The organism is Daeguia caeni, assembly GCF_042653845.1.
Taxonomy (GTDB): Bacteria; Pseudomonadota; Alphaproteobacteria; order Rhizobiales; family Rhizobiaceae; genus Brucella; species Brucella caeni.
This window is the reverse complement of the sequence record NZ_JBHSEL010000049.1, coordinates 1-57,301: the sequence shown is the minus strand read 5'-3', so window position 1 is coordinate 57,301 and position 57,301 is coordinate 1. Positions and strand designations below refer to the sequence as shown.

Below are 57,301 nucleotides of genomic sequence, written 5' to 3'. Positions count from 1 at the left end.
ATCATGCGCTGAAAGAATATGCCAACAGGAGTGGAGTTTGTTGATGACGTTTCGACAGCTAGGCCTTGCATCCATTACCCTTGCTCTGGTTGCCTTCATGCCGGTTGCTTCACTGGCGCAGGAACCGGTCACGCGGCAAGTGCCTGCAAGCCGTGAAGCCATACAGCAATCCTTTGCGCCTTTGGTCAAGGCGACGGCACCTGCTGTCGTGAATGTCTATGCCGCACGTCAGGTACAGGCGCGCTCGCCTTTCGCTGGCGATCCATTCTTTGAGCAGTTCTTCGGTGGGCAGTTGCGCGGCAGCAGGCCGCGGGTGGAACGCTCGCTTGGCTCCGGCGTCATCGTTGACAAGTCCGGCGTGGTGGTTACCAACAATCACGTCATCAAGGACGCGGATGAAATCAAGGTGGCGCTGTCGGACGGACGCGAATTTTCCAGCAAGATCCTGCTGCGCGATGAAACCAGCGACCTTGCGGTGCTCAAGATCGAGTCCGGAGATACATTTCCGGTGATCGCGCTTGCTGATTCCGACAAGGTTGAGGTAGGCGATCTTGTGCTTGCCATCGGCAATCCATTCGGTGTCGGCCAGACCGTGACAAGCGGCATCGTATCCGCCCAGTCGCGCACGCAGGTTGGCATTTCCGATTTCGATTTCTTCATCCAGACCGATGCTGCGATCAATCCGGGCAATTCCGGCGGAGGCCTGATTGACATGCAGGGCAAGTTGATTGGTATCAACACTGCCATTTATTCACGCTCTGGCGGCTCTGTCGGCATTGGCTTTGCCATTCCGTCCAACATGGTTCGGGCAGTCGTGGCATCGGCGCTCAAGGGCAACAAGAGTTTTGAACGGCCCTATATTGGTGCAACCTTCCAGTCGATCGATTCCGATATTGCCGCAAGCCTTGGCCTGAAAAGCGCCTTTGGCGCGCTTGTGACGGCGGTCGTCAAGGGTGGGCCTGCCGATGTGGCGGGGCTGAAAGTGGGCGATGTCGTGCTGAAGGTGCAGGATGTTCGGGCCGACAATCCGGATGTGCTTGGCTATCGCCTGTCCACCGCCGGCATAGGCGCAACCGTCAACATGGACATCATGCGCAACGGCAAATCGCAGACCATTGCCGTCAAGCTTGCCAGGGAGCCGGAGGTAAAACAGGCGGCCCCCGTACTGATTGATGGCGACAGCCCTTTTGCCGGCGCTTCTGTGGTCGACTTGAACGCAAGAAATGCCAGCAGGCTGCGTCTTCCGCGCGGGACAACGGGCGTTGCCATTGCCGACATCTATCCCGGATCACCCGCGCAACGCATTGGCCTTCGGCCGGGTGACATCATCCGCCGCATCAACAAGGTTGAGATTCGTTCGGTGCAGGCGTTGACCGATATTCTGGATGCTGGCCGTCCTGGCTTGATGTGGCAGCTTGAAATCGAACGCAACGGTGCGCTCATTCGCCAGTTTGTGCGTTAAGCGATGCCATGCTTGCCAAGGGGGCAGGGCGGTTCTATTCACCATGGGTGCGGGCATGTCTGCTGGCGTGATATGTCTGGCAGGAGATGGTGAACCTCTCGGCTTTCAAGGGATTTGAAAGCATTTCAATGATTTCGGGCGACGACAATGAGCGATCTTTTTTCCAGCGCATCTGATCCGAATCTGGATCGCAACCGACCGCTTGCAGATCGTCTGCGTCCGAAACATCTTTCGGAAGTGACAGGGCAGGAGCATCTGACCGGGCCGGAAGGCGTCATCACCCGCATGATTGCCTCTGGCTCGCTCGGCTCAATGATCTTCTGGGGGCCGCCGGGAACCGGCAAGACCACGGTGGCACGCCTGCTTGCCGGTGAGACCGATCTTGCCTTCGAGCAGATCTCTGCCATTTTTTCCGGTGTTTCCGATCTGAAGAAAGTTTTTGATACGGCGCGTGCGCGGCGCATGTCTGGCCGTCAGACCCTGCTTTTCGTTGACGAAATTCATCGTTTCAACCGCGCACAACAGGATTCCTTCCTGCCGGTCATGGAAGACGGCACGATTGTTCTGATCGGGGCGACGACTGAAAATCCTTCATTCGAGCTCAATGCGGCCTTGTTGTCGCGGGCAAGGGTGCTGAGCTTCCATCCACATGATGATGCAAGTGTTGCCACCCTGCTTGCACGCGCCGAGGCGCAGGAAGGGCGCCCGCTGCCCATTGACGAGGAAGCACGCGCAAGCCTGATCCGCATGGCGGATGGCGATGGCCGTGCGGCACTGACGCTTGCCGAGGAAGTCTGGCGTGCTGCTCGTCCGGGTGAAATCTTCAATGTTGCTGCCCTGCAGGAAGTGGTGCAGCGTCGCGCACCCGTCTATGACAAGAGCCAGGATGGGCATTACAATCTGATTTCGGCGCTGCACAAATCGGTGCGGGGCTCTGATCCGGATGCAGCGCTTTATTATCTCTCACGCATGCTCGATGCCGGTGAAGATCCGCTTTATATTGGCCGACGTCTGGTGCGCATGGCGGTGGAGGATATCGGCCTTGCTGATCCACAGGCGCTTGTCATCTGCAATGCGGCCAAGGATGCCTATGAATATCTGGGCTCGCCAGAAGGCGAACTTGCGCTGGCGCAGGCCTGTGTTTACCTGGCCACCGCACCAAAATCCAATGCCATCTATGTCGCCTACAAGGCTGCCATGCGCGCGGCGAAGGAATATGGCTCCCTCCTGCCGCCCAAACATATTCTGAACGCGCCGACCAAGCTGATGAAAGGCGAGGGCTATGGAGAAGGCTATGCCTATGACCATGATCAACCCGATGCCTTTTCCGGTCAGGACTATTTTCCGGAACGCATGGGCCGGCAGCAGTTCTATGCGCCGGTCGAACGCGGTTTTGAACGNTTAACTGTGTAAAGTCGGTATTATATGATTCAATTTATTGTCTATGAGAAATACTGTCAAAATTAACATTTCTTATTAATTACAATAATATCGCACAAAATTCATTCTGGGTTAATTCAAGTGTATTGAGTCGTTGAATTGTTTTTGTGTCTTGATTATAGGCCATTCTGATCATTGTATATTGTTTCATGAATGGCGATTGGGTAATGATGATATTCTTTGATCCAAGGGTGTTTCTTTCATCTGATGAAATTCTTCTGACATTTTTCGATGAACAGCATTTATATAAGGTCTCATATAATTATAAAGAATTATCAGAGCAGCATAAGAGCATAATAAAGACGATACGTCTTGCTGAAGCGACGGGAAAGAAGGTCGGTATTATCGGACAGCTGGTCGATAATCCTGTCTCTGGAAAGAGTATTGATATTTATAATTCTGCAATTGTTGATTAGTTTAATAAATAATTAACGAAGAAATATATGTTTGTTATTGATATGTAAATGAATGTTTAACCATAGAAATATTATTCTTTGTAAATATATCCATATTATTCATGATGCATGAATTCTTCAATAATATGACCTCATTTGTGTCGGTAAAATAAAGGCGTCAGGCCTGCCGTGATATCATTTTCGGCGGGCGTGTATTGATGCTGATTGATTGCGGACAGTGAGGTTGTGATGCTGCGCGTTTTGTGTCTTGTCGCGCTTGTCATTCTTGGAGGCTGTGCAACTGCTCCACGGCAGATCAGCAATGTTTGCGCAGTCTTCAATCAGCGTGACGGCTGGATGGATAATTGGCAGACGGCGGCAGAACGAGCATCGCGTGAATATGGCGTGCCGGTGCCCATCCTCATGGCGACGATTTATACGGAATCCGGTTTCCGTCCCTACGCACGTCCGCCGCGTCAGAAAATCCTCTGGGTCATTCCGTGGAAACGGCCATCCAGCGCCTATGGCTATGCCCAGGCATTGGACGGCACCTGGCAACGCTACCAAAGGGAAACCGGACGCTGGGGGGCTTCACGCACCAGCTTTGCAGATTCTGTTCGCTTCGTTGCTTGGTATCACCATAAGACAGCGATGCGTCACGGTGTGTCCAAGAATGATGCCTATAATCTCTATCTTGCCTATCATTCCGGTCATGATGGCTATGGGCGTGGCACATGGCGCCGTAGTGCCGTGGCAATGAAGGGCGCAAGGCGCATGCAGGAAATCGCAAACCGCTATGCAGCGCAGCTACGCTCATGCCGTGGCTATAATTAGACGCACCCCAAAGCCGCGCCTGCTGCAACGAAATCCTGACGACGACTGCCGAATCGCGGATCGCGCTTTGGCTGCAACTGTGCGTTTTATTGAATCTGAATTGTACATAAGAAAACGCTAAAACAGAAGAACACAAAAGGAACAAATTGTAAGAAGTAAATAAAATCAATATGTTGCAACTATTGCCAAATAAGAACAAAACGGATACAAATAGGCATTGCAAAAGAGCTGGTCGGGCTTCTGCTTGGGCAAGAGGATAGTGTAATATGTCACAAAATTCGTTGCGGCTTGTTGAGGAAAATTCAGTGGACAAGACTAAGGCTCTCGATGCGGCGCTGTCTCAGATTGAACGCGCGTTCGGCAAAGGCTCGATCATGCGTCTCGGACAGAATGATCAGGTGGTCGAAATTGAAACCGTATCGACCGGTTCACTTTCGCTGGATATTGCCCTTGGTGTCGGCGGGCTGCCAAAGGGCCGTATCATCGAAATCTATGGACCGGAAAGCTCTGGTAAAACCACGCTTGCTTTGCACACAATTGCTGAAGCGCAGAAAAAGGGAGGCATCTGCGCATTTGTCGATGCTGAACATGCACTGGATCCGGTCTATGCGCGCAAGCTCGGCGTAGACCTTGAAAATCTGCTGATTTCGCAGCCAGATACGGGTGAGCAGGCGCTGGAAATCACGGATACGCTGGTTCGTTCCGGTGCCATTGATGTTCTTGTGGTCGACTCGGTTGCCGCTCTTACCCCGCGCGCTGAAATTGAAGGTGAAATGGGGGATGCCCTGCCGGGTCTGCAGGCGCGGCTGATGAGCCAGGCTCTGCGCAAGTTGACGGCGTCGATCAACAAGTCAAACTGCATGGTGATCTTCATCAACCAGATCCGCATGAAGATCGGCGTCATGTTTGGCTCCCCGGAAACGACGACGGGTGGCAATGCGCTCAAGTTCTATGCGTCCGTCCGTCTTGATATCCGCCGCATAGGCTCGATCAAGGAGCGCGATGAAGTGGTCGGCAACCAGACCCGTGTGAAGGTTGTCAAGAACAAGCTTGCCCCTCCGTTCAAGCAGGTTGAATTTGACATCATGTATGGCTCCGGCGTCTCCAAGACGGGTGAGTTGATCGATCTGGGTGTCAAGGCCGGCGTCGTGGAAAAATCGGGCGCATGGTTCTCTTATAATTCGCAGCGTCTGGGCCAGGGCCGTGAAAATGCCAAGGCTTATCTGAAGGATAATCCGGAAATTGCACGTGAGATTGAAATGGCGCTGCGTCAGAATGCTGGCCTCATTGCTGAACAACTCCTGGATGATGGCGGTCCGGACGATGTGGCCGATGCTGCCGAAATGTAATTATCCTGAACCGTGTATTGGAAAGTGAAGCAGCAAGCCCCGCCTTTGGCGGGGCTTTGTATTGATAGCTGATCGACTGGGTGAATAAAGGCGTTGGAATGAGATTGTGGAGACAGAAATAAGCGCGGGATTGGGTGAGGGGAGAGCAGTAATTTGAAAAGCCGGGCGCATTGCGCTGGAAGCAGGCATTATGTGTTGTCTTTGGATTGTGTTGCTTTTCTTTCTCTGCGACTGCCCTTTCATGTCCTGTTTCCGGTAGTGAAAATCTGTTGCCAGCATTTTCAAAAAGCGATGAGGCAAGGGCATGCTGAATGTTGCAAAGGCAATACAGAAGCCGGTTAACTCGCTTGACTGCCCGAAATAAGCATGATCTCGCGAGCACTTGTCTGGACAGGAAAGCTGCACCTGTTTAAAAGCACTCGACTGAATAAACATCGCTTTGCAATCCTGACAATTTTGGAAAGCAGGGTTTGGCTTCCGGCTATCCGGACAGGCTGGCAAGGTGGTGGGCAGTAAGAAATCGACGCGGGCTTTTCAGGCATCGCGTCCATTGAGGGCAGTAGAGGCCCAAGGGTGAGTTATGGCTGGCGTCAACGAGATCAGGTCTACATTTCTCGAATATTTCCGTAAAAACGGGCATGAGGTTGTGCCATCGAGCCCGCTGGTTCCGCGCAACGATCCGACCTTGATGTTTACCAATGCGGGAATGGTGCAGTTCAAGAACGTCTTTACAGGTCTTGAAACGCGCCCCTACACCCGCGCCACAACCTCGCAGAAATGCGTTCGCGCCGGCGGCAAGCACAATGACCTTGACAATGTCGGCTATACGGCGCGCCATCACACCTTTTTTGAAATGCTCGGCAACTTCTCTTTCGGCGATTATTTCAAGGAAGAGGCAATCAGCCATGCCTGGACGCTGATCACCAAGGAATTTGGCCTTCCCAAGGACAAGCTGCTTGTCACCGTCTATCATACCGATGACGATGCAGCCAATTACTGGAAGAAGATAGCCGGCTTCAGCGATGACCGCATCATCCGCATCCCGACCAGCGATAATTTCTGGGCGATGGGTGACACCGGCCCATGCGGCCCGTGTTCGGAAATCTTCTATGACCATGGCGATCATATCTGGGGCGGCCCTCCCGGATCTGCTGAAGAAGATGGCGACCGTTTCATTGAAATCTGGAACCTCGTCTTCATGCAGTTCGAACAGGTCACGCCGGATCAGCGCATTGATCTCCCGCGTCCGTCGATCGACACCGGCATGGGGCTTGAACGTATTGCTGCTGTTCTTCAGGGCGTGCATGACAATTATGACATCGACCTGTTCAAGGCGCTCATCCGTGCTTCGGAAGAGGCAACCGGCGTCAAGGCAGAAGGCGAATACCGCGCCAGCCACCGCGTCATTGCCGACCATCTGCGCGCATCAAGCTTCCTGATTGCCGATGGCGTTCTGCCGTCCAATGAAGGCCGCGGCTATGTGCTGCGCCGCATCATGCGCCGCGCCATGCGCCATGCTCAGCTTCTGGGCGCCAGGGAGCCATTGATGTGGCGTCTTCTGCCGGCGCTCATTCGTGAAATGGGCCAGGCCTATCCGGAGCTGGTGCGCGCTGAGGCCCTGATTTCTGAAACACTGAAGCTTGAGGAAACCCGTTTTCGCAAGACGCTGGAACGCGGCCTTGGTCTTCTGTCGGATGCAACCGAAAAGCTGGTTGAAGGCGATCGTCTTGATGGCGAGACTGCATTCAAGCTTTACGATACCTATGGCTTCCCGCTCGACCTGACACAGGATGCACTGCGCCAGCGCGGCATTGCGGTTGATGTCGACGGCTTCAATGCCGCCATGGAACGCCAGAAGGCAGAAGCGCGCGCCAACTGGGCAGGTTCCGGCGAAGCTGCCACCGAAGCCATCTGGTTCAGCGTCAAGGACAAGGTCGGTGCGACCGAATTCCTCGGCTATGAGACAGAAACAGCCGAAGGCGTCATTACCGCTCTGGTGCGTGATGGTGCAGAGGTGCAGTCCGTTTCCGAGGGCGAGAACGTTTCCGTTGTCGTCAACCAGACGCCATTCTATGGCGAATCCGGTGGTCAGCTCGGCGATACCGGCACGATCTCCGGCGAAGGTTTCACCATTGCCGTCAAGGATGTACAGAAAAAGGGTGAAGGCGTTTTTGTCCATATTGGTGAAGTGGTCAAGGGAACGGCAAGGACTGGCGATGCTGTTGAACTGAAGGTCGATGGCGATCGTCGCACGCGCATTCGCTCCAATCACTCGGCAACCCATCTTCTGCATGAAGCCCTGCGCGAAACGCTTGGTACCCATGTTGCGCAGAAGGGGTCGCTCGTGGCACCAGAGCGCCTGCGTTTTGACTTCTCTCACCCAAAGCCGATCACGGCGGAAGAGCTTGCGGCCGTTGAAAACCTCGCCAATGAGATCGTGCTGCAGAATGCACCTGTCACCACCCGCCTGATGGCAGTGGATGACGCCATTGCTGAAGGCGCAATGGCGCTGTTTGGCGAAAAATATGGCGAGGAAGTGCGTGTTGTCTCGATGGGCACGGCCAAGCATGGCCCGAAGGCTGGCAAGCCATATTCGGTTGAGCTTTGCGGTGGCACTCATGTGCGCCAGACTGGTGATATCGGTCTTGTCCGCATCGTTTCGGAGGGTGCGGTTGCTGCCGGTGTACGCCGTATCGAGGCGTTGACGGGTGAGGCAGCCCGCCTTTACCTTGAAGAGCAGGACGAACGCGTCAAGGCGATTGCGGCAGCACTCAAGACCACGCCGGCCGATGCGCTTGACCGCGTCAATGCCCTGCTCGAAGAACGCAAGAAGCTGGAACGCGAACTCACCGAGGCACGCAAGAAGCTCGCGCTCGGCGGTGGTTCGGCCGCGGGCGGCGGCAGCGCCGTCGAGACGGTCAATGGCGTCAATTTCCTTGGCAAGGTCGTCACGGGCGTTTCGCCGCGCGATCTCAAGCCGCTTGCCGATGAAGGCAAGAAGCAGGTTGGCAGCGGTGTTGTTGTCTTTATCGGTGTCGGCGAAGATGGCAAGGCAAGCGCTGTTGCCGGGGTCACCAATGATCTGGTTGACCGATTCAATGCTGTTGATCTGGTGCGTGCGGCCTCGGCTGCGCTGGGTGGTGCAGGCGGAGGCGGACGTCCGGATATGGCACAGGCTGGCGGCCCGGATGGCTCCAGGGCAGAAGCAGCCATCAGTGCCGTCAAGGCCCTGATCGTCTGAGTTTGAGTAACATGATTCAGAAACAAGGCCGGGGAAACCCGGCCTTGTTGTCTTATGACGGCCTTGCTGGCAACAGCGCATCATCAAGCGCATTGGCGCGTTTGAGCGCCGGGCGAAGCAAAAGGCGTTGCCAATAGGCTTCAAAAGCCGCGCTCTGGGGCAGGGTGCCAAAGGTTAGTCCCCAGCCTATATGGGCGCCGACATAGACATCGGCTGCAGTAAAGCGTTCGCCAGCAATATAGGGATGGCGCTGCACGGCCTTTTCAAGTGTTTCGACCATCATCCCGTAATTGCCATAGCCCACGCGCCTTTCATGTTCCTTGGGAATGTCAAGGCCAAGCGCATGATCCGCCATGGCCGCTTCAACCGGGCCTGCGACGAAAAACATCCAGCGGTAGAAATCAGCCAGCTCATCCGGATGGGGCGCAAGCCCGGCCTCCGGGAAAGTATAGGCCATATAGGTACAGATTGCGGCAACCTCCGTCACGATCCTGTTGCCATGCTTGAGCGTCGGCACCTTTCCCATCGGATTGATCGCGCAATAATCCCTGCTTTTCATCGGCGGGCCATAATCCAGAATTTCGGCTCGATAGGGTTGTCCGACTTCCTCCATCATCCAGCGTGCAATGCGTCCTCTGGACATCGGATTGGTGTAAAGAACCAGCTCTTCCATCCGTGCATCCTCCTGCGCAGTCAGGAGAGCATGATGCCGGTTTTTCACTATTTCGGAAACCAAAAAGAAAGCGGCAGGAAAATCCCGCCGCTCCTTGCATTCAGTCGAAGATGGATGCCTGATCAGGCAGCCATTGCCTTCTTCAGGTTCTCATCGACCTTGTCGAGGAAGCCGGTGGTCGAGAGCCAAGGCTGATCCGGGCCGATGAGCAGGGCAAGATCCTTGGTCATGAAGCCGCTTTCAACCGTGTCGATGCAGACCTTTTCCAGCGTTTCAGCGAACTTCTTCAGTTCTGCATTGTCATCGAGCTTGGCGCGATGTGCCAGGCCACGGGTCCAGGCGAAGATCGAAGCGATCGAGTTGGTCGAGGTTTCCTCGCCTTTCTGATGCTGGCGATAGTGGCGGGTAACGGTGCCGTGAGCAGCTTCTGCTTCAACCGTTTTGCCATCAGGCGTCATCAGAACCGAGGTCATCAGGCCGAGCGAACCAAAGCCCTGTGCTACGATATCCGACTGAACGTCGCCGTCATAGTTCTTGCAGGCCCAGACATAGCCGCCAGACCACTTGAGGGCCGAGGCAACCATGTCGTCGATCAGGCGATGTTCATACCACAGCTTGCGTTCTTCAAACTGGGCCTTGAATTCGTTGTCATAGACTTCCTGGAAAATGTCCTTGAAGCGGCCGTCATAGGCCTTGAGGATGGTGTTCTTGGTCGAGAGGTAGACCGGATATCCGCGTTGCAGGCCATAGTTGAACGAAGCGCGTGCGAATTCGCGGATTGATTCATCGAGGTTGTACATGGCCATTGCCACGCCAGCGCCAGGAGCCTGATAGACTTCATGTTCGATGGTTTCGCCATTCTCACTGACGAACTTGATCGACAGCGTGCCTTTGCCCGGGAACTTGAAGTCGGTCGCGCGATACTGGTCACCAAAGGCATGACGACCAACGATGATCGGCTGCGTCCAGCCTGGAACAAGGCGCGGCACGTTCTTGCAGATGATAGGTTCGCGGAAGATAACGCCGCCAAGAATGTTGCGGATGGTGCCGTTTGGCGACTTCCACATCTTCTTGAGGTTGAATTCCTTAACGCGTGCTTCATCAGGGGTGATGGTAGCGCATTTGACGCCGACACCATATTGCTTGATGGCATTGGCAGCATCAATGGTGACCTGATCGTCGGTCGCATCGCGGTTCTGGACCGAAAGATCGTAATACTTCAGGTCGATGTCGAGATAAGGATGAATCAGTTTCTCTTTGATGAACTGCCAGATGATACGAGTCATCTCGTCGCCGTCGAGTTCGACAACCGGATTAGCAACCTTGATTTTTGCCATGGAAGGAGCCTCTTTTTGAATGCGTCGCGCCCCTATAGCATCCACGCGCAAATAGGCAAAGAGCCAGAACCCTATTCTTTCGATTGTTCAAAATTTCTGTGATCAAAAATCGGTTGATATTGGCCGCAAATGCTGAAATCCCGGTGGCAGGGGCATCACACGGCATATGCAATTGTACGCGTGGTAACATTATCTTTGAGATTTCTGGTCAATTGTGTCAGGGAAACGCCACGATTTGATACCACAAGCGGATACTATCATGGCAGGTACAGACAAACAGCGCCCGATCATGGCGGAAGGCCCGGCAATCATTCTGGTCAATCCGCAATTGCCTGAAAATATCGGCATGGTTGCGCGTGCCATGGCGAATTTTGGTCTGGCGGAATTGCGTCTGGTCAATCCGCGTGAGGAGTTTCCAAGTGACAAGGCAAGGGCCGCAGCCAGCAAGGCCGATCATGTGATCGACAATGCCGTGGTTTATGCTGATCTGCCTTCGGCCATTGCCGATCTCAATTTTGTCTATGCCACGACCGCGCGCGAGCGCGATGGCTTCAAACAGGTGCGCAGCGCCGTTGAAGCGGGAGTGGATCTGCGCCAGCGTTTTCAGCGCGGTGAAAAGACCGGCATTCTGTTTGGCCGCGAACGCTTTGGTCTCAGCAATGAGGAAGTGGGCCTGGCCGATGAGCTGGTGACTTTCCCGGTCAATCCGGCTTTTGCCTCGCTCAACATTGCGCAGGCAGTCCTGCTGATGTCTTATGAATGGATGAAATCCGGCCTTGAAACGCAGACGGAAACCGTATTTCGCGGCCCGGAACTGAAGCCGGCACCGAAGGAAGAGCTGCACGGCCTGTTCCGGCATCTGGAAGAGGCGCTGGATGTGCGCGGCTATTTCCGCCCTGAGGCGCGCAAGGAAATCATGGTCAACAATCTGCGTGCCGTCCTGACGCGTGCCGGCTTTGCTTCGGCTGAAATCAAGCTTCTGCGTGGTGTTGTGACTTCGCTTGACGTCTTTACGCCGAAAAAGCCGCGCGGATCCGGCGCACCGGAAGGACGCGCGCGCAAGGCAACGCAAGCCACAGAGGATAAGGCAGAAGAATGATAGACAGGCCCGCCCCAGTAATGTCTGCACCCCTGTCTGCGCGTACAGAGCGGCCAGTGCTGGTGTTTGATAGCGGGATTGGCGGGCTGACGGTTCTGCGCGAGGCACGGGTCCTGATGCCCGACCGTCGTTTTGTCTATATCGCTGACGATGCCGGTTTTCCCTATGGCGGCTGGGAAGAAGACAGACTGCGCGCGCGTATTGTGGATCTGTTCGGCCAGTTCATCGAAACCTATGATCCGGAAATTGCCGTCATTGCCTGCAATACGGCTTCCACGCTGGTGCTGGAGGATCTGCGCAATGCCTATCCCTCCGTGCCGTTTGTCGGCACGGTGCCGGCCATCAAGCCTGCGGCAGAGCGTACCTCGTCGGGACTGGTCTCGGTTCTGGCAACCCCCGGCACGGTAAAGCGCGCCTATACGCGCGATCTTATCCAGTCATTCGCCAGACAATGTCATGTCCGTCTGGTCGGGGCGGATCAGCTGGCGGCTCTTGCCGAAGCACATATTCGCGGCGAGCGCATTGATGAGGCACTTGTCATGGAGCAGATTGCTCCCTGTTTCATTGAGCAGGATGGCAGGCGTACCGATATTGTCGTACTCGCCTGCACGCATTATCCCTTTCTGGTCAATGTCTTCCGCAGGCTTGCCCCCTGGCCGGTCGACTGGCTTGACCCGGCCGAGGCGATTGCACGCCGTACCGTGTCGCTTCTGTCGCCCAAGAAGTGGGCGGAAGATCAGTTGCCACATCATGACGATCTTGCCGTCGTGACATCGAACAAGCCGGATTATGCCATACGCCGCCTGATGCATGGCTTTGGCCTGCATTTTAACTGAATGTCATTCGCATTTTCCGCCGTAATATGTGAACATGTCCTTTCATTGACCTTTCATTGACCTTTCAGGTCCCCATGAGGGAGGTGTGTCATGGACATTATCGAGACGCGCATCAGTTCCATCGCTGGCTTTCAGCTTTATCAGGTGGAATTCATGACTGCAGGCGAAGAGCAAGTCACCGTCAAGGTACGGAATGACAGCAACAGCGAGCTTCCACGCGATGAGGTGATCAGGCGCGCGGCGGTGGCGTTGAGCAGTGCGCTTGGCCATGCCTGCGTCGAATGCGGGCTGGAATCGGATACATTGATCACGCGCCCCAGTGCGCGCCGGGCAGGAGACATGGAAGAACTGGAACGCCAGCTCAATGAAGGTCTGGAAGACAGTTTTCCGGCAAGCGATCCAGTCGCTGCCACCAGTTCGGCCATCCCGGCCTCGGCGGATCCGAAATCCTGAAGACAAGGCCGGGGCAATGCCCCGGCTTGCAGATTCCTTTGAATCAATTTCTACGCATTTTCACAAAAATCATTGATTTTAATAATGATTATGCGTTGCGCAGCTTGCCTTCCATCAGGTCGAGAATGGCGCGTGCGCAATCCAGGACATTGGTTCCGGGGCCAAAGACGGCAGCCACGCCGTGGTCGAACAGGAACTGATAATCCTGCCGCGGAACCACACCACCGCAGACAACAATGATATTTTCAGCGCCTTTCTTCTTCAGCTCTTCCACCAGTTGCGGCAGCAGGGTCTTGTGACCGGCGGCAAGCGACGACACGCCAACGACATGCACCTTGGCCTTGATTGCCATATCGGCGGCTTCTTCCGGTGTCTGGAACAATGGGCCGGCGAGAACCTCAAAGCCAATATCACCGAAAGCAGAGGCGATGATCTTGGCGCCGCGATCATGGCCATCCTGACCAAGCTTGGCGATCATAACCTTTGGCCTTTCGCCAATCTGTTTAGCAAAGTCCTGCAGACGGGAAACCATTGTCTGATATTCCGGCTCGTTCTGATAGGCCTTGCCATAGACCTGTTTGACCACCTGCGGTACGGCGGCATGGTCGCCAAAGGCGCGGCGCATGGCATCGGAAATTTCACCCACTGTTGCGCGCGCGCGCGAGGCTTCGACGGCCGCCGCCAGCAGATTGCCTTCGCCCGACCGCGCCACTTTTTCAAGCTCGGCCAGTGTGGCCTGAACCTTGGCATTGTCACGCGTCTGCTTGATGCGGGCGAGGCGGGCGATCTGCGCCTTGCGCACGGCGGTGTTGTCGATTTCCAGAATGTCGATCTCGTCTTCCTGTTCCAGGCGGAACTTGTTGACGCCGACAATCACTTCCTCGCCCTTGTCGATTGCTGCCTGACGCCTGGTTGCGGCCTCTTCGATCAGACGTTTCGGCAGACCGCTTTCAACCGCCTTGGTCATGCCGCCCATGGCCTCCACCTCTTCGATCAGTGCCCAGGCTTTTTCAGCCAGTTCATTGGTGAGGCTTTCGACATAATAGGATCCGGCGAGTGGGTCGACAATCTTGGTGATGCCGGTTTCATTCTGCAGGATAAGCTGGGTGTTGCGGGCAATGCGGGCCGAAAATTCGGTTGGCAAGGCAATGGCTTCGTCAAAGGAATTGGTGTGCAGCGATTGCGTGCCGCCAAGGGCTGCCGACATGGCTTCAAAGGCGGTGCGCACCACATTGTTATAGGGATCCTGCTCCTGCAAGGACACGCCAGAGGTTTGGCAATGGGTACGTAGCATCAGTGAGCCCGGCTTCTGCGGGTTGAATTCCTTCATGATGCGTGCCCACAACAGGCGCGCTGCGCGCAGCTTGGCGATTTCCATGAAGAAATTCATGCCAATGGCAAAGAAGAAGGACAGCCGCCCGGCAAAATCATCGACATTCAGGCCTTTCTTGAGCGCCGCGCGCACATATTCGCGCCCATCGGCCAGCGTAAAGGCCAGTTCCTGCACCAGCGTGGCCCCCGCTTCCTGCATGTGATAACCGGAGATCGAGATCGAATTGAACTTCGGCATTTCGGCAGCCGTATAGGCGATGATGTCCGCAATGATCCGCATGGATGGTTCCGGCGGATAGATATAGGTGTTGCGGACCATGAACTCTTTCAGAATGTCATTCTGAATCGTGCCGGAAAGCTGAGCGCGCGGCACGCCCTGTTCCTCACCGGCGACAATGAAATTGGCAAGGATCGGGATCACCGCGCCATTCATGGTCATGGAGACGGAGACTTTTTCCAGCGGAATGCCGTCGAAGAGGATTTTCATGTCCTCAACCGAGTCAATCGCCACGCCAGCCTTGCCGACATCGCCCACCACGCGCGGATGGTCGCTGTCATAGCCGCGATGTGTAGCAAGATCGAAGGCGACAGAAATACCCTGCTGACCGGCGGCAAGCGCCTTGCGGTAGAAGGCATTGGATTCCTCGGCCGTCGAGAAACCGGCATATTGGCGGATTGTCCACGGGCGACCGGCATACATGGTCGCACGCGGGCCGCGCACAAAGGGTTCGAAGCCCGGAAGTGCATCCAGATGCTCAATGCCCTTGAGATCGTCTGCCGTATAAAGCGGCTTCACGTCGATGCCTTCAGCCGTGTGCCAGATCAGGCTGTCGACCGGCTTCTTCAATTCCTTTTCGGCCAACGCTTCCCAGTCTGCACGGGTTTTCTTGGTCATTGGCTCAATCTCCATCCCACGCCACAATAATTGAACAAGGCTGTTCCGGCACGCGGAAACCTCCGCTTGCCGGATGATCTTTGAAGCCTGATCACTCGAATTCCATGATCAGTTCGTCGACTGCAAGGCTGGCGCCAGCTTCGGCAGCAATGCGTTTGACGATCGCACGGCGTTCTGCTCGCAGCACATTTTCCATCTTCATGGCTTCGACGGTTGCCAGCGGCTGGCCGGATTCAACTGTATCGCCTTCCTTGACCAGAATGGAGGTGACAACGCCCGGCATCGGGCAGAGCAGCATTTTCGACGTATCTGGCGGCAGTTTGACCGGCATCAGCCTGGCAAGCTCGGCCACGCGTGGCTTGCGCACATGCGCGGTTACATCCATGCCGCGCCAGCGCAGACGCCAGCCCGAACCCGAACGCGAAACCTTCACCGCAATTGCCTTGCCCGCAATGGTGAACTGGCCAAGCTGCTTGCCCGGATGCCAGTCGCTGGCAACCGGCAGAATGCTGCCATCGGCAAAGCTGATCGTCGTGCCGCCTTCGCCTTTGGTAATGCGCACCGGCAGGGTATGGCCAGCCAGCGTCACAACACGTTCGGCGCTTGCCGTATGGGTGGCAGGCGACAATCTGCCGGAGATCTGTGCGTCACGGGCTTCGGTAACCTGATTGATTTCGGCGGCAACGGCAGCAAGCGTGCGCGCAGCCTCGTCCGAAACCGCAACGCCGGCAAATCCATCCGGATATTCTTCCGCGATGAAGGCCGTGGTTAGCGCACCGGCGCGGAAACGCGGATGATCCATCACCGCCGACAGGAAGGGCAGGTTATGGCCGATGCCTTCGACTTCAAATGCATCCAGAGCATCCGCCATGGCGGCAATCGCGCTGGCGCGGTCCGGGCCCCATGTGCAAAGCTTTGCAATCATCGGGTCATAATACATCGAGATTTCGCCGCCCTCGAACACGCCGGTATCGTTGCGGATGATGCTGCCGTCATCGCGGCGGCCTTCGACCGGCGGACGGTAGTGCGTCAGACGGCCAATCGATGGAAGGAAGTTGCGATACGGATCTTCCGCATAAAGGCGGCTTTCAATCGCCCAGCCATTGAGCTTCACATCGGCCTGCGCAATGCGCAGCCTTTCGCCCGCGGCAACCCGGATCATTTCCTCGACCAGATCAACGCCGGTGATGAGTTCCGTCACGGGATGCTCCACCTGCAGGCGGGTGTTCATTTCAAGGAAATAGAAATTGCGATCGCCATCGACGATGAATTCAACCGTGCCAGCGGAATAATAGCCAACAGCCTTGGCAAGGGCGACAGCCTGTTCGCCCATGGCCCTGCGGGTTGCCTCGTCAAGGAATGGCGACGGCGCTTCCTCAATGACCTTCTGGTTGCGGCGCTGGATCGAGCATTCGCGCTCGCCAAGATAGATGACATTGCCGTGCTGGTCGCCGAGAACCTGAATTTCGATATGGCGCGGCTGGGTGACGAATTTTTCGATGAAGATGCGGTCGTCACCGAATGAGCTTTTGGCTTCATTGCGTGACAGCTGGAAGCCTTCGCGCGCTTCTTCATCGTTCCAGGCAATGCGCATGCCCTTGCCACCGCCGCCGGCAGACGCCTTGATCATCACCGGATAACCGATCGAGCTTGCGATTCGGACTGCCTCATCGGCATCCTCGATCAGCCCCATATGGCCCGGAACTGTCGAAACACCGGCCTCTGCGGCCAGCTTCTTGGAGGTAATCTTGTCGCCCATCGCGTCGATCGCATTGACCGGCGGGCCGATGAAAGTGACATTGGCGGCCTTCAGCGCTTCGGCAAAGCGTGGGTTCTCCGACAGAAAGCCATAGCCCGGATGAACCGCATCGGCACCCGTCCGCTTAATGGCATCGAGGATCTTTTCGATGACAATATAGGACTGGTTGGACGGGGCAGGGCCGATATGGACTGCTTCGTCAGCCATTTTGACATGCAGCGCATTGCGGTCGGCGTCGGAATAGACGGCGACGGTGGCAATGCCCATTTTCCTTGCCGTCTTGATAACCCGGCAGGCGATTTCGCCGCGATTGGCAATAAGGATTTTCTTGATCATGTGCTTGTCTCAACTGACCGGGATCACAGCGGAATGGTGTCGTGCTTTTTCCATGGCGTGCTCAGCTGCTTGTTGCGCAGGCTGGCAAAGGCGCGGGCAATCCGGCGGCGCGAGGAATGCGGCATGATCACTTCATCAATGAAGCCGCGTTCGGCAGCCTTGAACGGATTGGCGAAGCGTTCTTCATATTCCTTGGTGCGGGCCGCGATTTTCTCTGGATCGCCGAGTTCCGAGCGATAGAGAATTTCCGTTGCCCCCTTGGCACCCATGACGGCGATTTCTGCCGTCGGCCATGCATAGTTGATGTCGGCACCAATATGCTTGGAGGCCATCACGTCATAGGCGCCGCCATAGGCCTTGCGTGTGATAAGGGTCACCATCGGAACGGTTGCCTGGCTATAGGCAAACAGAAGCTTTGCGCCATGCTTGATGACGCCGCCATATTCCTGTGCCGTGCCCGGCAGGAAGCCCGGAACATCAACCAGTGTCAGGATCGGAATATTGAAGGCATCGCAGAAGCGCACGAAACGGGCAGCCTTGCGCGAGGCGTCAATATCAAGACAGCCCGCCAGAACCATCGGCTGATTGGCAACGACACCAATCGTCTGGCCATCCATGCGCATGAAGCCGATGATGATGTTCTTGGCAAAGGCTTCCTGGATTTCAAAGAAATCGCCTTCATCCGCCAGCGCAAGGATCAGCTCGCGCATGTCATAGGGCTTGGTCGGACTGTCGGGGATCAGCGTGTCAAGACGGCTTTCCAGACGGGTCGGATCATCATGGGTTGGGCGGACAGGCGGTTTTTCACGATTGTTGAGCGGCAGGAAGTCAAACAGGATGCGCACCTGTTCTAGTGCTTCGATATCGTTTTCATATGCACCATCGGCAACCGATGATTTCCTTGTATGTGTGGTGGCGCCGCCCAGTTCCTCGGCTGTCACGATTTCATTGGTGACTGTCTTGACCACATCCGGACCGGTCACGAACATGTAGGATGAATCGCGCACCATGAAGATGAAGTCGGTCATGGCCGGCGAATAGACAGCGCCGCCAGCGCATGGGCCCATGATGACGGAAATCTGCGGGATCACGCCGGAAGCATCGACATTGCGCTTGAAGACCTCGGCATAGCCGGCAAGCGAGGCAACACCTTCCTGAATGCGCGCACCGCCCGAGTCGTTCAGGCCAATGACCGGTGCGCCGTTTTTCATCGCCATGTCCATGATCTTGCAGATTTTCTGGGCATGAGTTTCAGACAGCGAGCCGCCGAGCACGGTAAAATCCTGACTGAACACATAGACCTGACGGCCATTGATCGTGCCCCAGCCGGTAACGACGCCATCGCCGGCAATTTTCTGCTGTTCCATGCCGAAATCGGTGCAGCGATGGGTGACATACATGTCGAACTCCTCGAACGAACCGTCGTCGAGAAGAACTTCTATTCTTTCACGTGCGGTCAGCTTGCCTTTGGCATGCTGTGCGTCAATGCGGCGCTGGCCGCCGCCAAGGCGGGCCTCCACGCGGCGGGCTTCGAGCTGTTCGAGGAGTTCCTGCATTCCCTGGAGCCTTTAAATGCAACATTGCGATGAATTATGTGGCTGATTAAATCGCTCTGTGGCGTTGAGAAAAGCTTGAAAAGGTGTGATTGTGTAAGTTATAAATTTGCAAACAGCAAATTGCGAAGTTGCAAAATGGCGACCAAAAAGCTTTATGTCGGACGCAAGATCCGCGAAATCCGCGAACAGTACAGGGCAACACAATCAGCCTTCGCTGAACGGCTAGGAATTTCAACCAGTTATCTCAACCAGATCGAGAACAACCAGCGTCCGATCTCGGCTGCTGTTCTGTTGGCTCTGGCGGAAAACTATCAGATTGATATTGGCGCCATTTCGCTGGGTGATGATGACCGCCTGCTTTCGGCTGTCTCGGAGGCATTGGCCGATCCGGTTTTCGACAATTACAAGCCCAGTCTGCAGGAGCTGAAACTGATTACGCAAAATGCGCCGGGGCTTGCCCATGCGTTGCTTGCCTGTCATCAGGCCTTTCGCCGTAACAGTGAACAGCTTGCCAGTCTTGACAATGAACTTGGCCGCGCACCGACGCGGGCAGAGCCTGCGCCTTATGAGGAAGTGCGTGATTTTTTCCACTTCATCGACAATTATGTCCATGAAATCGATGTTGCGGCAGAAAGCCTGGCGGCAAAGCTTGATATTCCCTCGCGTGATATAGGTCTTGCCCTGCCGCAATATATGGAAGAGCGCCATCGGGTGCGCATTGCACGCGCGGATCCCAATGAGGCAATCCTGCGCCGTTTTGATCCCAATGCGCGCGTGCTTTATCTCAATCCCTATTCGCCGGCTTCGACGCGCAATTTCCAGATTGCCTATCAGATTGCCGAGCTTGAGATGGAAGATGTGGTTTCGGCAATTGCCAGCCGTGCTGATTTCCGTTCATCGGAAGCGGTTGAAATCTGCAAGATCGGTCTGCGCAATTATTTCGCGGGCGCGCTGGTCTTGCCGTATCAGATATTCCTTGCTGCAGCGAAGGAAATGCGCCATGACTTGGAATTGCTGGCAGCTCGTTTCGGCGCCAGCATCGAACAGATTGCGCACCGCCTGAGCACCTTGCAGCGTTCCGGCCATCGCGGCGTACCGGTCTTTTTCGCCCGCATAGATCGGGCCGGCAATATCACCAAGCGCCATAGTGCAGCCAAGCTGCAATTTGCCCGCTATGGCGCGGCATGTCCTTTGTGGAATGTGCATCAGGCCTTTGAAACACCCGGCAGGATCATCCGCCAACTGGCTGAAACGCCGGATGGCGTGCGCTATCTGTGTATCGCGACGGAACTCACCAAAAGCGAGGGCGGTTTTCATGCGCCGCAGCGGCGTTATGCCATCGCGCTGGGCTGCGAGGTGAGCTATGCCAAGGATTTTGTTTATGCCGACGGGCTTGATATCAATACGCGCTCGGCCTTTGATCCGATTGGTGTGTCCTGCCGTATCTGCGAGCGCGCCGATTGCGTGCAGCGCGCCGTACCGCCCTTGAAAAGCCGTCTTGCTGTTGACCATGACCGGCGCGGTATCCTGCCCTATCGATTGCTCTAAGGCTTTTGCCCGGTTCTGAAAGAAAAACGGTTTCTGCTTTTCCTGCGCCTAAAACCCGGCATGGGTTTTGAGAAAATCGGCTTCTTCTTCGGTCGTCACGCGATTCAACACCTTGTTGCGATGCGGGAAACGGCCGAAGCGCGCAATAATGTCATGGTGCTGACGGGCAAAATCGAGCGAATATGGATCGCCCAGCCGTTCATAGAGCTCAACCGAACGGCGCTGGTCGTCGAGATTCTCGCTGTGCATGAAGGGCAGATAGAAAAACTGTCGCTTGTCGGCCGACAGTTCCTGATCAAAACCATGGTCGAGCGCGCACTTGGCAATGTCGAGAGCCAGACCGTCGGTGGCAAAGGCCTGTGGGCTGCCACGAAACATATTGCGAGGAAACTGGTCGAACACGATGGTCAAGGCAAGTGCGCTTTCCGGCTGCTGTTTCCAGCTTTCATAGTCGCCATTCAACGCAGCCTCATAAGCAGGCAGAAATTTTTCGCGGATTTCCGTATCGATGGCCTCGCTTTTGGAAAACCAGTTTTCGCGCATTCTGGGCGAGAACCAGAAGGACAGGATATCTTGCACTTCAATGCTCATGGCTCTCTCCATTGATTATTGGTCAGCAGGCACAATTTCCGGCTGCGGGCAAGGCGGCTCGCCCTTGAAATTGCGGGACATGCAGGCAAACCGGTCAAACCCCTTGCCCGCATTCATCGCCGCTTTACCAGCTTCGCCACAGCCTGCAAGCAGGGATATGGCAATCAACAGTGCAACGCTTTTCATGATGGCTCTCTTTGGTCATCGCTTGTTGGCTGCGTGCCTCGTTCAGTATAAAAAGCATAAAGCCCGCGTCAGCGACACGGGCTGTATCACTAAACTGGCTATCGCTTCGCGCAATCGTCAGCGACGATCCGAAATTGCGCAGCCAATGGCAATGCCCAGCAGAAGGCCAATAAGGCCTGCCGTGCCAAAAAGCGTGGTGGCCGTGCCCGGATTTTCACGCACCGTCTCGGCGACGGCCTGACCGCGCTCACGTACAACCTGCGCGGCAGATTTCATGCGCCCGCTTGCCTCATCCATGACATCTTCTGCCTGGGCGCGCAGGTCTCCGGAACGGGCAGCCAACGTCTTGCTGAGACGTTTCAGTTCTTCGCGCAATTCTGCAACTTGCTTTTCAAGCGCTTCCTGAACGCTGTTTTGTTCATTCGCCATTGTGCTCTCCCTTGAAAAGTGGAAACGTCTCATGCCTGCAAAGGTTCCAACAATTTTAGCAGAAGATCAATCACGAAAGTAAGGCCGCTCATTCTGATGGGATCACATCCACCGGCTCATCCTCGGCGGGATCGCCGCAACGCTGATACATCCGGTCGGTCACGATCTTCTTGATATTATTGCCCAATGGAAGCTCGTAATGGGCAATGACATCAACGCCCATGCACCATTTCACATCATGCGGTGACAGCCCGTAATGGGCTTCCAGAAAGCCGACGACATAATTGACGCCATCCTCGCAGTTCTCGCTTTTGCAGAAATTGCCTTCCTGGGCCAGTTTCAGGATGGAGTTTTCGCCAAGCTTGACCACAACCGGTTCGGCGGCAAAGGGCAGGGCGCCAAGAAGCGCAATCACGCCAAGGCCGATCAAGGTGATTTTGACTGCTCGTTTCATGTTCTGCCGCGTTTCCGTTTGTCAGGTCGTGAAGATAAGGCGTGAATATAAGGCATGAGCAGGCAAGCTCTTGCAAGAGCGGCTCTCCCACGGCAATGGTGTTTGTTGCAGGCGCGCCTTGCCATCAAGCCGGCTGACGGATTTGCGGGGGATGCTCACTACAAAAGTAATTGCTTTAATAATGATTTTGCGTTTTGATGTTGTTTTGAGCAATGATATATATGCATCGATTTTGCGATTGACTTTTACGTAAGTCTGGCTGCAAAGTTTTCAATATCTTAGCCGATAGGACAAAATGGTGCGCGAATATTATACAATCACGGAGCTGACGAGGGAGTTTGGCATTTCAACGCGAACCCTTCGCTTTTATGAAGACGAGGGGTTGATTTCGCCAATCCGGCGTGGGCGTACGCGTTTGTTTCGACCGTCAGATCGCCATTTGATCAAGCAGATCCTTCGGGGCAAGCGGCTTGGCTTTTCGATCGCTGAAATCCATGAGATCATTCGCATGTATCACGAGCCGCCGGGTGAGACGGGGCAGCTCAAGCTGCTGATGAAGCGTGTGAATGAAAAGCGCGAGATTCTGCGCCAGAAGCGGCGCGACATTGAAGAGACGCTCAATGAATTCGATCAGATCGAGGAAAGCTGCCTTGAACGTCTGGCGGAACTCGGCGTTTCGACCTGAACGGGTTGCGGGCGGATCCGTAATTCAGGGCATTTTATTGTTACAGGCGGCGCGGGTCATTGGCCCGCGCTTTCTTCTGGCGAACACAGCGTCACAATGCCCTGAACCGCAGGGCTGTTTTGCTGGTTGAGCTTGCCGATGAAGACATCCTCAAACAGTTTCGCCTTGTCGAGTTCTGTCACGACACAGCTGCAGAATTGCTGGCAGAGCGCGGTACCAGCCGTCTGGCTGCATCCGGCAATGCAGGACTGGGTGAAAAGCTGGTGCGGCTCCGGCCTTGCGGGGGGCGCAATCTGTGCATAGAGAAAGACCAGCGCTATCAGGACAGGCTGGTGGATGAGGTAGAAGGCAAGGCTGTGCTGCCCCATGAAGCAGAGCGGCTTTTGCAAAAAGCGTGGTTTGATGCCGCCGGCAAGATACCGCAGCAGGTTGAACTGCTGGCTGAAGCGTGCTGCGGCAATGCCAAGAAGGACGGCGCCAAACCACGGGAAAACCGGTACATAATCATTGGAGCGCCACAGTTGGGTAGACAGGCCTACCCAGGCAAGCCAGGGCTGGTTGAAAATGTCACTGCGCGCAAAATGCGGTGCGGCCAACACAAGGCTTGCAACAAGAACCGTCAGGAGCGGCGGCAGGCGCAAAAAAAGAAGGCCGACAAGGGAAGCAAAGGCAATCTCATGCAGAATGCCAAAGAAAATATAGCTTTCCGGTGACAGATAATATGTGACGGCTGAGATTGCGGCTGCGGCAAGGATGATCTGCGACAGACGCTTCAGCATTGGCCGCCAGCGAATGCCGCGTCCATGTGCGAGTACAAGACTGAAGCCGACGAGAAACAGGAAGCTTGATGCAATGCAGCGTGCAAACAGTCTCCAGCCTCCCTGGCCGGTCGTGCCGGCCGTCATATAGCCGAAAAATTCCAGATCCCAGCCAAAATGGTAAATCGCCATGGCAATCAGCGCGATTGCGCGCGCCATGTCCAGGCGCAAGAGACGCGGGCGGGAGGCGCTGGCAGTATCAAGTGGCTTATGGGTAATGCTCATTCTATGCTTTCGGTTTGAAGAAAACGCTGCGTATGGCTGATTTGCCCTGTCAGGCATGTCACGTGTCTAGCATGGCATTCGGTGTAGCGAAATGTCCTGTCGCGCAATGAATGCGGGAGGCAATCCGCCAAGCGTCTGAAACGGAACAAGTCTTCGGGCTTTATGCCCGGGGCGGGAATCATGCATCACTGGTTCATGCAAACCGGTTGCAAGCAGAAAGGGCGGAAACGTGTTTTTCAGTCTGTCGAAAATCTTTTGGTTGCTGTTCCAGCCCTTGACGCTGGTCTTGCTGTTTCTCGTATTTGGTCTTGCCGTAATCCGGTTTGAGCGACGGCGGATTGGCCTGTCCCTTATTGCTGCATCTTTGGCGATCATTGGCGTCGGCGCCTTTACAACGCTTGGCGCCTTGCTGTTGCAGCCGCTGGAAGACCGGTTTCCGCGTCCTGAGGTCTTGCCACAGCATGTTGACGGGATTGTCGTACTGGGTGGCTTCATGAATGGTGAAGTCAATGCCGGCCGGCAGGGTGCGGAGCTTAACAGCGCGGCCGACCGCATTGTCGAGGCCATGCGGCTTGCACGCCTCTTTCCGGATGCGAAACTTGTCATTTCCGGCGGTGTGGGCGCATTCATGGTGGAAGCTGCAGCCGAGGCGGAAAGAACGCGCCAACTGCTTACGTCGCTTGGCTATTCCGGGGCTCGCTTCATTTATGAGAACAGGTCGCGCAACACGGTTGAAAATGCCCTGTTTTCAAAAGAGCTGGCAGAGCCCAGGCCGGGCGAAACATGGCTGCTGATCACCTCTGCCTATCATATGCCACGTGCCGTCGGCTGTTTTGAAAAGGCCGGTTTTGATGTCGTGCCGTGGAGTGTCGATTACAAGACATCCGGCAAGGAAGGTTTTGCGCTTTATCTCGAACAGCCCAATGAGGCGCTTTCGCGCTTCAGCGTCGCCATACGGGAATGGCTGGGGCTTTTCGCCTATTGGCTGACGGGCAAAACGGATTCGCTCTTTCCGTCCGCATGATGACGTTTTTTGAACGCAACCATGAATGAAAGGTTAAAATCAGGCATTGAGGCAATATGCTGAAATAATTGCCGAATTTATGGTCATCTGTCTATGGGAAAGGTGTTTGCCACAGTTTTGCCTGATTTTATCATTGCCTTGCCACAGTTGCAGCGCTATATGGGCCTTTCCGGCTGCACCTTTCGGCCGATGAATTGACCAACGGAGTCTCTGAAGTTTCATGGACGATATCGTTCAAAAATCTTGCTGGGGCGTAGCTTTCTGGGCGATCGCCGGTCTGGCAGCCATCATCATGATGGCCTATCTGTTCTCGATTTGATTTCGACGTACAAGCTGAACGCAGACAAGGCTGGTTGCTTGTCAGAATAAGCAACCAGCAATTTGCTTGCCTTCATGCCAAACTCCACTATCCTAATGCGATTATAAGTCGCGGTGGCGAATCTTGTGCCTGCTGCTGCGGATAGGGGAATTGGGTGCGCAATGTTTCTTTCGGTTTTCGACCTGTTCAAGATCGGCATTGGTCCATCAAGTTCGCATACGATGGGGCCGATGACGGCGGCGCATATGTTTCTGGAGGAGATCCGCAACGGAGACTGGCCGCGTCCTGCACATGCGAAAATCGTCCGGCTGAAAGCGACGCTGCACGGCTCCCTTGCCTATACCGGCATTGGCCATGCGACTGATCGCGCTGTCATTCTGGGTCTGTGCGGCTATCTGCCGGACACGATTGACCCGGATGTGATGGATGAGGCCGTGGAAAGGGTGAAGGCGGCAAAATCCGTGCAGCCTGAAGGCCATCCTGCCTATCGGTTTGATCCACGGGTGGATCTTGTTCTCGATCGCAAGACGCCTTTGCCGGGGCATGCCAATGGCATGGCCTTTGAGGCCTATGACGCGGCTGACCGGCTGTTGTTGCGCCGCACCTATTTCTCGATTGGCGGCGGATTTGTCGTTTCGGGAGATGAACTGAACCGCAAGATTGCCCATGGCAAGGCGCAGACGGAAAAGGTCGATGTGCCTTATCCGTTCAGCAATGCCGCCGAAATGCTGGACATGGCGCACAAGAGCGGTCTGTCGATCGCGGATATGAAGCGCGCCAATGAAGAATGTCTCATGACGCGCGAAAAGCTCGATGAGGGGCTTGATCGCATCTGGGGCGCGATGCGTTCCTGTATTGAACGGGGACTTAACCGCGATGGCATCATGCCGGGCGGTCTGAAGGTGCGCCGCCGCGCCCGCCAACTATACGACAAGCTGCAAGAAGACTGGCGCAACAATCGCATCAATCCGCTGCTGGCCAATGACTGGCTGTCGGTCTATGCCATGGCGGTGAATGAGGAAAATGCCTCTGGCGGACGTGTGGTGACGGCGCCGACCAATGGTGCTGCGGGCGTGGTTCCGGCCGTTCTGCGCTATTACCTGCATTTTTATGATGAAACCGATCAGAAGGGCATTCGCGACTTCCTGCTGACGTCAGCCGCAATTGGGGGAGTCATCAAGCATAATGCCTCTATTTCCGGCGCAGAAGTGGGCTGTCAGGGCGAGGTGGGTTCTGCTTCGGCCATGGCGGCGGCAGGTCTTGCCTGCGTGCTGGGCGGCACGCCGGAGCAGATCGAAAATGCCGCCGAAATCGCACTGGAACATCATCTCGGCATGACCTGCGATCCGGTCGCAGGGCTGGTTCAGGTTCCCTGCATCGAGCGCAATGCGCTGGGCGCGGTGAAGGCTGTCACAGCCGCTTCGCTGGCGATGAAAGGCGATGGCAAGCATTTTGTTCCGCTTGATGCATGTATCGAGACCATGCGCCAGACTGGGCTTGACATGAGCGAGCGCTACAAGGAAACCAGCCAGGGTGGTCTTGCCGTCAATGTCGTGGCCTGCTGACTTTGCGGCCGTTGGGATGAGGCCAAGCGATAGCCGGGCTTTTTCCTTCATCTGTTTCCACAACGGACAGACCAGAAGGCAGGGCAGGCATGAAGGATGAAACAATCCGGCATGCCAGCATCACATGTCACTTGATACCCGGTAATTCACATGGTCTTGCGCCAAGGCGGGTTCCCTCTTTTCGACGTCATGTGTTAGATCGGGCCCATGCTACTTCATCTCGTAAAACTCTGTGTCGGTTGCGACAGTATTGAAGACCTGGCCGCCTGGATTGATTTTCGTCTTGCGGAACAGCGTGCTGCAGGTCTTGTTCCGGAACAGGTTCATACCACGCGAATGGTTCCCAAGCGGGTGGATGAATTGCTGGATGGCGGTTCGCTTTACTGGGTCATCAAGGGCAATATCCAATGCCGTCAGCGGCTGATCGATATTCGCCCGTTTACGGACAGCGAAGGCATTGGCCGTTGTCATCTGGTGCTGGAGCCGAAAATTATCCCGACCGAATGGCAACCCCGGCGCGCCTTTCAGGGCTGGCGCTATCTGGCCGGCAATGAAGCGCCGCGTGATGAGGCGGCAGGCAAATCAGGCCAGGCAGCATTGCCGCCGGAATTGCGGCAGGAATTGGCCGCCCTAGGCTTGCTCTGAGCGTACTGAAGACAGATTCCAGATAATGAAAAGCCCGCAGCAGAGTGCGGGCTTTTGGCTGATATGAATGGGATGTCCGTGCGCACGGGCGCACTTAACTTTGAATCGTCAGCCGCACGGAAACCCTGTTCTGGGTAACAGGCAGGATCATGCGCATGACGACCGGAGGCTGCGCCAGACGGCGATTGCGGGAGGCATGGGTGATGAGCATGCCGACCAGATCGCGGGTCAGTATGCCATGACGACGGGCATTGGCAATGCGCGCGGCAGCCTGTTTCAACGTATCCACGAAGAACAGCGAACCAAGCCCGCCGGAATGGGCGCCTTCCTGTTTCCAGGCGCTGGTTTTCCATAATTGTTGTTCCAATGCGTCGTTCATGTTGGACATCCTAAACCCTTTTACTCATGACACGCGGGTTTGAAGAAGGTGGCGGCCAGCCGCCACGCAAGATCAGTTTGCAACAGCAAAGCAGCCATAATTCTTCCGCTTCAGCGATGCGCAGGCGTCCCATGCGGCCTGTTTCGTCGGAAAACCGACAAAACGGGCGCGGTAGAATATGGTGCTGCCTTTCTGGAAGGTCTGGGTCGATGGTGTCACCCGTGCGAGCAGATCGCCCATGGAACCGGATGCCTTGGCGAGCATGTCATTTGCCTGTTCCTGGCTTGGCAGGGAGCCGATCTGGATCGCCCAGCCGCCTTTTGTCGGGGCGGATGCGGTCGTGACAGGGTCAATGCTCGTTTCACTTGCAAAGGGAATGGGCTCGGAAGGACGAGGCGCCAGGGCTGCCTGTGCGGCTCTTGCCGCAGGACGCGATGCCGGGGCGGCAAGGGCGAGAACCTGCATTTCCTCGCGGTCGCCTTCGCCTGTTTCGGAAGCATATTGCGGTGCCTCGACCGGCTGCACGCGTGTTGCCGGAATTGGTACGGTGCGTGGCGCGGCCACAGGTGCAGCAGCCATTGGAGCGGCTGCAACAACTTCCGGCACGTCTTGCTGCGGAATGGTCTTGGAGGCAAACAGGGCGCCGGACGTACGGCCGCGGCTTGCGGCAGGCAGATATTTGCGGATCAGCTGTGCCATATGCGCATCACGGGCAGCCCCCGTATTGCCGCCCATGACGACAGCCACAAGGCGGCGTCCATCAAGATTGACCGAGGAGACAAGATTATAGCCGGAGGCATTGGTATAGCCGGTCTTGATGCCGTCAACGCCCTCGACACGGCCCAGCAGACGATTGTGGCCACGAATGGTCTTGCCACGATAATTGAAGCTCGATTTTGAGAAATAAGCGAATTCACGTGGGAAATGCTGGCGCAGAGCCATGCCCAGAATGGCCATGTCACGCGCGGTCGTGCGCTGCTGCTTATTGGGCAGACCCGACGCATTGCGGAATGTCGTGTTGCGCATGCCAAGACGACGCGCCTTTGCCGTCATCATCTGCGCAAAACGTTCTTCCGTGCCACCGAGATATTCACCGACCGCAGCCGCAACATCATTGGCCGATTTGGTGATCATGGCAAGGATGGCATCCTCGGCCCGAATCGTCTGGCCTGGACGGAAGCCGATTTTTGTCGGGGGACGGGAGGCGGCATAGGCCGATACGGGGATCTGTGTGTTCATGGTCATGCGACCGGCCTTGATCGCATCCAGCATCATGTAGATCGTCATCATCTTGGTCAGGGATGCCGGGTAACGCAATTCATCGGCCTTGGATGAAAAAAGCGTCTTGCCTGTATTGGCATCGACGACAATTGCAGCATATCGATCGTTGGCAGCAACCGCTGAAGCAATTGAGGTGGCTGTCACGCCAGCAACTGCAGTCAGAAGAAGAGTGGCTTGAGCAGCTTTTTTGAGCACAAAAGCAACTTTTTGAAACGCGATACGCACGATAATGACCTACCTGTAGTGCAGATTTTCCCGGGGGTGAAGCACGTGCCGGGATTCGTTGCGGTCATTCTAATGCGATTAGCGTTACCAATCCGTTTATGGTAACCAACCTGTTCATGAATTCCTGAAAGGTTCCTCCCGTGATCTTGGGGGAGGCGGGCGGATGTGCCGGACTGTATCAGGCAAGAAAAAAGCCCGCTCGCGCGGGCAGTCGCTGTCTTTGGATGGGGGGACAGAGAAATATATGGGTGGTGTTTAAAATGTTGTGTTTGAAAATGGATGGAGGAAAGAGATTCAATACACGCCGAATTTAGAGAGTTTATACCTCTGCAGTAATTCCAGTTTATGGCCGCCACAAAATTGGTCTTAATATATTATTTAAAATTAATTTAATTGTTTTCAGAAAGCGGAGTGACGCGCAAAACGGCAGAGGTCCTGTCCTGTTCTGAAAGGGTGCGCATAAATTCGTCAGGGTCAATTGTCGCGGTTGCAAGTGTTGCTGAAGGGCTTAAAATCAGCGTTGGAAATCCTAAATATCAGTGCAGGGTAAACTTCGGAATTTGGCATACGGGCAGATAGTTCGATGACGCAATTTGAACCAACAATGCAAGACAAGACACGCGGAGGCTTGCCAGATGCGGGTGCGGTTGTGGTCACGCGTACGGAGCCGAAAGCCAAGAAACCAAACCTGTACCGCGTGCTGCTGTTGAATGATGATTACACCCCGATGGAATTCGTGGTGCATGTGCTGCAGCGGTTTTTCCAGAAGAACCTTGAGGATGCCACACGCATCATGTTGCATGTGCATAATCACGGTGTCGGGGAGTGCGGGGTCTATACTTATGAGGTCGCCGAAACAAAAGTCAGTCAGGTGATGGACTTTTCTCGCCAGAACCAGCATCCATTACAATGCGTAATGGAGAAAAAGTGAGGTCATATGCCATCGTTTTCTGCCAGCCTTGAACGTGCACTGCATCAGGCGCTTACAATCGCAAACGAGCGGCATCACGAATATGCCACGCTCGAACATCTGCTTTTGGCCCTGATTGATGATCAGGATGCCGGCGCGGTCATGCGCGCCTGCAATGTTGACCTCCAGCAACTGCGAAAGACCGTCACCGATTATATCGACCGGGAGCTGACCAATCTCATCACCGGCTATGACGAGGACTCCAAGCCTACGGCGGCTTTCCAGCGCGTGATCCAGCGCGCCGTCATTCATGTCCAGTCGTCCAATCGCGAAGAGGTGACAGGCGCCAATGTACTGGTCGCGATCTTTGCAGAGCGGGAAAGCCATGCTGCCTATTTCCTGCAGGAACAGCAGATGACACGTTATGACGCGGTCAATTACATCTCGCATGGCATTACCAAGAGCCCGCAAAACAGCGAGACGCGTACGCCACGTGGTGCGGAAAGCGCGCATGAGGAACGTCTGAGTGGCAGCGAGCAGGAAGACGGGCCAAAGAGAAAACAGGATGCATTGACAGCCTATTGCGTCAACCTGAACGAAAAGGCACGTTCTGGCCGCATCGATCCGTTGATCGGCCGCGAAAGCGAGGTCAATCGCACCATTCAGGTTCTCTGCCGCCGCTCCAAGAACAATCCGCTTTATGTCGGCGATCCTGGCGTTGGCAAGACGGCGATTGCCGAAGGCCTTGCCAAGCGCATTGTGGAAGGCAAGGTTCCTGAGGCCCTGGCCAATGCGACAATCTTCTCGCTTGATATGGGCACGCTTCTGGCCGGCACACGTTATCGCGGCGATTTTGAGGAACGGCTGAAGCAGGTCGTCAAGGAGCTGGAAGACTATCCTGGTGCCATTCTTTTCATCGATGAAATTCACACGGTGATTGGTGCGGGCGCAACTTCGGGCGGCGCGATGGATGCATCGAACCTGTTGAAGCCGGCGCTCTCGTCGGGTACGATCCGCTGCATCGGCTCGACCACCTATAAGGAATATCGCCAGTTCTTTGAAAAGGATCGCGCGCTGGTGCGTCGTTTCCAGAAGATCGACGTCAATGAGCCGTCGATCGAGGATGCGATCGAAATCATGAAGGGGCTGAAGCCTTACTTCGAGGATTTCCATAAGGTCAAATATACGGTGGATGCGATCAAGTCGGCGGTGGAACTGTCGGCGCGCTATATTTCCGATCGCAAATTGCCGGACAAGGCGATCGACGTGATCGACGAAACGGGCGCAAGCCAGATGCTTCTGCCCGAAAGCAAGCGCAAGAAGACGATCGGTGTCAAGGAAATCGAGGCAACCATTGCCACCATGGCGCGCATTCCGCCAAAATCGGTTTCCAAGGATGATGAAGTCGTGCTGGCGCATTTGGAATCCGAGCTGAAACGCGTGGTTTATGGGCAGGATCTGGCGATTGAGGCACTGGCAGCCTCGATCAAGCTTGCGCGTGCAGGCCTGCGTGAGCCTGACAAGCCGATTGGCTGCTATCTGTTCTCTGGCCCGACCGGCGTTGGCAAGACCGAAGTGGCGCGTCAGCTTGCCAAATCACTTGGCGTCGAGCTGTTACGCTTCGATATGTCGGAATATATGGAACGCCATACCGTATCGCGTCTGATTGGTGCGCCGCCCGGCTATGTCGGCTTTGATCAGGGCGGCCTGCTCACCGATGGCGTTGATCAACATCCGCATTGCGTGCTGTTGCTCGATGAAATCGAAAAGGCACATCCAGACCTGTTCAATATTCTGTTGCAGGTGATGGATCACGGCTCGCTGACCGATCACAATGGCAAGAAGGTCGACTTCCGCAATGTGATCCTGATCATGACCACCAATGCCGGCGCAGCCGAAATGGCCAAATCGGCAATTGGTTTCGGCTCAACGCGGCGCGAAGGCGACGATATGGAGGCGATCAACCGGCTGTTTACGCCGGAATTCCGTAACCGTCTCGATGCGATCATTCCATTCGGGACGCTGCCGGTTCCGGTCATTCATCAGGTCGTGCAGAAATTCGTGCTGCAGCTTGAGGCGCAGCTGGCTGAACGCGGCGTCACCTTCGAGTTGACCGATGCGGCTATCGCATGGCTGGCCGACAAGGGTTATGATGAGGCAATGGGTGCGCGTCCGCTTGGCCGCGTCATTCAGGAACACATCAAGAAGCCGCTGGCCGATGAAGTCCTGTTTGGCAAGCTGAAGCATGGCGGCACGGTTCGGGTTGATGTGGTCAAGACTGCTGATGGCAAGTCGGAACTGTCGCTTGAGACCGTGTCTGACCGGCCGGTAAAGCCGAAGAAGGATGTTCCGGCCGAAAAAAGGCAGACTGTGCGCAAGAAGGCAGCAACCAAGGCCGAAATGGCTTTGGCTGGCGTCGCAGAGGATGAGCCCAAGGCTGAGAAAAAATCGGTCAAACGGTCTTCATCCGTACCGAAAGTGCCACGCAAGAAATGATGAACAAAGGCCCTTCCAGCAAGGGCCTTTTTCATGACCGGTCTGAAATGCGTGCTGCCACGCAAAAGCTGTTCCCATCCTAGCGTTAAATCATTTACAACAGCGCATGTCCCCGATTCCCGTCGATAACGAAACCTCCGAAAATGCTTCGCACCACAGCCGGTTTGGCTGGTATTTGCGCGGGATGTCACGCTTTTTCAGCATTCCATCACTGTTGTTGATGAGTTCGTTTGTCGGCTTTGCCGGGCTTTGCATTGAAAGCGGAATTAGCGTCGGGCAGGCCGTTTTCATGACGCTCAGCATATGGGCCCTGCCGGCCAAGGTGGTTTTGATCGGTGCCATCAGTGCTGGCGCAACTCTGCCAGCAGCAGCCTTTGCCGTTGCCTTGTCATCTGTCCGCCTGATGCCGATGGTCGTGGCGCTTCTGCCAGAATTGCAGGGGACGAAAACACGCAAACTGACACTGGCAGCCCTTTGCCATTTCATCGCCGTAACTGCATGGGTCATGGCGATGGAAGAGCTGCGGAAAATCCCGCGTGCCATGCGGACAAGCTATTTTGCCGGCATTGGCACGGTGCTTGTGGGCTCCAATGCCATTGTAGTAGCGATTATCTATCATCTGTCGGCATCGTTTTCACCTCTGATATTTGCTGCTCTGTTCATGCTGACGCCGATGTATTTTCTGACCTCGCTTTGGCGCTCGGCGCGCGAGCGGACAGGGCAGGTCGCAATGCTGGCTGGTCTCATTCTGTTACCCGCCATTCATGCCGTCACGCCGGGTTATGATCTGATGCTGACCGGTTTGTTGGGCGGGGTCATTGCCTATGGCATCCACCGCAGTGGAAAGCGTGCCAGAGAGGTGGCCAAATGACCTGGACAAGCTTTTCGACCTGGTGGTGGCCCTATCTGTTCATTCTCTTTGCTGGTGCATTGCCGACTTATGTTTTCCGTTTGATGGGCGTGATTGTCGGCGGGCGTATCCGTGAAGATTCGGAAGCGCTTGTCTTTGTGCGCTGTGTGGCGACGGCGCTGGTTGCTGGCGTCATCGCCCAGCTTATCCTTTATCCCAATGGGGAGCTTGCCAATGCGCCCTTATGGCTGCGCGTAGGCTCTGCTGCATCTGGTTTTTTTGCCTTTCTGCTTGCCGGCAAGCGTCTGCTTGTCGGCATAGCCGTGGCGGAAATCCTGCTCGTGGCAGGATGGATTATGCTATAAAAGCATTAAATATCATAATGCTGCGCGAATTTTTTCAGCATTTGCCGTAAGAATGGCAATGTCTTCCATCTGGCCACTATGCGGCTTCAGGGCGACACCGTCAAAACGCGGGATGACATGGAAATGCAGATGATAAACGGTCTGGCCCGAGGCAGGCTCGTTGAACTGCATGATGGTCACGCCATCGGCATCGAAGGCTTTCTTGACTGCTAGGGCGATCTTCTGCACGGCCTGGATGAGATTGGCCAGCACTTCGGGTTTGGCATCGAGCAGATTGCGTGATGGCGCTTTAGGAATGACCAGCGTATGTCCGGTGCCCTGCGGCATCACATCCATGAATGCCAGAACATCATCGGTTTCGTAGACCTTGCAGGACGGAATTTCGCCGCGCAGGATTTTGGCAAAGACATTGTTGCTGTCATAAGTGGCGGTCATGCGATTCTCTCCGGAATGATATTTGGCTGATCAGAGCGAATTGATCATTGTTTAGCAAGATGACATCAGCGCTCATGGCGGAAGGGTGTATGCGCCTGCAAGTTGGTGTGGATTTCCTCCACCGCGCGTCGTTCATGGTCAAGATAGTCACGCACCGCATCGCGCAAGCCTTCATGGACGATGTAATGTGCTGAATGCGTCGTGACCGGAATATAGCCACGCGCCAGCTTGTGTTCACCTTGCGCGCCGGCCTCGACCGTTTGCAGCCCGCGCTCAATGGCAAAATCAATGGCCTGATGATAGCAGACTTCGAAATGCAGAAAGGGGTGATCCTCGATACAGCCCCAATGGCGACCATAGAGCGTGTTGCCGCCGATGAAGTTGATTGCACCGGCAATATAGCGTCCGTCGCGCCGTGCCATGACGAGAAGGATGTCATTGGCCATTGTTTCGCCAATCAGCGAATAGAAGCGGCGATTGAGATAGGGCCGGCCCCATTTCCTGAGCCCCGTGTCCATATAGAAGGCAAAGAAATCATCCCAGACGGCTTCAGTGAGGTCGCGGCCGGTAAGCCAGTCGATCTCTATGCCGGAGGACAAGGCAGCCTTGCGTTCCTTGCGCAAGGCCTTGCGTTTGCGTGACGAAAGCTCATGCAAGAAATCATCATAATGAGAAAACCCATTGTTTTTGAAATGAAATTGTTGGTCTGTCCTGTGTAGGAAGCCGACTTTTTCCAAAACCGGTATTTCGTCCGCAAGTGCAAAGGTGACATGGGCGGAAGAAACGCCTGTCTGTTCTGCAAGCTGTGCCAGACCGGCAGCAAGAGCAAGACGCACCGCATCTGGCTGAAAGGCCCTGTTCGTCAACAGGCGCGGGCCGGTTGCAGGTGTAAGCGGCACGGCGGCCTGAAACTTGGGATAGTACCGGCCACCGGCGCGTTCAAAGGCATCGGCCCAGCCATGGTCAAACACATATTCACCCTGACTGTGGCTTTTGAGATAATTGGGCACTGCGCCAATCAGTTCGCCGCTTACCGTTTCCAGACGCAGATGGCGTGGTAGCCAGCCGGTTTCCTGCGCGACACAGCCGGATTGCTCCAGGGCCAGAAGAAAGGCGTGTGAGATGAAAGGATTGTAATTGTGATCAGGATGCGCGGTGCCGGAGAGGTTGTTCCATTCATCCGGCGTGAAGGCGTTCATGCCTTCTACAATCCGCAGAACAAGCTTTTCGTCGTTATGCGGATTCTCCTCACGCACCGCGCATCCTCACTCGTCATTGTTGCCCCGAACGCGACTGCCATCGGGTGGCTTTCGCATGACGGTTTTGGCCGTCATGCCGCTGGAACACGTGGATCAAATCCTTCAAAGGTGATCTGATCTGCATAGAGATCGCTTTGCTTTTTCAGCTCCCAGTCAGTTACTGTCCAGCTGATGACCGGCATGTTCAGCCGTTCCCGGACAAAGGTGACGAATGGGTTGGGCAGGTGCTCCACATTGTAGGAGACGAAGTCGATATTACGGGCAAGCATGGAAAAATGCTGTTCCATGTCCGACATGCGCCGGCCTTCGGCAGTCAGACCAGCCGGAATGCCCGGTGCTTCCGCGGCAAAGCGACGGATCAGATGGTGGTCAAACGACATGATGGCCGCTTCGCCCTGATAATTGGCGAGTTCCCGCGCCACGGCCTTGACCAGTGCTCCATCTGTTCCTTCAATGCCCTTGAGCTCGATGATCAGCGGCACCTGTCCATTGACCAGATCAAGCAGCTGACGCAGGGATGGCGCACATTCTTCTGTACCGCCAATGCGCAGCCGGGTTGCTTCGGCAAGGGGCAGGTCACTGATCAGCCCGCCACGACCGGCCAGACGCAGCATGTCATCGTCATGGAAGACGATGACCTGATCATCCTTGGTCTGATGCACGTCACATTCAATGGCAAAGCCAGCTTCAATCGCTCGCCTGAAGGCGGCAAGCGTATTTTCCCAGATTTCATGATTGCCATCATGCAGGCCACGATGGGCGATCGGGCGTTTTGTCAGCCATCCAATGTCGGTCATCTCATGCTACCTCAATAATTGCTTCGATCTCGACGGCAGCATTCAACGGAAGGCTGGCGACACCAACAGCAGAACGGGCATGTTTTCCGGCATCGCCAAGGATTGCCACCAGAAGATCCGAGGCACCATTGGCGACCAGATGCTGCTCGGTGAAATCGGGGGCAGAGGCGACAAAGGCCGTGATCTTGACGAGGCGTTTGATGCGGTTGAGATCGCCAAGAGCTGCTTTTGCCTGGGCCAGAATATTGATTGCGCAGGCACGTGCCGCAATCTGACCATCCGCAACGGTGAGCGAATCACCCAGGCGTCCCGTATTGACCAGCTTGCCGGCTTCGAGCGGCAATTGACCGGAAGTCAGCAGCAAAGACCCGCTTTGGGCATAAGGAACATAATTGGCAGCCGGCGCTGCCGCTTCAGGAATGGTAATACCCAGATTTTTCAGGCGGGTTTCGATTGTATCGCTCATTGCGTTCGTCCTAGCTTATGAAGGCATTCAAGAGACTCACCATTAAAAAGAATCGGTGAAGCTTTTCCAATCGTGTTTTTTTTGCCTCGCTTCCGCCACGAGATTTTTTATCATATCGCATAATTCATCGGGAGATTTGCGTATGCGTTTGTTGAGTGTCGGAGTAGCCGTCAGTGGTATTGCTGCCTTTGTGTGGGCAAGTCATGCGCTGGCGGTGGCAGCGCCTGTTTCGCTTCAGCCGCATCGTGCTGTCTACGATCTGACGCTCGATCGCGCGGATGAAAAATCGGGTATCACAGGCCTTAAAGGTCGGATGGTCTATGAGTTCAATGGCTCGGCCTGCGAGGGCTATACGACGAACTTCCGTTTCGTGACACGAATTGACATGGAAGAACAGCCGCAGCGCGTGACCGACCAGCAGACGACCACCTATGAAGGCGGCGATGGCAAGAGCTTTCGTTTCGTCAATAAGACCTTTGTCGACAAGGAGTTGACCAAGGAAGTGCGCGGTGATGCGAAACTTGCCGGCGGCAAGACCGTGGTTGAACTGACGCGCCCCAGGGAAAAACAGTTCGACCTGCCCAAAAGCCATTTTCCCACCGGACACATGATCGAGTTGATCGGCAAGGCGGAAGCTGGCGAGAAATTTTATCAGACCAACCTGTTTGATGGCTCGGAAGAGGCCGACAAGGTCACGGTGACAAGTGTCGTCATTGGCAAACCCCTGGTCCTCAAGGACGAGGAAACGGCCTTGATGGGCAAGATGGCCAGCGAAAAGGTCTGGCCGGTTACGATCGCCTATTTCAATGATGAGGAAAACCAGGACGGGCTGCCAATCTACCGCATCAATTTCAAGCTCTACAAAAATGGCATTACGCGCGATCTGACCATGGATTATGGCGATTTCGCCATGCATGGCAAACTGGTCAGTCTTGATCTGTTTGATGCAGAGCCCGCTAGGGCTGACTGCAAATGAGCGACTGAATCGTATTTGTCCACAACAGGGCCGATTTGCGCCGGCGCGCCTGACATTGAACACAGTGTCTCAATTGAAACGCCGTGTTTCCGTCCGGACGCACGGCGTTTTCGTTAGCCCATTCCAGCTGTTAGCTTTTGGGTTTCAGATTTTCAGGGTCGTAGAGCGGACGATAGCCCACGGCTGCCACTTCAACCGGATAGGTCTCGCCGAAATATTCGACCTGAAGCTTGCGGCCTTCCTGACAATAGGCCCATGGCAGATAGGCAAGGGCGATATTTTTGCCAATGGTCGGGCCGTAGGCAACCGAGGTGGTGTATGAGCGCCGGCCTAGTTCATCAACCAGCGTTTCGCCGGTGGCCGGATCCTGTACAGGCATGGTGCCTACGGGATAACGTGCAACACCCTTGGAATCGATATTGTCGGTCATGACGAGCGTGCACAGCATGGCTGGCTGATGCGGACGCGCCTTGTATTCCAGATGCTTGGCTTTGCCGCGGAAGTCGGCTTCCTTGACCTTCGGACGGGCCAGGCCGGCTTCGAACAGATTGTATTCGGTGAGCAGATCGGCATTTTGCAGGCGCAGGCTTTTTTCCAGGCGGCGTGAATTGGCATAGGTTTCAACGCCAACGGCAATGGCGCCGGTCGAACGCAGGGCATCCCACACGGCAAGACCGTCCTCATAAGCCATGTGCAATTCCCATCCCTGTTCGCCGACATAGGAAATGCGGAAGGCCATGACATCCTTGCCCGCAATGCGGATCGTCTTGATTGCGGCAAAGGGGAAGTTTTCCGGATCTAGACCAGCCGGGTCTTCCACCACCTGTTTCAGCTTGGTGCGCGCATTCGGCCCCCAGATGCCGATGGTGATATATTTTTCCGTCACATCGGTGATGGTGACATCAAAATCCTTATCTTCCGCCACGCGGCGCATGTAGTAGTAATCGCGTGGGCCTGCATCGGCACCATCGATCATGCGGATGCGGTCAGCCATTCGGATGGCGGTGAAATCGGCGCGCACCATGCCCTCATCATCCAGGAAATGGGTATAGATGCCCTTGCCGATATTGGTGTCGCCGCCGATTTTTGCCGCGCACAGCCATTCCATCAGCGCGACGTGATCCGGGCCTTCAATGTCATACATGGCAAAATGCGACAGATTGATAATGCCGCAATCCTCGCTCATCGCCAGATGTTCGGCATTGGAGACACGCCAGAAATGGCGATTGTCCCATTCGTTTTCGCGCACCGGAATGCGGTCGCCATATTTTTCGAGCAGGTGCTCATTGGCAGCATAACCATGTGCACGTTCCCAGCCGCCAAGCTCCATGAAATAGCCGCCGAGTTCCTTTTCGCGCTCATAGAATGGCGAGCGGCGGATATTGCGACCAAGTGAAAATGGCTCACGCGGATGCACGGCCGGATTATAGACCTTGCGCGCTGTTTCGGTGCAGCGATCCCAGATGAATTGTTCCTGCATCTGATGCGGGTAAAAACGCGCATAATCAATGGCGTGATGGTCAATGGCCGTGCGCCCGTCGGTCATCCAGTCGGCAACAAGCTTACCCATGCCCGGCGCATCCTTGACCCAGATGCCGACCGCATACCACAGGCCACGCACTTTCTGGCTTTCGCCCACCGACGGTCCGCCATCGGTGGTCACCTGCAGGAAGCCGTTGAAGGAATGGCCTTCATTGTAGCCAAGCTCGCCGAGAATGGGGGTGAGTTCAATCGCGCGTTCCAGCGGCGCCAGAATCTGCTCCATGTCGAGATCGCGCTGGGATGGCGAAAGACGCGCCTGTTCCTTTTCCAGAAGATCGCGCGGATGGCAGAGGCGAGGCTCGGTCTCCTCATAATAGCCCCATTCGATCTGGCCGCCTTCTGCGGTTTTCGGGTCGCCTGTGTCGCGCATATAGGCGGAATTGCCCTGATCCCGCAGCAATGGCCAGCCGATTTCCTTGCCGGTACCGGAAAATTCATTATAGGGGCCGAAGAAGGTCAGCGGATGGTCAATCGGAATGAGCGGCAGGTCTTCGCCCGCCATTGCCGCAATCAGTCGGCCCCACAAGCCGGCGCAGACCACAACATGATCCGCTTCAATCGTGCCACGATGGGTGACAACACCCTTGATACGGCCATTTTCAACGATCAGCGATTGCGCTGGCGTATTGGCGAAGCGTTTCAGCTTGCCGCTTGCCTCTGCCTGATCAACCAGCTTGCCGGCAACTGTCTGCGAGCGTGGAATCACCAGACCAGCATCAGGATCCCACAGGCCGCCCTGCACCAGATGTTCTTCGATCAGCGGGAATTTCTGTTTGATTTCCGCAGGTTCAATCAGCCGTGCTCTGGTGCCGAACGCCTTGCCGGAGGTCACCTTGCGCCGGATTTCATCCATGCGCGCATCATCGCCGACGCGGGCCACTTCCAGACCGCCGACGCGCGCATAATGTCCCAGCTTTTCATAGAAATCGATCGAATAAAGCGTCGTCCAGCAGGACAGGAAATCATGGCTGGTCGTGTAGCAGAAATCCGAGGCATGAGCCGTAGAGCCAATATCGGTGGGGATGGCCGACTTGTCGATGCCAACAATGTCATCCCATCCACGCTCGATCAGATGATGTGCGACTGATGCGCCTACAATGCCGCCAAGGCCAACGATAACGACTTTTGCTTTACTGGGAAATCCTGCCATTTTTGCGACCCCTTGGTTTTTGTTGAACCATAATCGCACTTGTCGCGCATCATTTGCCTTTAGGCGACATATTCCGTGCAGGCGGCGACCGGCAGCATTATCCCGTCATGTGGCTTCAGGCTGCGTTGTTGACCTTGCGTTCTGCGCGCTCCTGTTGCGGGGAACGGCCATAAAGCTGGCGATAGCATTTGGAAAAATGCGAGGCCGAGACAAAGCCGCAGGCAACCGCCACCTCGACAATCGACATGGAGGATTGCAGCAGGAGGTGTCGCGCCCGGTCAAGGCGCATTTCCATGTAATAACGGGCAGGGGAGCGGCCCATTTCCTGCCGGAACAGGCGTTCGATCTGTCGCCGTGACAGGCCGATGGAGCCTGCAACATCAACCAATGCCGAAGGTTCCGACAGATTGGCTTCCATCATTTCAATGACGGTCAGAACCTTTGAATTCTGCACGCCAAGGCGGGCGCGCAAGGGAAGACGCTGACGGTCATGCGGATTGCGCACCCGGTCAGTGAGCGCCTGTTCGCAGATCCGGTTGACCAGATTGCTGTCGAAATCATCGCCTATCAGCTTCAGCATCATGTCGAGTGCAGCCGTTCCACCGGCGCAGGTGTAAATATTGCTGTCGACCTCGAACAGATCGGCATAGACCTCTGCCTTCGGGAAAGCCTCGGCAAAGCCCGGCAGATTTTCCCAGTGAATGGCGCAGCGCTTGCCGGAAAGCAGACCGGCTGCGGCAAGGATATGCGCGCCCGTACACATGCCGCCAATGGCGACGCCATGATTATATTCCTCGCGCAAGAAGGCAAATACGCTCTTGTTGCGGAAATTCTCGACCTGGATGCCGGAACAGACAAACAGCATGGATGGCTTTTGCCCGCTGTTGAGAAGACGCCGTTCTTCCTCAAGCGAGGTGTTGACGGCACATTCCACGCCATTGGAGGCGGCAACCGGCTTGCCATCGGTCGAAGCCAGGCGCCAGCGATAGGCCTCATGCCCGAGCATGCGGTTGGCAATGCGCAAAGGCTCGATCGCGGTCGCAAATGCGATCATGGAAAAATTGGGAACAAGAAAGAAGACGATCGTGCGCTTGAGATCAGCTGTCTCGTTCTGGGGAATGGCTGTATTCATGTCGATGCGTATTCCGGTTTGCCGCCTATATTACTATGTCGCATTCAGACAAGTTCTTCCAACCAATTTTGTGTCAGGGCAAGGCAAAAGATGCCGCATATTTTCAGCATAGTTATAAAATAGTGAACAATTAATGGGATTATCGTCGTGATATTGTAGACAGTGTAAAATTCAAATCAATTCATTGGGTTCTTTTTTGAAACTGTTGACAAATAAGTTTGATAATATTACTAGAAAAATATTGGCAATTGGTATTCTGTAACAAATATGAAGTGGTAGTGCGTTGCATGGATATGTAATCCGTGCCCGCTTATTGTTTGCTATGTGTGAACGATAAGTGTTCAATGTTTGGTGGTGCGGGGCTGGCGAGTTGTGCTGCGAGGTATGGTGAAATTGGGGTAATGCGCGTGGTTTGCAGCTGTGCTCGGGCTTCTGTGTAAATTGTGAAGTCGTTGTGATGGCTGCAGGTTGATCAGTTTGAACAGTTGCAGGGTATTTCCGGTCGGGGTTGAAGGTGGAGTTCCAGATTTGGGGCTGTCTCGTTTCGTGGATATGAGGCCGGTGTGGCAGGCGCTGATGGCTGACTGGAAATTATCATGAACAGCAGATTGCAATTCTATTACTCTTTAGTTGTTGTACTTGGTTTTATTGGTGTTGCGCCTAGTGTTTCTGCGGAGGCAGCTTACGCACAGGAAGTGGGTAAGTTGTATGCACCGAAGCCGCCAAAAGGCTCTGCTTTCGTACGCGTCGTGTCAGGGCTGGATGGTGTGGCTTCGGTGCAATTGGGTTCTCTCTCGCCGGTAGAGTTGAAGGCTGGCGAGAGAAACGCAACAAATTTCCGTTTGCTCAAGGGGGGGGACGGAAGAAATTTCGGTCAATGGCAGCAGGCTGGATGGCAAGGTAGATCTGTCAGCCGATTCCTTTGTGACCGTTCTCTTGTGGAATGAGGGGGGAGCGGTCAGGCAGGCTTCGGTTGTCGACCAGACGCGCGGACATGATGATCTGAAGGCGGAACTGCGGGTCTATAATCTTCTGCCGGGCTGTAATGGGGAAGTTGTCATTGCCTCCGGTCAGACGGTTTTCAAGGATGTTGCGGTAGGTACGAGCAGGCAGCGTTCCATCAATCCTGTGAAGGCGCAATTGCAAGGCAAATGTGCAGATGCAGTATCTGCGCCATTGCAGCTGCCAGACCTCAAGGCAGGGGATCGCTACAGTCTTTTTCTTGTTGGTACTGCGGACAAGCCGGTTCTGGTTGGTCAGATCGATCAAACGGAAATGTGAGGACATATCGTCCTGAAATCAATTGCTGTTTTCTGTTCGTCAAGGATTGATGGGCGCTAGGGATCTGGGCGGCTCGTACAATGCTGGATGAAGAAGAATGCCCAAGCTATAGATAATAGAAGTTTATTCAATGGTTTTCGCCAGCAACAGCTTTTTGTTTCTTTTCCTGCCGGTGTTTTTTCTGGTTTACTGGTTTACACCAGCGGTCACGCGAAACGTCGCAATTCTTCTGTTCAGTTGGCTGTTTTATGCCTGGTGGCGTGCGGATTTTCTTCCCTTGATTGTCGGCATTGCGATCTGGTCATGGGTGACGGGTTTCTGGATTGCGCGTGCGCAGGGCTCGGCAAGAAAATGGGCACTTTTTGTCGGTATCATTGGTCCGCTGCTTTCTCTGGTGGTCTTCAAATATGCCAATATGCTGGTCGATACGGCCGGTGAACTGGGGCTGCCCGTCAATGGCTGGGTGGAAATTGCGCTTCCCATCGGTCTGTCCTTCTTTGTGTTTGGCGCAATTTCCTATTCTGTTGACGTCTATCGTCAGACTGTTGCAGCCGAACAGAGTTTCATCAATTACGCCACCTATCAGTCGATGTTCGGCCATCTGGTTGCGGGCCCTGTCGTGCGTTACAAATGGGTGGCGGATCGGCTGAAATTCCGTGTTTTCGACCGTGTGGAATTTTCGCTTGCTGTTGAGCGCTTCATGCTGGGCTTTGCCCAGAAGGTCTTGCTGGCAGATACGCTGGCGCCACTTGTCGATGCCGGTTATGCGCTGTCGCAGCCAACGACAATGGATGTCGTGCTGACAGTGATAGCCTATACGGTGCAGCTTTATTTCGATTTTGCCGGCTATAGCAGCATGGCCATTGGGCTTGGCCTGATGGTTGGGCTGAAATTCCCGGAAAATTTCAACAATCCCTATCTTGCCGTTTCCTTGTCGGATTTCTGGCGGCGCTGGCACATCAGCCTTTCCACTTGGTTGCGCGATTATCTCTATATTCCACTTGGCGGTAACCGTAAGGGCGAGACGCGTACGTCGGTCAACATGATCATAACCATGGCGCTGGGTGGCCTGTGGCATGGGGCAAGCTGGACATTCCTTGTCTGGGGCTTCTGGCACGGCATCGGTCAGGCGATTGCGCGCGTGTGGCGGGACATGCGTCTGAAGGGCATCCCGGAAAATGAACAGCCGACACCGACCATACTTGGCCTTGTCGCCTCCCATGTTCTGACATTGCTTTTTGTCATGGTGGGCTGGGCCCTGTTCCGGGCGGGCAACTGGGGTGAGTTCGTCACTCTTGCCAAGGGCTTTTCCGGCGCCAATGGCTTTGACTTTTCCGGCGCTTTCCTGGCTGCCCTGCGACCGACACATGTTTTCACGCTGTTGCTTGGGGCCATCGTCATCTATGCGCCGCTTGTCTACAAGCTGACGCCAAGCCTGTGGCCTGATCGTGTCATTTCACGCGCATGCGCGGCCCTGCCGCTCTGGCTGATTGCAGTCTGGGTCCTTGGTCAAAGGACAGTTGTTCCATTCCTCTATTTCCAGTTCTGACCATGTTGCAGCGTTTACGAACCCTTTCGACTCTTGGTTTTCTCGTGGTCGTGTTTGCAGGACTTGTGAGCCTTGTGGTTCATGCCGTGGTCAATCGCAATCAGGATCTGGAACAGAAGCTGACATGGCAGTCGCTGATTGATGGCAGTTTCACGGCCGCCATCAGCCAGAGTGTCGACAAGGCGCTGCCATCCAGCAAGACACTGAATGGCTGGATTGATGGTTTTTTGTACTGGTCCTTGGGCGATGGGGGGCCGCAGGTACGCAAAGGCTGTGGCAACTGGCTTTATCTGGCAGAAGAACTGACTGAAACACCAGATGGCGATGCCTATCTCGCCGAACGCGTGAAACTGGCCAAGGCGATTGCCAGCTTTGTTGCCGGGCAGGGTGCCAGGCTGATTGTGGTTCCCGTACCGGACAAGGCGGAGGTGGCAACCGAAGGCCTGTGCGGGCTGGAAGCCTCGGCCCAGTCGCGCACACGCCTTGCAAAATGGCGTGAATTATCTGTCCCGCTCGGTCTCAATCAGATTGATATTTCGACCAATTGGCCCATGCCCGGCTATTGGCATACCGATACGCATTGGGATCAGAAGGGCGCGCAGCATGCAGCTGAAATCATTGCCGCCACGGTGAATGGCATGCTGGGAGCGGGCGAAACCGCGGTTGATCTGCAGATTGGCAAGGAAACCAGGGAACGCATTGGTGATCTGACCAAACTGGCCGGGCTGGTTGAAACCGCCAATGTATTCGGTCCAGCACCGGATCTCGAACACCCGGTCACCATGCAGATCAACCGATCAGGCGGCCTGCTTGATGAGGTGCCTGCGCCAGAGGTGATGCTGCTTGGTTCCTCCTATTCGCTGAATTCCAACTTTATTGAATTCCTGCAGGCAGCGAGCGCACGTGAAATTGTTCAGAAAAGTCTGGCAGGCGGTGGCTTTGCCGGTGCCATGTTGGATGCAATCAAGGATCATCCGGACCAGTTCAGACAGGTCAAACTGGTGATCTGGGAATGGCCTGCAAGAACCCTGACACAGCCGCTGACCGATCAGGAAAAGGCATTCCTCGCAGACCAGCCGTAAGTTTCAAGGAGAAAGACAATGAGCAAATCCCAAACTTCAGCGCACAAAATGAGCCGGAGATCTACATTGGCGTTTCTGGGCAAAGCCGCGATTGCGATAGCTGTTGCAACGGGGGCTGCTCTGTCGGCAACGAGCGCGCTGGTGAGTACTGCCAGGGCTCAGGAAGCCGTGTTTGAAGGCCGCGACAAGTGGCTGTTTCCGGGCTGGGAAAAAATCGATGTCGTTGACAAGGCCAAGGTCGATAATGTCATCGATCTCATCGACTTCACCAACAAGGAGCTGGCCAAACGCAATATTGGCCTTGTTGTCGTTGTCGTCCCGGCCAAGGCATTGATCCATCAGGATAAACTGCCAGAAGGCAAGACGCTTTCGTCCGACGTTCTGGGGCTTTACGCAAATATTCTGCGGGATCTTGCGACAAAGGGTATTGCAACCGTTGATCTGATGCCGGTGTTGAAGGCTTTGCCGCAGGATCAGGACGCATTTTTCCGCACGGATTATCACTGGACGGCCTGGGCCTCGGAAGCGGCCGCAAAGGCAACTGCTGATCTCATCAACAGCAAGTGGAAACTGTCAGGGCAAGCTGGCGATGGCGCTAAGCTTGCCGAATGGACCAAGGAACGCCGCTTTGGTGATCTGGCCGCCAATTTCATGACGCCGGAACAGCGAGCAGCCATTGGCCGCGAAGTCTTCACCGTGCGCAAGCAGGGAGGTGCAGAGGGCGAGGGGCTGCTGGATGAGGCCAAGGCGCCGGTTCATGTTGTCGGCAACAGTTTTACAGCACCTTATCTCGGCTTCTCGCAAGCCTTGTCACATGATCTCGACCGCGCTGTGACCCTGACTTGGAATCCCGGCGATGTCGGCCCATGGGCGACGATGATCCAGTATCTGGAATCGGACAGTTTCAGGCAGAACCCACCACAGGTCATTGTCTGGCAATTCAATGAAGGTCAGATGCAGCAATCACCATCTGCCGAAGGACTCTGGGCACAGAGTTCGATCATGCCGGATGCCGAGTGGAAGAAGAAGGTTGAGGCATCGCTCGCACAATAAGCGGGACAATTTTCCGGAAAACGCTATTGTTTTGTACGGAACCCGTCAGACACATGTCTGGCGGGTCGTTCCATTTGGAACAGGCGGCTATTGACCATCAATCTTGTGAAAGCTACATCCATGTTGATTTAGAAAAATTGAATCAAAGAGCGAGCAGCATCATGACCGTGTCTGTTCCACACCCTTTGCCGACACTGGATGCCGATGTGTTGCGCACATTTGTTGCCATTGTCGATACTGGCAGCTTTGCCGCTGCGGCCAATGCCGTTTTCCGTACGCCGTCTGCGGTCTCCATGCAGATCAAGAAGCTGGAAGAACAGCTTGGTGTCTCGGTCTTCGACCGCGATGCACGTGCCGTGACCCTCACCAGCGATGGAGAAATGTTGCTTGGCTATGCGCGCAGGATTCTTGCACTCAATCGCGAGGCGGTTGCCAAATTCGTTGCCCCTTCCTTCAGCGGTCTGGTTCGTCTTGGTGCGCCAGATGATGTGGGCGAATCGCTTCTGCCTCTGGTGCTCAAGCGCTTTTCCGAAACCCATCCCGGTGTGATGGTGGATGTCGTGATTGACCAAAGTGTGGGGCTGCGCAAGCGTTTTGACGACGGCAAGCTTGATCTGGCGCTGGTCAATCTCTCCAGTAACATGCCCAATCGCGATGATTTTGAAATCCTGCTGGAGGAAGAACTCATCTGGGTGGGAGCGAAATGTGGGACGGCCTACAGGCGTGATCCCTTGCCCTTGTCGATCTGGGAAGAGGGCTGTGCATGGCGCGACAATGCGCTGGCTGCTCTTGAAAAAGCCGGACGCAATTACCGCGTTGCCTATATGAGTTCGCATGCGACCGGCAGACGCGCTGCCATTCTGGCTGATCTGGCCGTGGCGCCGTCCTGCCGCACACTTCTGAGCGATGGAATTGTGGCACTTGGCCCGGAACATGATCTGCCGCCACTCGGCAAATATCAGCTCGGAATGACAATCCGCCGTGATGCTGCCTCGCATATCAAGGCTGTTGCCGATCATTTGCGTGAAGTCTTTGAAACCTATCGGCGTGTTGGGCGTTTTGACCTGTGTCGGGCATGCTGACTGTTGTCGTGACGATACGGACTGGCATTGCCCTGACCTATTGTTTCGCAGTTCCGGACGGAAAGCGGTTTCCACTTTCCTGGAATTGTTCTTAATTTCTTGACGCCTTGGCTTGGTGCTTTAGGGCTGGCATTGTGATATGTGGAGTTCAGGAGGAAGGGATGCAATCAAGCCGCTTTATGTCTGCAATGCTCGTCATTTGCGCACTCGCACTGACGGGGTGCGCAAATACGGTTCGTGGTATTGGCAAGGATGTGAAAAGCACGGCGCACGCCGTACAGGATGCGGTCAAATAAGTGCGCGCATCTTGTAACCAGGCCGGTTATGATGCCGCGCAAGCCTAGGGTGGCTGTGGCATTCAGTCCTGCACAAGGAAATAGCTGACGACCAGAGGTGGGTGGTCGGGGCGGGTCCGGAACGGAACGGTGGTGGTTCGAACCGCTGCAGCCGGAACGCTGATCTGCATTCTTTTGAGCAATTCGGCCATTCTTTCATTGGGATTTGCCCCGCCAAGCCACATGACGAGCAGGGGCCTGCCAAGATGCGTTTCGGGATCGGGAGTCTCGGCATGCACGACATGCAGGGACGGGTCAAACAGACGGAAATTGCCTGGAAGCTGCGGATTATCCGTCAAGATCACCTTGAAGGGGCCGCTGGCGGTTATTTCTTCATAGGCAGCCGCATAATCAAGCTGGCCATAGGGCGCCGAATTGCTGCCGCGCACGAGATTGTAGGATAGGATGGGCGGTACCAGAAGGGCGGCGATGGCGCCAGCAATGCCGAAATCGCGCACTGCATGCGAATTGGCGCGAAAACGGTTGATCCGGCAGGCAAGAACTGCCGGACCAAGGAACAATATGGGCTGCAGCCAGCGATCCTTGATGTGACTTGCGCCAGTAACCAGCACGCCTGCAAGCACAATGCCAAGCCCGATCAGTACTATGCGGCGCATGAACAATTCGCCGGCAGAACGTGGCGTTGTCAGCCGCTCGCTTCTGGCAAAATAAATCGTGGCAACAAAGGCTGCCACGATCAAGGCGACCGAGAGAAACAGGATCGTGGACTGAAACAGGTTGACGGCACCTGTCAGGCGATCAAGCAGCGCATTTCCGGTCGCGCCGATCTGCAATTTGCCTGAGCGGGCAATGACGCTTGTCTTGTGTGTCAGCATCCAGAAAGCAGTGGGCGCCAGCACCAGCAGGAAGCCCAGCAGGGTTATGCATGAAAGTCGCGACAACAGCACCTTGCGATAAGGTGCGATGCTGAGTCCTGTCACAAGCACCATGACAATAAAGAAAGTCGCATTGAGTTTGCCTAGGGGCGCTGCGGCCATGGCAAGGCCGAAGAGCAGGGCTGATACGGCGTTTTGCCTGTGCATGTGCCAGGCAAAGGTCAGTAGAATCCAGCCACAGGCCGTTGTTCCGGCCACTGAATGCGTCAGCGCGCGTTGTGATTCCCAGCCAATCTGGGGAATGAGAAACAGCCCCAGCATGCCGGCCGCAGAGACTGTATTGGAAAAGCCCAGCAGACGCAGGCCGTAAAAGACGCTGACAAACAGGCTGGCAAGCAGGCCGAATTTTACGAGCTGCAGGGTGAACAGATTTGTACCAAACAGGGCAGCCATGAAATGGGCCAGCCACGTATAGAGTGGTGGCTGCGATCCGCCATAGCCCCAGTCAAGATAGTCCATATTGGCCAGCTGTTCGGCATCATCAAGCCCAGCGCCATTGGAGACGAATGTCACCAACCCTATCTGAAACGCAAAATAGGCCAGCACTGCGACCACAACCCAAGGCAGGCCGAAGAGCGTCCTGTTTGCGAGAGATGTTTGATACAGGCTGGCGTGGTTCACTCGCTGGCTCCAAAATCAGGCTATCCAAAAATTGTGTATGGATCGTGCGCAGCTTTCACAGGAATAGGGCGGGAATTCAACCATAATCGCTGGCTGAGCTAACAATATCACTGTGAATAGCGTGACTACTGGCAGGCGCGGAGGGCACAAAACAAGAAACCGCGCAACCTGATGGTGCACGGCTTTTGTCAGAATACGCTTGGCAAGTAAAACTGAGGCTCCGGTACGCAATACCTGATCCGGAGCATCGAGACCTGTTTGTCTCTGGCTCTTTTCTAGTGGAACATCGTTACCGGACGGTTAGCAGAAGATTAAAAATGTCTAAATTCTGCAAATAAAAGACGTGGTTACTGGGCCTGCACGGCATTTTTGTCATTCAACACATGCGCGGCCTCAAGGAATAGACCGCATCGTTTCCTGCTGGCCATGCGCCATGATGTGACCTGTTTCATATACATCATCATGGCGAGGCAGTAATCGTACTGCCGCAGTCCTGCAACAGGCACAGGAAGCCTGCCATTGAACGGCGGCTTCAATGGCAGGTGATTGCGTGCTCTTACAGATCCGCTTGCCGCAAATACTTCACGATTGCTGAAAAATCTTCACCGCCATGCCCCCTGCTTTCAAACTGCTCGTAAATTTCCTTTGCATGGACGCCAAGCGGTGTGGCGGCACCAGCCGTGCGGGCTGCTTCCTGCGCCAGCTTGAGATCCTTGAGCATCAGCGCGGTAGCAAAGCCGGGCTTGTAGTCACGATTGGCGGGCGATGAAGGCACCGGCCCCGGCACAGGGCAATAGGAGGTGAGTGACCAGCATTGTCCAGATGATGTCGAGGTGACATCGAACAGTGCCTGGTGGGACAGGCCGAGTTTTTCTGCCAATATGAAAGCCTCACTCACTGCAATCATGGAAATACCAAGAATCATATTGTTGCAGATCTTGGCGGCCTGACCGGTTCCATCTGCGCCGCAATGGACAATCTTGCCGGCCATGGGGGCCAGAATTGCTTCGCCGCGCTGGAAGGCTTCCGCGCTGCCGCCAACCATGAAGGTCAGCGTGCCGGCAGCAGCCCCTGCGGTTCCGCCGGAGACCGGAGCATCAAGCGACAGATGCCCGTGTCGTGCTGCGATTGCATGGGCGGTGCGCGCCGAGACGACATCAATAGTCGAGCAGTCAATGAACAGCGATCCCTTGTTGGCCGCTGGCGCAATCTCTTCATAGACGGAAAGGACGTGACTGCCCGCGGGCAGCATGGTGATGACAAATTCCGCTTGGGCGCAGGCTTCAACCGCGTTTGAAGCAATCCCGATGCCATTGGTGCGCGCCATTTCCAGATTTTGCGGTAACAGATCAAAGCCACGCACGCTATGGCCCGCCTTCACGAGATTGGCGGCCATTGGCCCTCCCATATTGCCAAGACCGATGAATGCGACAGTCGCCATGATAACCTCCTTGGCGCTTTTCTTCAGCGTCCGATCATGTTGCGCGCAATGATGACGCGCATGATCTCATTGGTTCCTTCAAGAATCTGGTGCACGCGCAGGTCGCGAACCAGTTTTTCAATGCCGTAATCATGCAGGTAGCCATATCCGCCCAGTATTTGCAGGGCCTCATTGGCGATGGTGAAACCTGTGTCAGTCACCAAGCGCTTGGCCATGGCCGACCATTTGCTGGCGTCATGGGTCTTGCGATCAAGCTTGCTGGCTGCGGCATAGAGAAAAATCCGGGCAGCTGACAATTCCGTCTCCATATCGGCAAAGCGGAACTGTAAAGCCTGAAAACGATCAATGGTCTGGCCAAAGGCCTTGCGTTCATGCGCATAGGCAAGCGCCTTGTTGAGTGCTGACTGCGCGCCACCAAGCGAACAGGCGGCAATATTGAGCCTGCCGCCATCAAGGCCTGCCATGGCTATGCGAAAGCCGGCGCCTTCGTCACCAAGCAGATTGGCAACAGGTACCCGGCAATTGTCGAAGATGACGGTGCGGGTTGGCTGGCAGTTCCAGCCCATCTTGTGCTCATTGTTGCCAAATGACAGGCCGGGCGCATCCCTGGGTACAATGAGGGTCGAAATCCCCTTGGGGCCATCTTCGCCAGTGCGCGCCATCACCAGATAAATGTCGGTGGCGCCGGCACCGGAAATGAACTGCTTGCTGCCATTGAGAATATAATGGTCGCCATCACGCACGGCACGTGTGCGCAGCGCCGCCGCATCCGAACCCGAACCCGGCTCCGTCAGGCAGTAACTGGCAAGCCATTCGGTCGCCGCAAGTTTTGGTACAAAATGCTGACGCTGGTTTTCGGTGCCGAATGTGTCGATCATCCAGGTCGCCATATTGTGGATCGACAAAAAGGCGGAAAATGCCGGGCACGCCTCGGCCAGTGCCTCAAAGATCAGAACCGCATCCAGACGCTGCAAGGCAGAGCCGCCGACATCCTCCCGTACATAGATCCCTCCCATGCCAAGTCTGCCCGCCTTGCGGAGCACATCGACCGGAAAATGTTTTTCGCGATCCCAGTCCAATGCATGCGGGGCAACTTCCGCAGTGGCAAAGTCGCTGGCCATCTGTTGAATGGCGCCCTGATCTTCGTTCAATTCAAACTGACTGTGATCAGCCATTATTCTCAAACCTCCCAATGAGCGCGCTCACCATATGCAACTAGAACACATGGTAAGGAACATGCCAACGCTACATTGGAACAATATTGCGCAATTTTGAAATTTTTTGTCGTGGTCAGTATGGGGCAGACAAATCCAGGTGGTAAAAGCCCTACACATCTGGCTATTCGGCGTTACACTTTTCAGCAATGCGCTTGTAAAAGTGGCTGCAGCGCAGCCTTTTATGCTTTTGGGTGCCAATAACTGTTCAGTGGGCAGGCTGCGCTCCATGTTCAGCATTTACATTTGTAACGTATTCAGGTTGATAACACGCAATGACAGGATGAGATGGATTTTTCTTTATGCACGCTGGATTGAAAGACAGAGCCCCTGCCTCGTTTGCGCACAGCCCTATAATCCGTGGCTTGGCATGGCTTGCCCTGATTGGGGTGAGTGTCTTTTTCATCCTTTATCCGGAAATTGATCTTGCGGTGTCCCGTCATTTTTTTAGCGATGGCGCTTTTCAGCTCGCCAAAAATTCGGTTTTTGCCACCATTCGTGACATTCATCGCAACAGTCAGGTCTATCTTCTTGCCGGATCCGCTCTAGGCATCCTTGCCTATGCACTGCTTGCAAAGCGTCATCCGATGTTGGCACCACATAAATTTCTCTTCATCCTGCTCACCTTCGCGCTTGGGCCGGGTCTGCTCGTGCAGATCATGAAGATCGTGTTTTCGAGGCCACGTCCAGGTTTCATCCTTGAATTCGGCGGCGATCTGCATTTCTCGCCCGCATGGCATCTCGGTGGTGAATGCACGCGCTACTGTTCGTTCCCGTCGGGGGAATCGGCTGTGGCAATAGCCATGCTGTCGGTGCTTGTGTTTTTCCCGATTGCCTGGCGCTGGCTTGCAGCACTGGTTCTGGTGCCATTGATGGTGTTCGTGTCCTTCAACCGGGTCATGCTTGGAGCGCATTTCCTGTCCGACGTCACGCTGGCATGGTTTGTGATGATCCCGCTCATGCTTTGGATCTGGTCTGTTCTTTCGCGCAATCGCGACCGGATTGATGATGCAGTGTGGAAGGCCGGAGAAAAGATGCGCGCAAGACTCCATGGAACACGGTCGTAGATATGACGACACATCCAGCCATAACGCTCGTTCTGGGCGGGGCGCGATCGGGCAAGTCATCCTTTGCTGAGAAACTGGTGCTGAAATCTGCTTTGCAGCCGGTCTATCTGGCAACGGCGCAGGCGCTCGATCACGAGATGCATGAGCGCATTGCCCATCACCGCCAGCAACGTGGCGCAATGTGGCAGACGGTTGAGGAGCCGATAGATCTGGTTTCGGCATTGATGCGCCATTCGACGGCGGAAAACCATATTCTGGTCGATTGCCTCACGCTCTGGATCACCAATCTGATGATGCAGGAGCTGGACATTGCCACACAAATAAATGTGCTCATCGAGGCGCTGCCAAAGCTTGCCGGCCCCGTGGTTTTTGTGTCGAACGAGGTCGGGTTGGGGATTGTCCCGGATAACCGCTTGTCACGTGAATTTCGAGATCAGGCCGGTTTTCTGCACCAGAAAGTGGCTGCCATCGCTGATGAGGTCTATTTCATGGCGGCGGGCCTGTCCCTCAAGATGAAAGGCTAGGAACGATGTTGGATAGTTGGCAGTTCTGGGCCTTTTTGTCCGCTGTCTTTGCCGCACTGACAGCAATTTTTGCCAAGGTCGGCATTCAGGGCATCAATTCGGATTTTGCCACGCTCATCAGAACGCTGGTGATCATCGCGGCACTGTGCCTGTTTCTGACATTGACCGGCCAATGGCAGAAGCCGGGCGAGGTGTCCTTGCGCTCCTGGCTGTTTCTGATCCTCTCCGGTCTTGCGACTGGCGCGTCATGGCTTGCCTATTTCCGTGCCCTGCAAATAGGTGATGCGGCACGTGTCGCGCCGATCGACAAACTCTCTGTCGTGCTGGTGGCCCTGTTTGGTGCTGTCTTCCTTGGCGAAAGAATGTCGGCCATCAACTGGACCGGCATTGCACTGATTGGTTGCGGCGTGGTGTTGGTAGCTCTCAGGGTCTAAAGCAGTTCCAGGAAAAGTGGGAACCGGTTTTCCGCCTGGGAACTGCGTAAGGAAATAAAGCAGTTCCAGGAAAAGTGGGGCCAGCTTTCCGCCCGGGACGGCGAAAATAGATTATGTTGCACTAGTCAAGACTTTCGAAAAAATCTGAATTTCCCTAGAACCCAAGCAGGTTGCGCAGGGGATTGGTCGGGTCAAGCAGCAGCCGGACAGCCAGTGCCAGACTGACGATGATCAGAAGTGGCTTGATGACACGGGCGCCAATGCGCATGGCAAGCCTTGCACCGATCTGCGCGCCGATGAATTGGGCTATTCCCATGAAAATCCCGATTTTCCAGTTGATGACACCCACCGCGGCAAAGGCGGCAAATGCGCCGACATTGGAGGCAAAATTGAGCAGTTTCGTATGTGCCGTTGCCTTCAATACGCCATAACCGGCAAGCGCCACAAAGGCCAGCATGAAAAATGAGCCGGTGCCGGGGCCAAACAGGCCGTCATAAAAGCCGATCAAGGGTACGATGGTGACGCCAAACAGGAATGGTCCAAGCCGGCGCGTGCGATCAAGATCATCAATATTCGGCTTCAACGCAAAATAGAGTGCAATGGCCAGCAGTAGAAGGGGCAGGAGGGTGCGCATGATCGAGACCGGAACAATGGTCGCAAGCAATGCGCCCAGAATGGAGCCCAGCAGGGATGCAAAGGCATCGAGCCAGTTTTCGCGCAGGTTGACCAGTCCCTTGCTGGCATAGGCAAGGGTGGCGGATGATGAGCCGAACAGGCCCTGCAGCTTGTTGGTACCCAGCGCCTCAACGGGGGCAATGCCAGCCAGAAGCAGGGCTGGAATGGTGATCATTCCGCCGCCGCCAGCAATGGAATCAATGATTCCAGCCAGAAATGCTGCAAGCGTAAGTAGCAAGGTCAGTGAATCGAAGAATTCTGGCATCGAACAGGCCTATAAAAAGTTGCGCGCAACATAGCGTTGTTTTCTGTCCACGCCAGCATTAATGATGATGTCAGAAATTGGCGTTTTACTTATACTCGTATCTTCGCCATGCCCACAACAGGATCGGAAGGGATAATGTATGAGCGAAAGCATCTTTGAACGTATAGCGTCTTATCTCAATAAGAAAAGCGCCGTTCAGCGTGTTGCGGAAGATCCTGCACTCGCCTCGGAATTGCTTCTGCTTGTGCATGTCGTTTTCGCGGACGGTGAGCAGAATCCTGCGGAAATCGCGGCTTTCAAGGACATCGCTTTCAGAAATTACGGTATCGCGCCAGAGGAGATTGCGGAAGTCGCCGAATATCTGAAGGATTTTGGTTATGAAACCACGACGGAGCAGGCAGCCAACATGCTGGCCGAGATGGCGCCGGAACGCAGGGTATCACTGTTGCGTGATATTTTGACGATCGCTTTTGCCGATAACACACTCGACAAGTCCGAGGCCGTGATCATCAAGCATATCGCCACGACCCTCGGAATCACCACTGAAGAGCTGCGCGCCCTGCGCGAGAAATAATCGGTCTGGATTGAAGGGAGGGCATGTTGTCATGCCCTTAGGGTGCGGCAGTTCTGGGCTTATGCCACAAGCGCGATACCTGCTGCGCCAGGCACGGAAATGGTCACCACCAGATCGGCAGGCAGGTCATAATCCGTGCATAGCTCATGGCAGATGTCGCTGATCATGCGCTGTGTTTCTTCATCAATCGATGGCTTTCCTGATGGTAGAAGGGCAATGCCTTCGCCAGCCGCAAACGATACGCCCGTAGCCGGCGGTGCAGGGAAGACGGTTGCAATCAGCGATTTGCCTGCAAGCTCGTTGCCATTCATTTCAATGCCCGCCATGGCATAACCTTCGCCGGAACTTTCATGGCAAAGCAGGAAATAGGGCACCGCGCCTGAGGCGAGAATGATTCCAACCGGATCAGGGAAGGAGCCTGTAATCAGTCCTGTGAGGGCTGCTTTCGTTGCTGCCGTGGCATAGATGCCGGTCGACCAGTCACGCGTTGCCTTGTCAATTTTGTTGTCGGAATCGGGATCATCACACATGGACGCACTATAATCTATCTGCTAGCTCTGGTGCCAGTGCGCCGACAGTTATTCCGTTGCATAAATTCGGATATTGCTTCGACTTTTCAGTTTTCATCAGGCAACACTGCTGCCGTACGGGATGATAAAGGGACGATGAAACAATGCTGGGATTGATGATCGCATCACCCGCTTCGGGTTCAGGCAAAACCACTGTCACGCTTGGATTATTGCGCGCATTGAGACGCCGCGGTATCAAGGCTGCACCAGCAAAATGCGGCCCGGATTATATCGATCCTGCCTATCATGCCGTTGCTTCCGGTGAATTGTGCTATAATCTCGATCCTTGGGGCATGCGACCGGAACTGATCAGCGCGCTGGTCTCGCGCATGATCGAGGGCGAAAGGGTTCTTGTTACCGAGGGCATGATGGGGCTGTTTGACAGCGCCGTCGATGGCAAGGGTGCATCTGCCGATCTGGCGCGCACGCTTGATCTGCCGATTGTTCTGGTTGTTGATTGTTCGGGGCAGGTACAGTCGATTGCTGCCCTGGTTTCCGGCTTCAGCCAATATCGGCGTGATATTTTTATCGCCGGCATCATTCTCAATCGCGTGGCTGGACCGGAACACGAAGCCATGCTGCGCAAGGCACTCGATCCATCGGGTATTCCGGTGGTCGGAGCCTTGCCTTATGACGAACGTCTGTCCTTGCCGGAACGTCATCTTGGGCTGGTACAGGCAGGCGAGCACCCGGATCTTGAGCATTTCCTTGAGCAGGCTGCCGATATCATGGAGGAGCGTCTCAGTATTTCGACGCTGCGTCATATATGGTCGCGCCCGCGCCGTTATGACGCCATGGCCAACGTGCCGCGCCTGAGAGCCCGACCGAAAATTAAGTTGAGCGATTTCAGTAGTTTATGATTCTCTATGTTTACAAAAACTACGGAGGAT

General features: G+C 55.1%; 53 protein-coding genes and 1 pseudogene. 30 read left to right on the top strand and 24 right to left on the bottom strand.

The features are described from left to right. Window positions 1–43 precede the first annotated feature (43 nt). From ACFO1V_RS06900 to recA, 5 genes are all read left to right on the top strand, one after another. Window positions 44–1,462 (top strand): DegQ family serine endoprotease, encoded by a 1,419-nt coding sequence (locus ACFO1V_RS06900; RefSeq protein WP_374830377.1) that lies wholly within the window; start codon window positions 44–46, stop codon window positions 1,460–1,462. Between the two features lie 147 nt (window positions 1,463–1,609). Beyond that, window positions 1,610–2,875, top strand: coding sequence for a replication-associated recombination protein A (locus ACFO1V_RS06895; RefSeq protein ID WP_380075072.1), 1,266 nt, complete (start codon window positions 1,610–1,612; stop codon window positions 2,873–2,875). 176 nt (window positions 2,876–3,051) lie between these two features. Beyond that, on the top strand, window positions 3,052–3,318 hold the full coding sequence (locus tag ACFO1V_RS06890; RefSeq protein WP_374830373.1) for a hypothetical protein: 267 nt from the start codon (window positions 3,052–3,054) through the stop codon (window positions 3,316–3,318). Between the two features lie 228 nt (window positions 3,319–3,546). After that, window positions 3,547–4,131: a transglycosylase SLT domain-containing protein gene (locus ACFO1V_RS06885; RefSeq protein ID WP_374830372.1), complete on the top strand. Its 585-nt coding sequence runs from the start codon at window positions 3,547–3,549 to the stop codon at window positions 4,129–4,131. Between the two features lie 266 nt (window positions 4,132–4,397). Continuing rightward, window positions 4,398–5,480, top strand: coding sequence for a recombinase RecA (gene recA / locus ACFO1V_RS06880; protein WP_374830370.1), 1,083 nt, complete (start codon window positions 4,398–4,400; stop codon window positions 5,478–5,480). Here the strand turns inward: recA and ACFO1V_RS06875 are convergent, their stop codons facing one another. Beyond that, on the bottom strand, window positions 5,481–5,915 hold the full coding sequence (locus ACFO1V_RS06875; RefSeq protein WP_374830368.1) for a hypothetical protein: 435 nt from the start codon (window positions 5,913–5,915) through the stop codon (window positions 5,481–5,483). It abuts the gene before it with no gap. 145 nt (window positions 5,916–6,060) lie between these two features. Between ACFO1V_RS06875 and alaS the strand changes: the two genes are divergently transcribed. Continuing rightward, entirely contained in the window at window positions 6,061–8,721 is a 2,661-nt protein-coding gene (gene alaS, locus ACFO1V_RS06870; protein ID WP_374830366.1) for an alanine--tRNA ligase, read from the top strand. A gap of 52 nt (window positions 8,722–8,773) precedes the next feature. Here alaS and ACFO1V_RS06865 read toward each other — a convergent pair whose 3' ends face one another. Next, entirely contained in the window at window positions 8,774–9,394 is a 621-nt protein-coding gene (locus ACFO1V_RS06865) for a glutathione S-transferase family protein (RefSeq protein WP_374830364.1), read from the bottom strand. 122 nt (window positions 9,395–9,516) lie between these two features. Continuing rightward, window positions 9,517–10,731: an NADP-dependent isocitrate dehydrogenase gene (locus tag ACFO1V_RS06860; RefSeq protein ID WP_374830362.1), complete on the bottom strand. Its 1,215-nt coding sequence runs from the start codon at window positions 10,729–10,731 to the stop codon at window positions 9,517–9,519. Between the two features lie 259 nt (window positions 10,732–10,990). Between ACFO1V_RS06860 and ACFO1V_RS06855 the strand changes: the two genes are divergently transcribed. The 3 genes from ACFO1V_RS06855 to ACFO1V_RS06845 all read left to right on the top strand — a co-directional run bounded on the left by ACFO1V_RS06855 (window position 10,991) and on the right by ACFO1V_RS06845 (window position 13,119). Next, window positions 10,991–11,830 (top strand): RNA methyltransferase, encoded by an 840-nt coding sequence (locus ACFO1V_RS06855; RefSeq protein ID WP_374830360.1) that lies wholly within the window; start codon window positions 10,991–10,993, stop codon window positions 11,828–11,830. A 20-nt stretch (window positions 11,831–11,850) separates the two neighbouring features. Further along, window positions 11,851–12,666 (top strand): glutamate racemase, encoded by an 816-nt coding sequence (murI, locus tag ACFO1V_RS06850; RefSeq protein WP_374830358.1) that lies wholly within the window; start codon window positions 11,851–11,853, stop codon window positions 12,664–12,666. 90 nt (window positions 12,667–12,756) lie between these two features. Next, the gene (locus ACFO1V_RS06845) at window positions 12,757–13,119 is read left to right on the top strand and encodes a hypothetical protein (RefSeq protein WP_374830356.1); all 363 of its coding nucleotides are present in this window, start codon (window positions 12,757–12,759) and stop codon (window positions 13,117–13,119) included. A gap of 88 nt (window positions 13,120–13,207) precedes the next feature. Here the strand turns inward: ACFO1V_RS06845 and scpA are convergent, their stop codons facing one another. From scpA to ACFO1V_RS06830, 3 genes are all read right to left on the bottom strand, one after another. After that, window positions 13,208–15,346 (bottom strand): methylmalonyl-CoA mutase, encoded by a 2,139-nt coding sequence (gene scpA / locus ACFO1V_RS06840; protein ID WP_374830354.1) that lies wholly within the window; start codon window positions 15,344–15,346, stop codon window positions 13,208–13,210. Between the two features lie 91 nt (window positions 15,347–15,437). Further along, the gene (locus ACFO1V_RS06835) at window positions 15,438–17,441 is read right to left on the bottom strand and encodes an acetyl-CoA carboxylase biotin carboxylase subunit (protein ID WP_374830352.1); all 2,004 of its coding nucleotides are present in this window, start codon (window positions 17,439–17,441) and stop codon (window positions 15,438–15,440) included. Window positions 17,442–17,464: 23 nt separating this feature from the next. Continuing rightward, entirely contained in the window at window positions 17,465–18,997 is a 1,533-nt protein-coding gene (locus tag ACFO1V_RS06830) for an acyl-CoA carboxylase subunit beta (protein ID WP_374830350.1), read from the bottom strand. Between the two features lie 135 nt (window positions 18,998–19,132). Between ACFO1V_RS06830 and ACFO1V_RS06825 the strand changes: the two genes are divergently transcribed. Then, window positions 19,133–20,545, top strand: coding sequence for a helix-turn-helix domain-containing protein (locus ACFO1V_RS06825; protein ID WP_374830348.1), 1,413 nt, complete (start codon window positions 19,133–19,135; stop codon window positions 20,543–20,545). A gap of 48 nt (window positions 20,546–20,593) precedes the next feature. Here the strand turns inward: ACFO1V_RS06825 and ACFO1V_RS06820 are convergent, their stop codons facing one another. The 4 genes from ACFO1V_RS06820 to ACFO1V_RS06805 all read right to left on the bottom strand — a co-directional run bounded on the left by ACFO1V_RS06820 (window position 20,594) and on the right by ACFO1V_RS06805 (window position 22,205). Beyond that, window positions 20,594–21,136: a DUF924 family protein gene (locus tag ACFO1V_RS06820; RefSeq protein ID WP_374830346.1), complete on the bottom strand. Its 543-nt coding sequence runs from the start codon at window positions 21,134–21,136 to the stop codon at window positions 20,594–20,596. 15 nt (window positions 21,137–21,151) lie between these two features. Next, the gene (locus ACFO1V_RS06815) at window positions 21,152–21,322 is read right to left on the bottom strand and encodes a hypothetical protein (protein ID WP_374830344.1); all 171 of its coding nucleotides are present in this window, start codon (window positions 21,320–21,322) and stop codon (window positions 21,152–21,154) included. 117 nt (window positions 21,323–21,439) lie between these two features. Continuing rightward, complete coding sequence (locus ACFO1V_RS06810; RefSeq protein WP_374830343.1) at window positions 21,440–21,751, bottom strand: ElaB/YgaM/YqjD family protein; 312 nt, start codon at window positions 21,749–21,751, stop codon at window positions 21,440–21,442. An 88-nt stretch (window positions 21,752–21,839) separates the two neighbouring features. Then, a complete protein-coding gene (locus ACFO1V_RS06805; protein ID WP_374830341.1) occupies window positions 21,840–22,205 on the bottom strand; it encodes a hypothetical protein in 366 nt (121 codons plus the stop codon). A gap of 298 nt (window positions 22,206–22,503) precedes the next feature. Between ACFO1V_RS06805 and ACFO1V_RS06800 the strand changes: the two genes are divergently transcribed. Next, on the top strand, window positions 22,504–22,890 hold the full coding sequence (locus ACFO1V_RS06800) for a MerR family transcriptional regulator (protein ID WP_374830556.1): 387 nt from the start codon (window positions 22,504–22,506) through the stop codon (window positions 22,888–22,890). Window positions 22,891–22,946: 56 nt separating this feature from the next. Here the strand turns inward: ACFO1V_RS06800 and ACFO1V_RS06795 are convergent, their stop codons facing one another. Then, window positions 22,947–23,933 carry a heparan-alpha-glucosaminide N-acetyltransferase gene (locus ACFO1V_RS06795; RefSeq protein WP_374830339.1) on the bottom strand — a complete coding sequence of 329 codons (987 nt, stop codon included), beginning with the start codon at window positions 23,931–23,933 and terminating at the stop codon, window positions 22,947–22,949. Window positions 23,934–24,249: 316 nt separating this feature from the next. Between ACFO1V_RS06795 and ACFO1V_RS06790 the strand changes: the two genes are divergently transcribed. From ACFO1V_RS06790 to ACFO1V_RS06780, 3 genes are all read left to right on the top strand, one after another. Beyond that, window positions 24,250–24,957, top strand: a complete 708-nt coding sequence (locus tag ACFO1V_RS06790; RefSeq protein ID WP_374830554.1) for a YdcF family protein — start codon at window positions 24,250–24,252, stop codon at window positions 24,955–24,957. A gap of 480 nt (window positions 24,958–25,437) precedes the next feature. Next, a complete protein-coding gene (locus ACFO1V_RS06785) occupies window positions 25,438–26,841 on the top strand; it encodes an L-serine ammonia-lyase (RefSeq protein WP_374830337.1) in 1,404 nt (467 codons plus the stop codon). Window positions 26,842–27,048: 207 nt separating this feature from the next. Then, the gene (locus ACFO1V_RS06780) at window positions 27,049–27,486 is read left to right on the top strand and encodes a DUF1489 family protein (RefSeq protein ID WP_374830335.1); all 438 of its coding nucleotides are present in this window, start codon (window positions 27,049–27,051) and stop codon (window positions 27,484–27,486) included. Between the two features lie 94 nt (window positions 27,487–27,580). On the opposite strand, the gene ACFO1V_RS06775 is transcribed toward ACFO1V_RS06780, so the two are convergent. Together ACFO1V_RS06775 and ACFO1V_RS06770 are read right to left on the bottom strand one after the other, a co-directional pair. Beyond that, window positions 27,581–27,874 carry a hypothetical protein gene (locus ACFO1V_RS06775; protein WP_374830333.1) on the bottom strand — a complete coding sequence of 98 codons (294 nt, stop codon included), beginning with the start codon at window positions 27,872–27,874 and terminating at the stop codon, window positions 27,581–27,583. Between the two features lie 63 nt (window positions 27,875–27,937). Next, window positions 27,938–29,371 (bottom strand): D-alanyl-D-alanine carboxypeptidase, encoded by a 1,434-nt coding sequence (locus ACFO1V_RS06770; protein WP_374830331.1) that lies wholly within the window; start codon window positions 29,369–29,371, stop codon window positions 27,938–27,940. Between the two features lie 583 nt (window positions 29,372–29,954). Here ACFO1V_RS06770 and clpS point away from each other — a divergent pair. The 4 genes from clpS (at window position 29,955) to ACFO1V_RS06750 (ending at window position 33,992) form a co-directional block, all read left to right on the top strand. After that, window positions 29,955–30,302, top strand: a complete 348-nt coding sequence (clpS, locus tag ACFO1V_RS06765; protein WP_374830329.1) for an ATP-dependent Clp protease adapter ClpS — start codon at window positions 29,955–29,957, stop codon at window positions 30,300–30,302. Window positions 30,303–30,308: 6 nt separating this feature from the next. Then, complete coding sequence (gene clpA / locus ACFO1V_RS06760; RefSeq protein WP_374830327.1) at window positions 30,309–32,777, top strand: ATP-dependent Clp protease ATP-binding subunit ClpA; 2,469 nt, start codon at window positions 30,309–30,311, stop codon at window positions 32,775–32,777. A gap of 220 nt (window positions 32,778–32,997) precedes the next feature. Next, entirely contained in the window at window positions 32,998–33,648 is a 651-nt protein-coding gene (locus ACFO1V_RS06755) for an AzlC family ABC transporter permease (RefSeq protein ID WP_374830552.1), read from the top strand. Further along, a complete protein-coding gene (locus ACFO1V_RS06750; protein WP_374830325.1) occupies window positions 33,645–33,992 on the top strand; it encodes an AzlD domain-containing protein in 348 nt (115 codons plus the stop codon). The genes ACFO1V_RS06755 and ACFO1V_RS06750 overlap by 4 nt, the downstream gene beginning before the upstream one ends. 12 nt (window positions 33,993–34,004) lie before the next feature. On the opposite strand, the gene ACFO1V_RS06745 is transcribed toward ACFO1V_RS06750, so the two are convergent. The 4 genes from ACFO1V_RS06745 to ACFO1V_RS06730 form a co-directional block, all read right to left on the bottom strand. Further along, window positions 34,005–34,427: an HIT family protein gene (locus ACFO1V_RS06745; protein WP_374830323.1), complete on the bottom strand. Its 423-nt coding sequence runs from the start codon at window positions 34,425–34,427 to the stop codon at window positions 34,005–34,007. Between the two features lie 65 nt (window positions 34,428–34,492). Then, a complete protein-coding gene (locus ACFO1V_RS06740) occupies window positions 34,493–35,626 on the bottom strand; it encodes a GNAT family N-acetyltransferase (protein ID WP_374830550.1) in 1,134 nt (377 codons plus the stop codon). 131 nt (window positions 35,627–35,757) lie between these two features. Further along, window positions 35,758–36,483 carry a glycerophosphodiester phosphodiesterase gene (locus ACFO1V_RS06735; RefSeq protein WP_374830321.1) on the bottom strand — a complete coding sequence of 242 codons (726 nt, stop codon included), beginning with the start codon at window positions 36,481–36,483 and terminating at the stop codon, window positions 35,758–35,760. A 1-nt stretch (window position 36,484) separates the two neighbouring features. Further along, window positions 36,485–36,949, bottom strand: a complete 465-nt coding sequence (locus tag ACFO1V_RS06730) for a RidA family protein (protein WP_374830319.1) — start codon at window positions 36,947–36,949, stop codon at window positions 36,485–36,487. 142 nt (window positions 36,950–37,091) lie between these two features. On the opposite strand from ACFO1V_RS06730, the gene ACFO1V_RS06725 reads away from it, so the two are divergent. Beyond that, entirely contained in the window at window positions 37,092–37,925 is an 834-nt protein-coding gene (locus ACFO1V_RS06725) for a cell envelope integrity EipB family protein (protein ID WP_374830317.1), read from the top strand. Window positions 37,926–38,055: 130 nt separating this feature from the next. On the opposite strand, the gene ACFO1V_RS06720 is transcribed toward ACFO1V_RS06725, so the two are convergent. Beyond that, a complete protein-coding gene (locus tag ACFO1V_RS06720) occupies window positions 38,056–40,617 on the bottom strand; it encodes a GcvT family protein (protein ID WP_374830315.1) in 2,562 nt (853 codons plus the stop codon). A gap of 115 nt (window positions 40,618–40,732) precedes the next feature. Beyond that, on the bottom strand, window positions 40,733–41,749 hold the full coding sequence (locus tag ACFO1V_RS06715; RefSeq protein WP_374830313.1) for a GlxA family transcriptional regulator: 1,017 nt from the start codon (window positions 41,747–41,749) through the stop codon (window positions 40,733–40,735). A gap of 596 nt (window positions 41,750–42,345) precedes the next feature. On the opposite strand from ACFO1V_RS06715, the gene ACFO1V_RS06710 reads away from it, so the two are divergent. From ACFO1V_RS06710 to ACFO1V_RS06685, 6 genes are all read left to right on the top strand, one after another. Beyond that, window positions 42,346–42,696, top strand: coding sequence for a hypothetical protein (locus tag ACFO1V_RS06710; protein WP_374830311.1), 351 nt, complete (start codon window positions 42,346–42,348; stop codon window positions 42,694–42,696). Next, a complete protein-coding gene (locus tag ACFO1V_RS06705) occupies window positions 42,674–43,030 on the top strand; it encodes a hypothetical protein (protein ID WP_374830309.1) in 357 nt (118 codons plus the stop codon). The genes ACFO1V_RS06710 and ACFO1V_RS06705 overlap by 23 nt, the downstream gene beginning before the upstream one ends. A gap of 130 nt (window positions 43,031–43,160) precedes the next feature. After that, window positions 43,161–44,579, top strand: a complete 1,419-nt coding sequence (locus ACFO1V_RS06700; protein ID WP_374830307.1) for an MBOAT family O-acyltransferase — start codon at window positions 43,161–43,163, stop codon at window positions 44,577–44,579. A 2-nt stretch (window positions 44,580–44,581) separates the two neighbouring features. Further along, entirely contained in the window at window positions 44,582–45,661 is a 1,080-nt protein-coding gene (locus tag ACFO1V_RS06695) for an alginate O-acetyltransferase AlgX-related protein (protein ID WP_374830305.1), read from the top strand. 66 nt (window positions 45,662–45,727) lie between these two features. Then, a complete protein-coding gene (locus ACFO1V_RS06690; protein ID WP_374830303.1) occupies window positions 45,728–46,714 on the top strand; it encodes an alginate O-acetyltransferase AlgX-related protein in 987 nt (328 codons plus the stop codon). Between the two features lie 161 nt (window positions 46,715–46,875). Continuing rightward, window positions 46,876–47,796, top strand: a complete 921-nt coding sequence (locus tag ACFO1V_RS06685) for a LysR substrate-binding domain-containing protein (protein ID WP_374830301.1) — start codon at window positions 46,876–46,878, stop codon at window positions 47,794–47,796. 358 nt (window positions 47,797–48,154) lie between these two features. On the opposite strand, the gene ACFO1V_RS06680 is transcribed toward ACFO1V_RS06685, so the two are convergent. The 3 genes from ACFO1V_RS06680 to ACFO1V_RS06670 form a co-directional block, all read right to left on the bottom strand. Further along, the gene (locus ACFO1V_RS06680; RefSeq protein WP_380075071.1) at window positions 48,155–49,648 is read right to left on the bottom strand and encodes an ArnT family glycosyltransferase; all 1,494 of its coding nucleotides are present in this window, start codon (window positions 49,646–49,648) and stop codon (window positions 48,155–48,157) included. Window positions 49,649–50,204: 556 nt separating this feature from the next. After that, on the bottom strand, window positions 50,205–51,089 hold the full coding sequence (gene mmsB / locus ACFO1V_RS06675) for a 3-hydroxyisobutyrate dehydrogenase (protein WP_374830297.1): 885 nt from the start codon (window positions 51,087–51,089) through the stop codon (window positions 50,205–50,207). Window positions 51,090–51,112: 23 nt separating this feature from the next. Then, window positions 51,113–52,264: an isobutyryl-CoA dehydrogenase gene (locus ACFO1V_RS06670; protein ID WP_374830295.1), complete on the bottom strand. Its 1,152-nt coding sequence runs from the start codon at window positions 52,262–52,264 to the stop codon at window positions 51,113–51,115. Between the two features lie 470 nt (window positions 52,265–52,734). On the opposite strand from ACFO1V_RS06670, the gene ACFO1V_RS06665 reads away from it, so the two are divergent. The 3 genes from ACFO1V_RS06665 to ACFO1V_RS06655 are packed head-to-tail and all read left to right on the top strand — an operon-like array spanning window position 52,735 to window position 54,328. Next, entirely contained in the window at window positions 52,735–53,370 is a 636-nt protein-coding gene (locus ACFO1V_RS06665; RefSeq protein ID WP_374830293.1) for a phosphatase PAP2 family protein, read from the top strand. 2 nt (window positions 53,371–53,372) lie between these two features. After that, on the top strand, window positions 53,373–53,894 hold the full coding sequence (cobU, locus tag ACFO1V_RS06660) for a bifunctional adenosylcobinamide kinase/adenosylcobinamide-phosphate guanylyltransferase (protein WP_374830291.1): 522 nt from the start codon (window positions 53,373–53,375) through the stop codon (window positions 53,892–53,894). Between the two features lie 5 nt (window positions 53,895–53,899). Further along, window positions 53,900–54,328: an EamA family transporter gene (locus ACFO1V_RS06655; RefSeq protein WP_374830289.1), complete on the top strand. Its 429-nt coding sequence runs from the start codon at window positions 53,900–53,902 to the stop codon at window positions 54,326–54,328. A gap of 154 nt (window positions 54,329–54,482) precedes the next feature. On the opposite strand, the gene ACFO1V_RS06650 is transcribed toward ACFO1V_RS06655, so the two are convergent. Next, on the bottom strand, window positions 54,483–55,268 hold the full coding sequence (locus tag ACFO1V_RS06650; RefSeq protein ID WP_374830287.1) for a TSUP family transporter: 786 nt from the start codon (window positions 55,266–55,268) through the stop codon (window positions 54,483–54,485). Between the two features lie 139 nt (window positions 55,269–55,407). On the opposite strand from ACFO1V_RS06650, the gene ACFO1V_RS06645 reads away from it, so the two are divergent. Beyond that, a complete protein-coding gene (locus tag ACFO1V_RS06645) occupies window positions 55,408–55,842 on the top strand; it encodes a tellurite resistance TerB family protein (protein WP_374830285.1) in 435 nt (144 codons plus the stop codon). Window positions 55,843–55,901: 59 nt separating this feature from the next. On the opposite strand, the gene ACFO1V_RS06640 is transcribed toward ACFO1V_RS06645, so the two are convergent. Continuing rightward, on the bottom strand, window positions 55,902–56,372 hold the full coding sequence (locus tag ACFO1V_RS06640) for a cobalt-precorrin-5B (C(1))-methyltransferase (RefSeq protein WP_374830283.1): 471 nt from the start codon (window positions 56,370–56,372) through the stop codon (window positions 55,902–55,904). A 143-nt stretch (window positions 56,373–56,515) separates the two neighbouring features. Here ACFO1V_RS06640 and ACFO1V_RS06635 point away from each other — a divergent pair. After that, window positions 56,516–57,229: pseudogene (locus ACFO1V_RS06635) on the top strand (cobyrinate a,c-diamide synthase); the annotation flags it as partial. Window positions 57,230–57,301 lie beyond the last annotated feature (72 nt).

Coding starts and splice junctions, on each gene's coding strand:
- ACFO1V_RS06900 (WP_374830377.1), top strand. CDS start 44: ATGACGTTTCGACAGCTAGGCCTTGCATCCATTACCCTTGCTCTGGTT.
- ACFO1V_RS06890 (WP_374830373.1), top strand. CDS start 3,052: ATGAATGGCGATTGGGTAATGATGATATTCTTTGATCCAAGGGTGTTT.
- ACFO1V_RS06885 (WP_374830372.1), top strand. CDS start 3,547: ATGCTGCGCGTTTTGTGTCTTGTCGCGCTTGTCATTCTTGGAGGCTGT.
- recA (WP_374830370.1), top strand. CDS start 4,398: ATGTCACAAAATTCGTTGCGGCTTGTTGAGGAAAATTCAGTGGACAAG.
- ACFO1V_RS06875 (WP_374830368.1), bottom strand. CDS start 5,915: ATGTTTATTCAGTCGAGTGCTTTTAAACAGGTGCAGCTTTCCTGTCCA.
- alaS (WP_374830366.1), top strand. CDS start 6,061: ATGGCTGGCGTCAACGAGATCAGGTCTACATTTCTCGAATATTTCCGT.
- ACFO1V_RS06865 (WP_374830364.1), bottom strand. CDS start 9,394: ATGGAAGAGCTGGTTCTTTACACCAATCCGATGTCCAGAGGACGCATT.
- ACFO1V_RS06860 (WP_374830362.1), bottom strand. CDS start 10,731: ATGGCAAAAATCAAGGTTGCTAATCCGGTTGTCGAACTCGACGGCGAC.
- ACFO1V_RS06855 (WP_374830360.1), top strand. CDS start 10,991: ATGGCAGGTACAGACAAACAGCGCCCGATCATGGCGGAAGGCCCGGCA.
- murI (WP_374830358.1), top strand. CDS start 11,851: ATGTCTGCACCCCTGTCTGCGCGTACAGAGCGGCCAGTGCTGGTGTTT.
- ACFO1V_RS06845 (WP_374830356.1), top strand. CDS start 12,757: ATGGACATTATCGAGACGCGCATCAGTTCCATCGCTGGCTTTCAGCTT.
- scpA (WP_374830354.1), bottom strand. CDS start 15,346: ATGACCAAGAAAACCCGTGCAGACTGGGAAGCGTTGGCCGAAAAGGAA.
- ACFO1V_RS06835 (WP_374830352.1), bottom strand. CDS start 17,441: ATGATCAAGAAAATCCTTATTGCCAATCGCGGCGAAATCGCCTGCCGG.
- ACFO1V_RS06830 (WP_374830350.1), bottom strand. CDS start 18,997: ATGCAGGAACTCCTCGAACAGCTCGAAGCCCGCCGCGTGGAGGCCCGC.
- ACFO1V_RS06825 (WP_374830348.1), top strand. CDS start 19,133: ATGGCGACCAAAAAGCTTTATGTCGGACGCAAGATCCGCGAAATCCGC.
- ACFO1V_RS06820 (WP_374830346.1), bottom strand. CDS start 21,136: ATGAGCATTGAAGTGCAAGATATCCTGTCCTTCTGGTTCTCGCCCAGA.
- ACFO1V_RS06815 (WP_374830344.1), bottom strand. CDS start 21,322: ATGAAAAGCGTTGCACTGTTGATTGCCATATCCCTGCTTGCAGGCTGT.
- ACFO1V_RS06810 (WP_374830343.1), bottom strand. CDS start 21,751: ATGGCGAATGAACAAAACAGCGTTCAGGAAGCGCTTGAAAAGCAAGTT.
- ACFO1V_RS06805 (WP_374830341.1), bottom strand. CDS start 22,205: ATGAAACGAGCAGTCAAAATCACCTTGATCGGCCTTGGCGTGATTGCG.
- ACFO1V_RS06795 (WP_374830339.1), bottom strand. CDS start 23,933: ATGAGCATTACCCATAAGCCACTTGATACTGCCAGCGCCTCCCGCCCG.
- ACFO1V_RS06785 (WP_374830337.1), top strand. CDS start 25,438: ATGTTTCTTTCGGTTTTCGACCTGTTCAAGATCGGCATTGGTCCATCA.
- ACFO1V_RS06780 (WP_374830335.1), top strand. CDS start 27,049: ATGCTACTTCATCTCGTAAAACTCTGTGTCGGTTGCGACAGTATTGAA.
- ACFO1V_RS06775 (WP_374830333.1), bottom strand. CDS start 27,874: ATGTCCAACATGAACGACGCATTGGAACAACAATTATGGAAAACCAGC.
- clpS (WP_374830329.1), top strand. CDS start 29,955: ATGACGCAATTTGAACCAACAATGCAAGACAAGACACGCGGAGGCTTG.
- clpA (WP_374830327.1), top strand. CDS start 30,309: ATGCCATCGTTTTCTGCCAGCCTTGAACGTGCACTGCATCAGGCGCTT.
- ACFO1V_RS06755 (WP_374830552.1), top strand. CDS start 32,998: ATGAGTTCGTTTGTCGGCTTTGCCGGGCTTTGCATTGAAAGCGGAATT.
- ACFO1V_RS06750 (WP_374830325.1), top strand. CDS start 33,645: ATGACCTGGACAAGCTTTTCGACCTGGTGGTGGCCCTATCTGTTCATT.
- ACFO1V_RS06745 (WP_374830323.1), bottom strand. CDS start 34,427: ATGACCGCCACTTATGACAGCAACAATGTCTTTGCCAAAATCCTGCGC.
- ACFO1V_RS06740 (WP_374830550.1), bottom strand. CDS start 35,626: ATGAACGCCTTCACGCCGGATGAATGGAACAACCTCTCCGGCACCGCG.
- ACFO1V_RS06735 (WP_374830321.1), bottom strand. CDS start 36,483: ATGACCGACATTGGATGGCTGACAAAACGCCCGATCGCCCATCGTGGC.
- ACFO1V_RS06730 (WP_374830319.1), bottom strand. CDS start 36,949: ATGAGCGATACAATCGAAACCCGCCTGAAAAATCTGGGTATTACCATT.
- ACFO1V_RS06725 (WP_374830317.1), top strand. CDS start 37,092: ATGCGTTTGTTGAGTGTCGGAGTAGCCGTCAGTGGTATTGCTGCCTTT.
- ACFO1V_RS06720 (WP_374830315.1), bottom strand. CDS start 40,617: ATGGCAGGATTTCCCAGTAAAGCAAAAGTCGTTATCGTTGGCCTTGGC.
- ACFO1V_RS06715 (WP_374830313.1), bottom strand. CDS start 41,749: ATGAATACAGCCATTCCCCAGAACGAGACAGCTGATCTCAAGCGCACG.
- ACFO1V_RS06710 (WP_374830311.1), top strand. CDS start 42,346: ATGAACAGCAGATTGCAATTCTATTACTCTTTAGTTGTTGTACTTGGT.
- ACFO1V_RS06700 (WP_374830307.1), top strand. CDS start 43,161: ATGGTTTTCGCCAGCAACAGCTTTTTGTTTCTTTTCCTGCCGGTGTTT.
- ACFO1V_RS06695 (WP_374830305.1), top strand. CDS start 44,582: ATGTTGCAGCGTTTACGAACCCTTTCGACTCTTGGTTTTCTCGTGGTC.
- ACFO1V_RS06685 (WP_374830301.1), top strand. CDS start 46,876: ATGACCGTGTCTGTTCCACACCCTTTGCCGACACTGGATGCCGATGTG.
- mmsB (WP_374830297.1), bottom strand. CDS start 51,089: ATGGCGACTGTCGCATTCATCGGTCTTGGCAATATGGGAGGGCCAATG.
- ACFO1V_RS06670 (WP_374830295.1), bottom strand. CDS start 52,264: ATGGCTGATCACAGTCAGTTTGAATTGAACGAAGATCAGGGCGCCATT.
- cobU (WP_374830291.1), top strand. CDS start 53,373: ATGACGACACATCCAGCCATAACGCTCGTTCTGGGCGGGGCGCGATCG.
- ACFO1V_RS06655 (WP_374830289.1), top strand. CDS start 53,900: ATGTTGGATAGTTGGCAGTTCTGGGCCTTTTTGTCCGCTGTCTTTGCC.
- ACFO1V_RS06650 (WP_374830287.1), bottom strand. CDS start 55,268: ATGCCAGAATTCTTCGATTCACTGACCTTGCTACTTACGCTTGCAGCA.
- ACFO1V_RS06645 (WP_374830285.1), top strand. CDS start 55,408: ATGAGCGAAAGCATCTTTGAACGTATAGCGTCTTATCTCAATAAGAAA.
- ACFO1V_RS06640 (WP_374830283.1), bottom strand. CDS start 56,372: ATGTGTGATGATCCCGATTCCGACAACAAAATTGACAAGGCAACGCGT.